Source organism: Pontibacillus salicampi (assembly GCF_042434395.1).
Lineage (GTDB): Bacteria > Bacillota > Bacilli > Bacillales > BH030062 > Pontibacillus > Pontibacillus salicampi.
This window is the reverse complement of record NZ_JBHLTP010000011.1, coordinates 344,917-402,587: the sequence shown is the minus strand read 5'-3', so window position 1 is coordinate 402,587 and position 57,671 is coordinate 344,917. Positions and strand designations below refer to the sequence as shown.

51 protein-coding genes (2 of these 51 only partly in view) are annotated in these 57,671 nt (G+C 40.9%); 41 read left to right on the top strand and 10 right to left on the bottom strand.

The genetic code is table 11. The features are described 5' to 3' along the window. From ACFFGV_RS14090 to ACFFGV_RS14080, 3 genes are all read right to left on the bottom strand, one after another. Nucleotides 1–1,355: the 5' portion of an outer membrane protein assembly factor BamB family protein gene (locus tag ACFFGV_RS14090; protein WP_512700587.1), read on the bottom strand. Its footprint begins 622 nt before the window's first position; the window shows 1,355 of its 1,977 coding nt (coding positions 1–1,355); it begins with the start codon at nt 1,353–1,355; its stop codon lies beyond the left edge, outside the window. Between the two features lie 10 nt (nt 1,356–1,365). Next, nucleotides 1,366–4,362 carry an FIMAH domain-containing protein gene (locus tag ACFFGV_RS14085; protein WP_377348984.1) on the bottom strand — a complete coding sequence of 999 codons (2,997 nt, stop codon included), beginning with the start codon at nt 4,360–4,362 and terminating at the stop codon, nt 1,366–1,368. 144 nt (nt 4,363–4,506) lie between these two features. Continuing rightward, a complete protein-coding gene (locus ACFFGV_RS14080) occupies nt 4,507–5,145 on the bottom strand; it encodes a YesL family protein (RefSeq protein WP_377348982.1) in 639 nt (212 codons plus the stop codon). A gap of 386 nt (nt 5,146–5,531) precedes the next feature. On the opposite strand from ACFFGV_RS14080, the gene ACFFGV_RS14075 reads away from it, so the two are divergent. The 11 genes from ACFFGV_RS14075 (at nt 5,532) to ACFFGV_RS14025 (ending at nt 19,707) form a co-directional block, all read left to right on the top strand. After that, nucleotides 5,532–6,779, top strand: a complete 1,248-nt coding sequence (locus ACFFGV_RS14075; protein WP_377348979.1) for a sugar ABC transporter substrate-binding protein — start codon at nt 5,532–5,534, stop codon at nt 6,777–6,779. A gap of 126 nt (nt 6,780–6,905) precedes the next feature. Continuing rightward, entirely contained in the window at nt 6,906–7,796 is an 891-nt protein-coding gene (locus ACFFGV_RS14070; protein WP_377349319.1) for a carbohydrate ABC transporter permease, read from the top strand. Between the two features lie 15 nt (nt 7,797–7,811). Continuing rightward, nucleotides 7,812–8,621 (top strand): carbohydrate ABC transporter permease, encoded by an 810-nt coding sequence (locus ACFFGV_RS14065; protein WP_377348976.1) that lies wholly within the window; start codon nt 7,812–7,814, stop codon nt 8,619–8,621. A 29-nt stretch (nt 8,622–8,650) separates the two neighbouring features. Continuing rightward, nucleotides 8,651–9,649 (top strand): zinc-dependent alcohol dehydrogenase, encoded by a 999-nt coding sequence (locus ACFFGV_RS14060; RefSeq protein ID WP_377348974.1) that lies wholly within the window; start codon nt 8,651–8,653, stop codon nt 9,647–9,649. A gap of 23 nt (nt 9,650–9,672) precedes the next feature. Next, entirely contained in the window at nt 9,673–10,725 is a 1,053-nt protein-coding gene (locus ACFFGV_RS14055; RefSeq protein ID WP_377348971.1) for a Gfo/Idh/MocA family protein, read from the top strand. After that, a complete protein-coding gene (locus ACFFGV_RS14050; RefSeq protein ID WP_377348968.1) occupies nt 10,722–12,287 on the top strand; it encodes an FAD-dependent oxidoreductase in 1,566 nt (521 codons plus the stop codon). The genes ACFFGV_RS14055 and ACFFGV_RS14050 overlap by 4 nt, the downstream gene beginning before the upstream one ends. Nucleotides 12,288–12,289: 2 nt before the next feature. Continuing rightward, nucleotides 12,290–13,135 (top strand): sugar phosphate isomerase/epimerase family protein, encoded by an 846-nt coding sequence (locus ACFFGV_RS14045; protein WP_377348965.1) that lies wholly within the window; start codon nt 12,290–12,292, stop codon nt 13,133–13,135. 10 nt (nt 13,136–13,145) lie between these two features. Next, nucleotides 13,146–14,300, top strand: coding sequence for an N-acetylglucosamine-6-phosphate deacetylase (gene nagA, locus ACFFGV_RS14040; RefSeq protein WP_377348963.1), 1,155 nt, complete (start codon nt 13,146–13,148; stop codon nt 14,298–14,300). 26 nt (nt 14,301–14,326) lie between these two features. Then, entirely contained in the window at nt 14,327–17,341 is a 3,015-nt protein-coding gene (locus ACFFGV_RS14035) for an FIMAH domain-containing protein (protein WP_377349316.1), read from the top strand. 14 nt (nt 17,342–17,355) lie between these two features. Further along, nucleotides 17,356–18,951, top strand: coding sequence for an FAD-dependent oxidoreductase (locus ACFFGV_RS14030; protein WP_377348960.1), 1,596 nt, complete (start codon nt 17,356–17,358; stop codon nt 18,949–18,951). Nucleotides 18,952–19,311: 360 nt separating this feature from the next. Further along, complete coding sequence (locus ACFFGV_RS14025) at nt 19,312–19,707, top strand: (deoxy)nucleoside triphosphate pyrophosphohydrolase (RefSeq protein WP_377348958.1); 396 nt, start codon at nt 19,312–19,314, stop codon at nt 19,705–19,707. A 50-nt stretch (nt 19,708–19,757) separates the two neighbouring features. On the opposite strand, the gene ACFFGV_RS14020 is transcribed toward ACFFGV_RS14025, so the two are convergent. Further along, complete coding sequence (locus tag ACFFGV_RS14020) at nt 19,758–22,568, bottom strand: DUF3427 domain-containing protein (protein WP_377348955.1); 2,811 nt, start codon at nt 22,566–22,568, stop codon at nt 19,758–19,760. A 327-nt stretch (nt 22,569–22,895) separates the two neighbouring features. Between ACFFGV_RS14020 and dcuS the strand changes: the two genes are divergently transcribed. The 5 genes from dcuS to ACFFGV_RS13995 all read left to right on the top strand — a co-directional run bounded on the left by dcuS (nt 22,896) and on the right by ACFFGV_RS13995 (nt 28,468). Beyond that, nucleotides 22,896–24,491 (top strand): DcuS/MalK family sensor histidine kinase, encoded by a 1,596-nt coding sequence (gene dcuS, locus ACFFGV_RS14015; RefSeq protein WP_377348953.1) that lies wholly within the window; start codon nt 22,896–22,898, stop codon nt 24,489–24,491. Nucleotides 24,492–24,497: 6 nt separating this feature from the next. Further along, nucleotides 24,498–25,217 carry a response regulator gene (locus ACFFGV_RS14010; RefSeq protein ID WP_377348951.1) on the top strand — a complete coding sequence of 240 codons (720 nt, stop codon included), beginning with the start codon at nt 24,498–24,500 and terminating at the stop codon, nt 25,215–25,217. Between the two features lie 129 nt (nt 25,218–25,346). Then, entirely contained in the window at nt 25,347–26,672 is a 1,326-nt protein-coding gene (locus ACFFGV_RS14005) for a 2-hydroxycarboxylate transporter family protein (RefSeq protein ID WP_377348949.1), read from the top strand. A 40-nt stretch (nt 26,673–26,712) separates the two neighbouring features. Further along, on the top strand, nt 26,713–27,624 hold the full coding sequence (locus ACFFGV_RS14000; RefSeq protein ID WP_377349313.1) for an AEC family transporter: 912 nt from the start codon (nt 26,713–26,715) through the stop codon (nt 27,622–27,624). 643 nt (nt 27,625–28,267) lie between these two features. After that, nucleotides 28,268–28,468 (top strand): hypothetical protein, encoded by a 201-nt coding sequence (locus ACFFGV_RS13995; protein WP_377348947.1) that lies wholly within the window; start codon nt 28,268–28,270, stop codon nt 28,466–28,468. A gap of 292 nt (nt 28,469–28,760) precedes the next feature. Here the strand turns inward: ACFFGV_RS13995 and ACFFGV_RS13990 are convergent, their stop codons facing one another. The 3 genes from ACFFGV_RS13990 to ACFFGV_RS13980 all read right to left on the bottom strand — a co-directional run bounded on the left by ACFFGV_RS13990 (nt 28,761) and on the right by ACFFGV_RS13980 (nt 29,753). Then, nucleotides 28,761–28,850 carry a YjcZ family sporulation protein gene (locus tag ACFFGV_RS13990; protein WP_377348944.1) on the bottom strand — a complete coding sequence of 30 codons (90 nt, stop codon included), beginning with the start codon at nt 28,848–28,850 and terminating at the stop codon, nt 28,761–28,763. Between the two features lie 398 nt (nt 28,851–29,248). Then, the gene (locus tag ACFFGV_RS13985) at nt 29,249–29,344 is read right to left on the bottom strand and encodes a YjcZ family sporulation protein (RefSeq protein WP_377348941.1); all 96 of its coding nucleotides are present in this window, start codon (nt 29,342–29,344) and stop codon (nt 29,249–29,251) included. Between the two features lie 154 nt (nt 29,345–29,498). Further along, nucleotides 29,499–29,753 (bottom strand): hypothetical protein, encoded by a 255-nt coding sequence (locus ACFFGV_RS13980; protein WP_377348939.1) that lies wholly within the window; start codon nt 29,751–29,753, stop codon nt 29,499–29,501. A gap of 266 nt (nt 29,754–30,019) precedes the next feature. Between ACFFGV_RS13980 and ACFFGV_RS13975 the strand changes: the two genes are divergently transcribed. The 5 genes from ACFFGV_RS13975 (at nt 30,020) to ACFFGV_RS13955 (ending at nt 35,096) form a co-directional block, all read left to right on the top strand. Next, the gene (locus ACFFGV_RS13975) at nt 30,020–30,445 is read left to right on the top strand and encodes a universal stress protein (protein ID WP_377348937.1); all 426 of its coding nucleotides are present in this window, start codon (nt 30,020–30,022) and stop codon (nt 30,443–30,445) included. 156 nt (nt 30,446–30,601) lie between these two features. Next, entirely contained in the window at nt 30,602–31,711 is a 1,110-nt protein-coding gene (locus tag ACFFGV_RS13970) for an NAD/NADP octopine/nopaline dehydrogenase family protein (protein ID WP_377348934.1), read from the top strand. Then, nucleotides 31,708–32,835 (top strand): mandelate racemase/muconate lactonizing enzyme family protein, encoded by a 1,128-nt coding sequence (locus tag ACFFGV_RS13965; protein WP_377348931.1) that lies wholly within the window; start codon nt 31,708–31,710, stop codon nt 32,833–32,835. Before ACFFGV_RS13970 ends, ACFFGV_RS13965 begins: the two co-directional genes overlap by 4 nt. Further along, nucleotides 32,828–34,258 carry a sodium:solute symporter family protein gene (locus ACFFGV_RS13960; RefSeq protein WP_377348928.1) on the top strand — a complete coding sequence of 477 codons (1,431 nt, stop codon included), beginning with the start codon at nt 32,828–32,830 and terminating at the stop codon, nt 34,256–34,258. Before ACFFGV_RS13965 ends, ACFFGV_RS13960 begins: the two co-directional genes overlap by 8 nt. 148 nt (nt 34,259–34,406) lie before the next feature. After that, nucleotides 34,407–35,096 (top strand): FadR/GntR family transcriptional regulator, encoded by a 690-nt coding sequence (locus ACFFGV_RS13955; protein ID WP_377348925.1) that lies wholly within the window; start codon nt 34,407–34,409, stop codon nt 35,094–35,096. A 42-nt stretch (nt 35,097–35,138) separates the two neighbouring features. On the opposite strand, the gene ACFFGV_RS13950 is transcribed toward ACFFGV_RS13955, so the two are convergent. Next, nucleotides 35,139–35,645 (bottom strand): DUF6944 family repetitive protein, encoded by a 507-nt coding sequence (locus ACFFGV_RS13950; protein WP_377348923.1) that lies wholly within the window; start codon nt 35,643–35,645, stop codon nt 35,139–35,141. A gap of 156 nt (nt 35,646–35,801) precedes the next feature. Continuing rightward, nucleotides 35,802–35,996, bottom strand: a complete 195-nt coding sequence (locus ACFFGV_RS13945) for an aspartyl-phosphate phosphatase Spo0E family protein (RefSeq protein WP_377348920.1) — start codon at nt 35,994–35,996, stop codon at nt 35,802–35,804. Nucleotides 35,997–36,285: 289 nt separating this feature from the next. Here ACFFGV_RS13945 and ACFFGV_RS13940 point away from each other — a divergent pair, with 289 nt between their 5' ends. The 12 genes from ACFFGV_RS13940 to ACFFGV_RS13885 all read left to right on the top strand — a co-directional run bounded on the left by ACFFGV_RS13940 (nt 36,286) and on the right by ACFFGV_RS13885 (nt 47,463). After that, nucleotides 36,286–37,872, top strand: a complete 1,587-nt coding sequence (locus tag ACFFGV_RS13940) for an ATP-binding protein (RefSeq protein ID WP_377348917.1) — start codon at nt 36,286–36,288, stop codon at nt 37,870–37,872. A gap of 18 nt (nt 37,873–37,890) precedes the next feature. Further along, on the top strand, nt 37,891–38,217 hold the full coding sequence (locus ACFFGV_RS13935) for a phosphoribosyl-ATP pyrophosphohydrolase (RefSeq protein WP_377348916.1): 327 nt from the start codon (nt 37,891–37,893) through the stop codon (nt 38,215–38,217). Between the two features lie 332 nt (nt 38,218–38,549). After that, complete coding sequence (locus tag ACFFGV_RS13930) at nt 38,550–39,527, top strand: Gfo/Idh/MocA family protein (protein WP_377348914.1); 978 nt, start codon at nt 38,550–38,552, stop codon at nt 39,525–39,527. A 193-nt stretch (nt 39,528–39,720) separates the two neighbouring features. After that, complete coding sequence (locus ACFFGV_RS13925) at nt 39,721–40,725, top strand: LacI family DNA-binding transcriptional regulator (protein ID WP_377348911.1); 1,005 nt, start codon at nt 39,721–39,723, stop codon at nt 40,723–40,725. Nucleotides 40,726–40,758: 33 nt separating this feature from the next. Further along, complete coding sequence (locus tag ACFFGV_RS13920) at nt 40,759–41,715, top strand: sugar kinase (protein ID WP_377348909.1); 957 nt, start codon at nt 40,759–40,761, stop codon at nt 41,713–41,715. Between the two features lie 11 nt (nt 41,716–41,726). Further along, nucleotides 41,727–42,368, top strand: a complete 642-nt coding sequence (hxlA, locus tag ACFFGV_RS13915) for a 3-hexulose-6-phosphate synthase (RefSeq protein ID WP_377348907.1) — start codon at nt 41,727–41,729, stop codon at nt 42,366–42,368. Beyond that, nucleotides 42,352–42,903: a 6-phospho-3-hexuloisomerase gene (hxlB, locus tag ACFFGV_RS13910; RefSeq protein WP_377348904.1), complete on the top strand. Its 552-nt coding sequence runs from the start codon at nt 42,352–42,354 to the stop codon at nt 42,901–42,903. Before hxlA ends, hxlB begins: the two co-directional genes overlap by 17 nt. A 12-nt stretch (nt 42,904–42,915) precedes the next feature. Further along, nucleotides 42,916–43,563 carry a bifunctional 4-hydroxy-2-oxoglutarate aldolase/2-dehydro-3-deoxy-phosphogluconate aldolase gene (locus tag ACFFGV_RS13905; RefSeq protein WP_377348901.1) on the top strand — a complete coding sequence of 216 codons (648 nt, stop codon included), beginning with the start codon at nt 42,916–42,918 and terminating at the stop codon, nt 43,561–43,563. Between the two features lie 58 nt (nt 43,564–43,621). After that, nucleotides 43,622–44,662 (top strand): TRAP transporter substrate-binding protein, encoded by a 1,041-nt coding sequence (locus ACFFGV_RS13900; RefSeq protein WP_377348899.1) that lies wholly within the window; start codon nt 43,622–43,624, stop codon nt 44,660–44,662. 76 nt (nt 44,663–44,738) lie between these two features. After that, nucleotides 44,739–45,221, top strand: a complete 483-nt coding sequence (locus tag ACFFGV_RS13895) for a TRAP transporter small permease (RefSeq protein ID WP_377348896.1) — start codon at nt 44,739–44,741, stop codon at nt 45,219–45,221. Beyond that, nucleotides 45,218–46,507 (top strand): TRAP transporter large permease, encoded by a 1,290-nt coding sequence (locus ACFFGV_RS13890; protein ID WP_377348894.1) that lies wholly within the window; start codon nt 45,218–45,220, stop codon nt 46,505–46,507. The genes ACFFGV_RS13895 and ACFFGV_RS13890 overlap by 4 nt, the downstream gene beginning before the upstream one ends. A gap of 221 nt (nt 46,508–46,728) precedes the next feature. Then, nucleotides 46,729–47,463 (top strand): Bax inhibitor-1/YccA family protein, encoded by a 735-nt coding sequence (locus ACFFGV_RS13885; RefSeq protein ID WP_377348891.1) that lies wholly within the window; start codon nt 46,729–46,731, stop codon nt 47,461–47,463. Nucleotides 47,464–47,524: 61 nt separating this feature from the next. On the opposite strand, the gene ACFFGV_RS13880 is transcribed toward ACFFGV_RS13885, so the two are convergent. Further along, complete coding sequence (locus ACFFGV_RS13880) at nt 47,525–49,636, bottom strand: sigma 54-interacting transcriptional regulator (RefSeq protein ID WP_377348888.1); 2,112 nt, start codon at nt 49,634–49,636, stop codon at nt 47,525–47,527. A gap of 220 nt (nt 49,637–49,856) precedes the next feature. On the opposite strand from ACFFGV_RS13880, the gene ACFFGV_RS13875 reads away from it, so the two are divergent. The 8 genes in view from ACFFGV_RS13875 to ACFFGV_RS13840 are tightly spaced (at most 17 nt apart) and all read left to right on the top strand, a layout consistent with a single transcriptional unit that may run on beyond the window. Beyond that, a complete protein-coding gene (locus tag ACFFGV_RS13875; protein ID WP_377348885.1) occupies nt 49,857–51,425 on the top strand; it encodes an acyl-CoA carboxylase subunit beta in 1,569 nt (522 codons plus the stop codon). Nucleotides 51,426–51,442: 17 nt separating this feature from the next. After that, nucleotides 51,443–52,228: an enoyl-CoA hydratase/isomerase family protein gene (locus tag ACFFGV_RS13870; protein WP_377348883.1), complete on the top strand. Its 786-nt coding sequence runs from the start codon at nt 51,443–51,445 to the stop codon at nt 52,226–52,228. Between the two features lie 13 nt (nt 52,229–52,241). Beyond that, nucleotides 52,242–52,454, top strand: coding sequence for a biotin/lipoyl-binding carrier protein (locus ACFFGV_RS13865; protein ID WP_377348881.1), 213 nt, complete (start codon nt 52,242–52,244; stop codon nt 52,452–52,454). Nucleotides 52,455–52,470: 16 nt separating this feature from the next. Continuing rightward, complete coding sequence (locus ACFFGV_RS13860; protein WP_377348878.1) at nt 52,471–53,847, top strand: acyclic terpene utilization AtuA family protein; 1,377 nt, start codon at nt 52,471–52,473, stop codon at nt 53,845–53,847. Then, nucleotides 53,840–54,187: an AtuA-related protein gene (locus ACFFGV_RS13855; protein WP_377348876.1), complete on the top strand. Its 348-nt coding sequence runs from the start codon at nt 53,840–53,842 to the stop codon at nt 54,185–54,187. The genes ACFFGV_RS13860 and ACFFGV_RS13855 overlap by 8 nt, the downstream gene beginning before the upstream one ends. Nucleotides 54,188–54,198: 11 nt before the next feature. Beyond that, nucleotides 54,199–55,785, top strand: a complete 1,587-nt coding sequence (locus ACFFGV_RS13850) for a class I adenylate-forming enzyme family protein (protein WP_377348873.1) — start codon at nt 54,199–54,201, stop codon at nt 55,783–55,785. Beyond that, nucleotides 55,766–56,938: an acyl-CoA dehydrogenase family protein gene (locus tag ACFFGV_RS13845; RefSeq protein WP_377348870.1), complete on the top strand. Its 1,173-nt coding sequence runs from the start codon at nt 55,766–55,768 to the stop codon at nt 56,936–56,938. The genes ACFFGV_RS13850 and ACFFGV_RS13845 overlap by 20 nt, the downstream gene beginning before the upstream one ends. A 15-nt stretch (nt 56,939–56,953) precedes the next feature. Next, nucleotides 56,954–57,671 carry the 5' portion of an acyl-CoA dehydrogenase family protein gene (locus ACFFGV_RS13840; protein ID WP_377348867.1) on the top strand. Its footprint extends 437 nt past the window's final position, so only the first 718 of its 1,155 coding nucleotides appear in the window; the start codon lies at nt 56,954–56,956; its stop codon lies beyond the right edge, outside the window.

Sequence of the window (57,671 nt, the reverse complement as noted above, 5' to 3'; positions counted from 1 at the left end):
TCTGTAAGGGCAAAGGGTCTATCCTGCCCTTCTTCTTTAAGGGAGAATAATAAATTCGGGTTGGACGCTTCTTCTGGTTTGATGGGGTCAAGCTCGTATGGTTGGTTTGGGTTGTATTGAAATACATTTGCTCCTGGATAGGTGCCGAGGTAAAGATAGTTGTCGGTTGATATCATGCCCTCGGTTTGTCCGTTGCCGCTATAGCGCTCGAATTCCTCTGTAGAAGGGGTGTATTTGGTAAGTCCTCCTACCATATAGGCACTTGTATAGATGTTGTTATCTGGTCCGACTCCAATGGATTGGATGTCGATGGGCTCCCCTTTAATATCTGCTTGGAGCATTTTGTGGTTTTCGGTAATGGGGTTATAGATCCAATAGTTTCCATCATAGCGGATGGAAACGAGACTTTTCCCAGGGTAGCCTTTTTCCTTATATTTCATCCAGCCGAAATCTCTCGCGCTCCACAGTCCGTTCATTGGTGTGGCTTTTAACTTGTACTGGTTTAATTTGTATTCGTATAGGGTGGCATCATTTTTAATAAGGTACACTTTGTTTCCAGGACCTGCATCAGAAACATCGAGACCCTTTACATCCTTTATTTCGTCTACCCATTTTCCTTTTCGTAGGTCATAGACTAGCAGAGTAGCGGAGTTTGTTACTCTGGCAAAGAGGTGCTGTTTTTTGACGTCTAAATCGTAAACGGTCTTTTGGTCCTGGTATGGTTCTGGTAGGGTGATTTCTTCTTTTTCTCCTGTATCAATATCGATTCGTACAATGTGGGCTCCGGATGTACCAGTTCCAGCGTACACATTCCCTTTGTTATCCACGTCAATACTGCGGACATATTTTTGCCCTTCGACAACAGTACCATAATCCCGGAAAGCATCGGTTTCAGGGTTGTACATATACACTTTCCCGTTTGGATACGTACCTCCGAATACACGTCCTTGGTTATCTACGGCGATGCGCCATAAATAGTTTTCAGATGGAACAGGCCTACCAAATGCACGAAGCTCTCCTGTTTCAATGGTATATTGATAGAATTTGTCACTACCAGCGATGTACACATAGCCATTGTCATCGTGGGCAACACCCCAGGAGAAGGAGGCGCCTTCTAATGGGAGGCTATCGACTCGTTCTCCTGTTTGGGCGTCAATGACGTTTAAGACGGCAGGGTCACCATTGGCGACGGTGTATATATAGCCATCAGTTTCTGTGCTGCTGCTTCCATAGGATGCACCCATAATTGCTACACTATAATGGGGCGTTCCTACCTTCTTGACATTGTCAGCATGGACTTCCAGGGCACCGATGCCTGAAACGATGAACAGAAACATTACGAAAAGACTTATCATGTTTTTCACTTTATTCCTCCTCCAATACTTGGCTACCATAATAGTCAAGATCGATCAAAAGCGCCTGTTTGGTATTCGTTTCTTCGGGTTTCCACTTTTCCAGGTGCTTCTCCATAACGGAAAGGTGATGCCTTGCTTGTTCGGTTCTCCCATTATTCTTGTGATGGTGTACCTGTCTCCATTGATTCTCTAATTTCTTGTACATGGAGCGGGGAAGGTCTCCTTGTTTGGCTCTTTGATCCAGATAGTCTTGAAAGGAATGGGAAGTGACTTCAACGGTTATGTCAATCGAATCTGTTTTATACGTGGTTTCTTTATACATTACTTCGCCATGTATGATAGTGCTACCAGGGTTTTTTCCCACTAATGTATCCTCTACCACCTTCACGGTACTGTTATCTGAAGAATACATCGTAACATCTTCCATTTTTTCTTTTTTTCCGTTTGGTAAAACAGCTGTTACGGTATAACTTGTCTGCTGTCCTCTCGTAAGTGTAGTATCCTCAACCTGTAGGGTGATATCCTGCAGTTGTTCTGTTGTTTCTACCTTCTCGTATAGTGCAAAGGAATCATAATACCCATCTGTTTGTTGATACCGGGTGCTCAGGGCGAATAATCTTGCATAGGCTGCATTGGCGGGGGCGTGAATTTTCTGTTGTACTCGCTGCCACTCACCATAGTTTGGGGATACATGTCGGACTTCACTAGCTATTTGATTGTCTTCTTTATCATAAATACGGATGAGAAGACTCGGAGAGCCACCATTCATGTACATCATCACTTCACTCAAGTAGTCCTTATTAGGGGTGACAGGAATTGGATCACTATGGATAGCGACGGAGTAATCCCTTGTGGCGTCGTTGACCTTTAGACTCTGCTTTCCTTCATACACTTGTTCAGTAGAGACATTATAGGTATAGTTGGTTCCTGTATCAAACATGGATTCCCAAAAATCCATACCCTGCTCGAAGCCGCTGTTCTTAACAGTAACGGGTTCCCATGCATATTCATCAGGGCTTAGCACTTCAATTTTGGATAACTGGGTGCGATTCCCATAAGGTGAAAAATAAATGTCGCCATCCTCTCCTATGTCAAAGGAAACAGTGTTAGTCACGTACTTGTGTTCCATGGTTTCGGTGTTAAGGACATAAAGGTCTCCTCCCGTATTAGCATAAAGAAAACCATCCTCTGACCATTCGAGGTTGATTCTATTCCAGGCACCCATTGGGGGATCTTGAACAAGCCGCTTGCTTTTCTCCACTTCAAGTGTTTCTGGGTTTAGGGCAAAGATATACCCAGCAGATGCTCCCCAGATATATGCGTCGTTCTTTCCAATAATGAGCTCTCCTATATGCTCTGGCTTGTCCAATCCCTCAAGGTCTAACGATACTTCCTTTTCCAATTTCTTAGTAGCTGGATCCCAAACAAACAGCTTCGCTTCCTCAGCAGTTGGGGTACTGCCGAGACCACCTTGAATGGTAGTGGATCCATATAGTTTCCCATCGAAATAGGCCAGGCCATTTACACTCTGATTCTCCACTATGTTCCGATACACTTCGTGTGTCGTTCCATCATACACAGTCAATGCTCCGCCAAGCTTTCCATAAGTAGGAATACTCCCAATGAAAAGCTTGTCCTCTCCACTTGTCATCGCATGAATGCGCTGCTGATCATTTCCAATGGTAAAGAGTTCCTCTGGTGGCCCTGCTGGGTTTTCGGAAGGGGTAATTCGTTCCACATTTCCTGCTGGATATACTCCAAAATAGACGTCTCCGTTATAGTCGTGGATGACGTCTCCTTGCCCAATGGAGAAGGATTCAACCTCCTGAGTTTTTGGGTTATAAAGAGCACCTGTCGCTCCTGTCATACCGGAAATATACATGGTGGATGCATCATAGCTATGAATAGTGTTGGTCACGTTTGGTGTAGGAGGGACAATAGAATCATAGGTTAGGACTGTTTGTGTTTCTGGATTGAAAAAGACAATATCACCAAAAAAGGTTACGGTAGCGAGACTTTTTCCAGGTAGTTGTTCGTTATTTTCGATAGTGACCCAATCGGCACCACGAAAGCCGCTGCCATATTCCATTTCTGTTTCAAATACTTCCAGTGTGTGGAGGTTCATATACTTCACCTTGTTATCTGCAGTGAAATAGACGTTGTTTTGGTAGGAATTCGACGCGACATGCAGACCTGATGCATTAGATAGGGTTACATCTAGCCATGTGTCTTGTTGAATATCATAGACATACATATTCTTGGTCGTTTTGTACCTTGCAAATACATAACGATTATCAACAATATTAAGGTCATATACGGTTCCTGTTTCATCTAAGGACTCTGCTATGCGGGTCTTCTCCCCTGTTTCTACATTCAGTTTAATGATTTGATCATCAGCTGTACCAGCATAGACAAAACCATTGGAATAATCAATAGAGCGGACGTATTCCTGAGCGGATTCGCCAATCATATCACCGTAATCACGTAGTTCATCGGTGGAAGGGTTGTATTGAAACACTTTCCCATTTGGGTAGGTGCCAATATAGGCATTGTTTTTTTCATCGACTGTTAGTGCCCATAGTGAGCTTTCTGGGATGGAGGTTAATTGCTTGATGTTTTTCGTTTCCGGGGAATAGCCCCACAGGTAGCGCCCACCTGTTACATAAACGGTTCCATCTGGTGCGACTTCGTGCTGCCATGAATCATTCGCTCCTTCCATAGGAAGCGTGCGTAGTACTTCCTTCGTTTCCAAATCAACAACGCTAAATTGAGCAGGGACGCTTTTAGATGTGGTGTATAGGACTTCGTGGCCGTCTTCTATTCCAACGGCGCCATCATAAATCGTTGGTTTACTGTTTAATGGCTGAGTTAACTCTTTTGGTGATGAAAAGTCGGGTAGTGTGGATATGTTTGGCTCCGCGAAAGTAAATGGAGTGGGTGGGATAAATACAAGGATGAATGCGGTGATAAACAAGAAAGCTAGCTTCCAGCAAACTCTTTGATACATAAACTTCCTCCCTTATAGATATTTTTATATAATGAAGCGCTTACAAAAAAGAACCTCAGTCCTTTGTAGTTATGCTATAGGACTTATTATGTCTTTAAAATGTCTCGAAAGGGAGGGAGCGTTACGATAAAGTATTTTCTTATATTAATTGTAGTTTTGTTCAGGTTGCTGGCTCTTTCTCCTCTCTACTTTGTTAAATGCTCTTATGCCCAACCATGTATAGGTGAGCGCGATACCGCTTCCTAAGAATAAGGGGAGGAGACCTGGTATGAACAAAATGAGTATAGAAAAAAGCACAGTAGCACCAAGCATTAAAAATGATTCCATTGGGCTAGTTATCCCAATTAGGAATGACTGCTTGATATATGTGTATAACTTATGATCGAACGTTACGTAGACAGGAAATAGAAATAGCATTGTGACAATATAGGCGACAAGTAAGATATAAAGAAGAGGTGTAAGCAAATAAACGACCACACCTTCCTGTCTGCCGATAAAGAGAAAATCAATATAGAGAATTCCCCCGGCAATCAGAAGAAAAAGTCCAAGTGCATTCGATTTCCAGAATTCCTGGACATATGTCTTCCGGAAGGTTTGGAATATCATTAACGTTCTGTCTCTTTGCACCCATTTTCTTATCACAGTGAACATAGCCGCAGTTGCTGGCATCAAGCCAAGCAGAATCAGCCCAAATAAGGTGAAAGCAATCCACAGCACATTGATGTAAATTAGTTTTAACATTGCCATTGCAATATCATTAATTTTTTTCCATCCATCTCCCATATACCTCTCACCTCTAATAACCTATTATTTCCATTCATTATAGAGAGGCTTATTCAGGATGTCAAAAAGACAAAGTAAGATAATAAAATTTTTCATATGGGAATTAAAGACACTTTAAAGACTTGTCTGGAGTTAGAAGACAACCTACAATAGTAGGAAATAGTAGAAATTTTCTAAAAATTATATCTTATATAGTTCCTTCTATCCAATCCTGTAGGATAACGCTTGGTATATAAATGGAGAAATAAACATTTATTTTATGTTGGTACCGCTTACAAAAGGCTGCGTAGGTGTGTTTCCATAAACCTGTTTAGAAAGGGGATTTCATTATCATCAAATAATGATGACCTTAGGAACAACACAATTTAATTTGAGGGGGATGTCATGTGAAGAAAAGGTTAGGCTTTCTGTTTGTATTCCTTGTGTTTGGGTTGGTGATGGCAGCATGTAGTTCAGATGATGCAACATCTTCTAACACGGAAGACATTGGTGGAGAAATTACAGTATGGGCCCACCCGTTTACTGGGGAAGGGGATGAGGAGAAGGAAATGTGGAACGACGTCATCTCTAATTTTGAAGAAGAGCATGATGTGACAGTCAATTTCGAGCAAATTCCATGGAGTAACCGAGATCAAAAGATATTAACAGCATTAGCTTCAGGGGATGGCCCGGATGTATTCTATGCGATTCCGGACCAAATGCCGCAATATGCGGATGAAGGTCTGTTATTAGAATTGGATCCATATACAGAGGACTTGGATATGGATGACTTCGTAGATACTTCTCTCGTGTCAACAACTTGGCAGGATACTCTTTATGGTCTTCCAATTCTGCAAGAGGCCTACACGCTTTTCTATAACAACGATATCTTAAAAGAAATTGGAGCAGATCCGGAGAATCTTCCGGAAACATGGAGTGATTTTGAAGAGTGGGCCAAGATGGCTAAGGAGAACAATGTGTATGCATTGAGCTATCCAGGTGGTGGTTCAATGAACGGCACCTTCTATCCATGGTTATGGCAGAACGGAGGTAAAGTCGTTACCCAAGATGGGGAAGTGAAGATCAATAATGAAGCGGGAGTAGAGACATTCCAATTCATTAACAAAATGTATGAAAATGGATGGATTCCAGAGGATTCTATTACTGCCCAGGAGCATAATTCTCTATGGAACGGCGGGAAGATTATGGCCATTCTAGGGTCTGGTATTACACTAAGTAATTTAAAAGCAAAAGGAGAAATTGATTTCTCCATTGGACCACCGTTGAAGAAGAGCGAACAGGTGACGTACGGAACGACGGGTATGTTCGTTGCTTCAAAGAAGAGCGATAATCCTGCTACTGCTGCAGAATTTATCAAGGCTATTACGAATACCGAAAACCAGAAAAAGTTTAATACAGTTACGCAATATATTCCAACTAGAGAATCAGCGAAAGGTATCTTTGATGACCAGGAGCACTTAAAGCAGCTATCCACCTATACGCAATATGCCCTTCCAGGTGTGATACACCCACAAGGTCGAGCTATTATGCCGTTACTTCAAGCAGAGGTGCAAACAATGATGGAAGGAAAGAAATCACCGGAAGAAGCAGCGGATGCAGCGGCTAAGGCCATGGAGCAGAAACTAAAAGAGTAATAAACCTTTAGAGTGAAGAGCTTATCTTGTATAGGCTCTTCCTTATTACATAAGAAGAGGAGGGTGGATATGGAAATCTCTAGGGGGAAGCGGGCGGCACCTATTCCACCAAAAAAGCGCTTATCAATGAAGCATAAAATAAAGAGGCAATGGGACAAGAACGCTATGGTTTATATCTTTCTCATTCCTGCTTTGATTCACTTTGCGATTTTTCAAGTCTATCCATTTCTATATAGCTTTGTGTTGACCTTTATGGATTGGAAGATCATTGGGGATTTAGAGTTTGTTGGCTTTGCTAACTGGAAGAAGCTCCTAAGTGATAACCTTGCCTGGAAGTCATTGTGGAATACAGTGCTATTCTCCATCTATTATATTATTCCAACGATGGCCCTTGGATTAATACTAGCGTTAATCATTAATTCTGGGGTGAAAGGAGCGAAGTTCTTCAAGGCTATTTTCTTCTTACCTGTTGTGACCTCCTTCGTTATTGTTGCTGGGATTTGGGGATGGCTGTTTCGTGGGACGGAATCAGGACTCGTAAATTCCCTTCTCGTGAAGATAGGTCTCGATCCGCAGCTGTTTTTAGCTGATTCTACGCAGGCATTAATCGTACTAGCTGGTTTGAGTATTTTTAAGGTAAGTGGAAGTACGATGATTTATTATTTTGCAGGGCTTCAATCGATCCCTAAGCAACTATATGAAGCCGCGAAGATAGATGGGGCATCCAGAGTAAAGATATTCTGGATGATTACGTTTCCTTTGTTAAAGCCAATCCACTTTTATGTAGCCATCATTACAACAATCGGTTCGTTTCAAATCTTTGACTCGACTTTCCTACTAACAGGAGGAGGTCCTAACTTTTCCACGACAACGATTGTGTATTACTTATATGAACAAGGCTTTACGAATCTTGATTTAAGCTATGCTGCGGTGCTTTCTTATGTGCTGTTTGCAATTATCCTAGCTATTTCCTTAATTCAGAGGAAGTATCTTGGGAAGGAAACTAATTATTTTTAGAAAGGAGGTCTAGTCATGGTGTTGAAAAGAGTGGTGTCTTATACGTCCTTGCTCATTCTCGGTTTAGCATTCCTGCTCCCTTTTGTCATTATGACAATGGGTTCATTAAAGGAAATTCAATATGCCTTGTTAGATCCTCTTTTCTGGATTCCGGAGAACCCTACTATAGTCAACTATAAGGATATTTTTGCTGATGGAATATTTATGCGATGGATTTTCAATTCCATTGTCATTACGATTGTGCCTGTTTTTAGTCAAATGATTTTCTGTGCCATTTTAGGTTACATCTTTGCTAAGAAGCAATTCCTGGGTAGGGACGTCATTTTCTGGGTTTTAATGGGAGTCATTATGATTCCGCAGCAGCTATTGATTATCCCAAAATACATTATGTTCTCTGACTTTGGTTGGATAAACACATATTGGTCGTTAATTGTACCAGAAATATGGGGGATTATGGGCGTGTTTCTGATTAAGCAATTCCTCCAGAACATCCCAAATGACTTAGAAGAGGCTGCACGTATTGATGGAGCAAATGATATTCAAATTTTCTTTAAGGTTATTCTGCCATTATCTGTCCCCGTTGTTGCAACGGTAGGAACATTCTCGTTCATATCTAACTGGAACGATTTATTCCAACCCCTTATTTATATGACAAAGGAAGAGATGTTTCCGGTGACGGTTGGTCTTGCTTCCTTACTCGGTAAAGAAGGGAATTTCGGAATTGAGATGGCTGGCTCGACTTTATCATTTATACCGACCTTCTTGATTTTCCTATTCTTTCAACGTTATTTCACAGAAGGAATCCAGATGTCTGGCTTAAAATAAATGTAACGATAGTGAAAGGTGGGTGACGGATGAGAAAGATTATTGCAACCAATCAATCGGTCCAGTTAAAGGAGGTACCTAAACCGGAAATAAAACCGAACTATATTCTGGTCCGGACAGTGTGTTCAGCCATTTCACCTGGGACGGAAGGAACCATTATTAACAATAGTACAGGCAAGGAAATTCCACTAGGTTATAGTGCAATGGGAAGGGTCGAAGCCTGTGGGGACGGAATGGAAGGAGTTCGGGAAGGGGATATGGTGGCATGTTATGGAGCTCCTTATGTCCAGCATGCCGAATATATGCTTGTGCCTAAAACACTGTTCGCTAAGGTTCCTGATCAAGTCCCAGTACATGAGGCTGCCATAGCCGGTTTAGGAGCGATAGCCATACATGCTCTAAGAAAAGCCTCCTTACAATTTGGGGAAACGGTTGTCATAGCGGGGCTAGGCGTGCTTGGTCAACTTATTGCAAGAATAGCAGATGCAGCAGCGTATCAGGTGATTGGCTATGATATTCAAGCCCCCCGTGTTGAGATGGTCCAAGAAGGGACTTCCATTGTTGCATTTTCAGATAAGAATGAAATGGAGGAGGAGTTAAAGCAACGTACGAACCATTACGGGGCGGATGCTGTATTGCTTTGTGCTGGTGGCAAACATTCTCCTCTAACTTCTCACGGGTTGGAGTGGGTTCGGGACAAAGGAAAGGTGGTCATCGTAGGGGATATCGAACCCCATTTCCCACGACATCTTCTATTCCAAAAGGAGGCAGAGATTCATATCTCAAGAGCAGGTGGACCTGGCCGCTACGATAAGGTATATGAACAGCAGGCGATCGATTATCCTTATGGTTTTATCAGATGGACGGAAGGGCGGAATATAGAAGCATATATCAGACTTATCGAGAATAAACGGATTGATGTTAGCAACCTAACAAAAGATGGAGTAGACTTCGAGAGCTCACCAAATGCATACAAGGATTTAAGGGAAGAGAGGGCGAGTATGCTGACGAAAATGATTTACTATTAATCTCCGGAAGGATGGAAGCTTATATGTTGAAGGTAGGATTAATTGGAGTGGGGTCGATTTCCCAGTTCCATATTGAAGCGTTTCAGGCTAATACGAAAGCAGAGCTTACTGCATTCTGCGACCAGAATGAACAGCGATTAACAGAGAAAGGGAAACAACACGACGTTACACAACTCTATACGGCCTATGAAGACCTTTTGAAGATTAAGGAGATTGATGCGGTAAGTATATGTACCTGGAATGACACACATGCCAAGATAGCTATTGCTGCACTTGATGCTGGTAAGCATGTCTTGGTAGAAAAGCCCCTAAGTATATCGGTTGAAGAGGCTATGGCTGTTAAGAAAGCGGAGGAACGTTCTGGGAAGGTCGTTCAGGTAGGTTTTGTTCGAAGGTTTAGTAACAATGGGAAACTGTTAAAGAAATTCATCGATCAAGGCGAATTAGGAGATATCTATTACGCAAAAACGACATGCCTTCGAAAGCTTGGCAATCCTGGTGGCTGGTTTAGCGACAAGTCTCGTTCCGGTGGAGGTCCACTTCTTGATCTTGGCGTTCATATGATTGATATTTGCTGGTATATGATGGGGAAGCCTCGTCCTGTAAGTGTAAGTGGAAATACATATAACAAGCTAGGGAACCGCAGCAACATCGAAAACCTATCGTTTTATCAGGCTGCCGATTATGATCCTGCTTTGAATGATGTAGAGGATTTAGCCAATGCGATGATTCGTTTCGAGAACGGAGCATCCCTACTCGTCGATGTGAGCTTCACCTTACATGCGAAGGAAAATGAGCTGTACGTGAAGCTCTATGGAGATAAAGGGGGAGCGGAATTTGAACCGGAACTAGCTATCATAGGAGAGAAGCATAATACAATCCTTAACATCACCCCGCAAATTGATTCCCTGCAATTTGATATGCATAGCTCGTTTCATAACGAGATAAATGATTTCGTGGATTGCTGTGTAGATGGGAGAGAAACTATTGCTCCTGTACAGGATGGCATAGAAATTATGAAGATGTTAAACGCGGTGTATGAATCAGCTGATAAAGGGAAGGAAGTACAGCTGTGAGTAGCTCCTATACGAAAGATGTCATTATTGTAGGAGGTGGACTTGGAGGATGTGCTGCAGCACTTGCTGCGTGTGAGAAAGGCTTGACGGTTCGCATGATAGAAGAAACTAATTGGCTTGGTGGGCAGGTGACTGCACAAGGAGTGCCACCTGATGAGCACCCTTGGATTGAACAATTTGGGTCAACAAAGCGCTATCGTGAATATCGGTGGAAGGTACGCCAATTCTACCTCAACAGGATGCCTATTATGGAAGGAAATAATAATAGTTTCAACCCAGGTAATGCATTAGTGAGTTCTATCTGTCATGATCCTAGGGTGACAGTTCATGTGCTTCGAGACTGGCTTATTCCTTATATCATAACCAATCAGCTAACGATTCACTATTGCACTTCCGTTCGTAGTGTACGTCGAAAGGGAGATGCTATAGAATCGATTACCATAATACCTTCGGGTCAGACCTATACAGCTCCTTATTTTATTGACGCTTCTGAGACAGGGGAGTTGCTTCCTTTAGCAGATATTGATTATGTAACGGGTGCTGAGTCACAAGCTCAAACAAGCGAGCCCCATGCGTTAGAGATACCAGATCCCTTGGATATTCAAGCATTTACTTATGTCTTAGCGATGGAATATCGGGAAGAAGAGAATCATGTTATTGATAAACCAGCTATGTATGATTTCTGGAGGTCTTTCCAACCTGACATATGGCCAGACAAACTGTTAAGCTTTCATGCTCCTCATCCAGTTACGAAAGAAAAGAGAACCTACGCTTTGTTTAAGCAAGATAATTCTTTTCCATTATGGGAGTATCGCAGGATGTTCAATAACCGCCTATATAATACACCAATGAAAGCTTTGGACATCACACTCATGAATTGGCCTCAAAACGATTATTTCTTAGGAAATATTTTTGATGTATCAGAACGAGAGAAGAAAAAGCATCTTTATCAGGCGAAGCAGCTCAGTCTCTCTTTATTGTATTGGTTGCAAACAGAAGCTCCTACACCGAAAGGGTCGAAGGGATACCCAGGCCTCAAGCTTCGTCCTGATGTGTTCGAGACAGATGATGGGCTAGCGAAAAGCCCTTATATACGTGAATCACGAAGGATTAAGGCTCAATATACCATTACAGAAATGGATGTATCTCCTGATGTTCAAGAGGGGAGGATAGGGAAACAATATCGGGATACGGTTGGCATCGGATCCTATAGTATCGATCTGCACCCTAGTATGACGGGACGGACTTATCTGGATGTGGAAGCTTTGCCTTATCATCTTCCACTAGGAGCGCTATTACCGAAAGAGGTAAATAATCTGTTAGCAGGCTGTAAGAACATTGGAACTACTCATATCACGAATGGATGCTATCGATTACATCCAACGGAATGGAATATCGGCGAGGTATGTGGAGAACTAGTGGCATTTTGTATCCAACATGGGAAGATGCCGAAGGAGGTTCGAAACGATAGTACATTATTGCATTCCTTCCAACGAGTATTACGTGAGGCAGGTGTAGAGCTTGAATGGCCAGTGGATAAAATGGAATCACAAGGAGGATGAATATGAAAGTAAGTGTGAGTATGTATAGCTTGGCATCCACAGTGAAGCAAGAGAACTGGTCTGTTACAGATTTCATCCAGTATGCAAAGTCGATTCCAGTCGATGGAGTAGAGCTGCTAGATGTGTATTGGAAGAGGAGAGAAAATAAGGACCAGGAATTAGCAGAAGTGAAGGCAGAGTTAGTGAAGCAAGGGCTCCCCGTTTGCGCTTATGATGTCACTAATAATTTCGTCAAAGCTTCTGCTGAAGAACGAGCTCAAGAAGTGGAGAAGGTGAAAGATGGTATTCGTGTAGCGGTGGAATTAAATTGTCCTGTTGTCCGAACCTTCTGTGGTGATTTAAATGGAGCAATAACCTATGAGGATGGACAGAGGTGGATTGTAGAAGGGCTAAAGGAATGTGCCGCTTTGGCAGAAAAGGAGCATGTATATCTAGCAATCGAGAATCATGGGCTGTTAGCTGGTAAGAGTGGACAAGTCAAAGAGATTATTAGCAAGGTAGATAACCCATACGTACAAGCTACTTTTGATACGGGAAACTTCCTGCTTGTACATGAATCGCCAATGGATGCTTTTAATCAATTAAAAGATAAAATCATCCATGTTCATTTCAAAGATTTTCGTGAAAAAACGGCAGAGGACCGGCATAAAGGCTTTACCTCTATCCAAGGAACAGAATTATTGGGAACTATCCCCGGTGATGGGGAAGTTGATCTTGCCTACATTATGAATGGATTAAAGGAGATGGGGTATAACGGATGGCTCAGTATGGAATACGAGGGATTGGATGATGCGAAAGAGGCGAATGAAGAAGCGGTTCGGCGATTAAGGCAGTACATACAGGAGTGAGCATTGACCTATGTTTTATTTACAAGGTGACGTCCTGACAGATGGACAATTAATTCGTAATCAAGTGATTGAAATTGAGAATGAAATGATTACATACATCGGAGATACGATTAGAAATAAGGGAGTAGACGTGATTACTGTGGAAAATGGCTATATTTGTCCTGGCCTCGTGGATATCCATATTCATGGTATAGATGGGGTGGATTTTATGGACAAAGGTCGAGATACATGGGAGACCATTACAGAACACCTGCCCCGATATGGTGTGACTGCTTGTTTAGCTACGTCCCGCACTGCACCTTTACCAGATATTCAGGATTTCTTAGATAGAGCAACTGCATTTACAAAGAAGGACCATCACGGGACAAGGTTAATCGGTGTCCACGTCGAAGGTCCTTGGATAAGTAAAAGCTACTGCGGGGCACAAGATACATCTTTAATACGTTCCTTAACATGGCAAGACGTAAAGGAGGTATTGTCGCCTTATTTTTCGCTCATTTCGAAATTAACCATTGCCCCTGAAGAAGTTCAGGACCCCACTATCCTATCCTATCTTCATTCCCAATCAATCATCCTTTCTGCAGGTCATACGAATGCAACTCTTGAACAGATGGAGGAGGCTATTGAGAGTGGAATCAGCCAAATCACCCATACCTTTAATGCTATGAGCCCTATCCATCATCGTACACCAGGTACCGCAGCCGCAGCCCTTTACTTTGACCTTCTCCTTTGTGAGGTCATTGCCGATGGTGTTCACCTTCATCCCGCCATCATTCAGCTATTGTATAAGATAAAAGGGGCAGAAGGTATCGCCCTCATTTCAGACTGTACAGGATATAATCACCTCACCGAAGGAGAATATGTTTATCGAGGAAGGGAGCTCATTCGAAGGGGGGGAGAAGTTCGGCTAAAGAATGGGTCTCTCGCAGGTAGTGCGATTACGCTAGTAGAGGCCGTTTCTTATGTAGTAAAGCATTGTGGGATTCCGATTGAAGAAGCAATTAGGATGGCAACGGAAATACCAGCTCGTGCAACAGGAACTACTATGAAGATTGGACGTGTTCAACCTAATTATCGAGCAGATTTTGTAGTGTTAACGGAGGATCTAGAAGTTAATACAACCTGGATTGGTGGTTTGCAAGTTTATAACGTATCAGGTAACTAATTTTATTACTGGGGAGGAATCGTGTGATGTCGAAGCTATTGGCTGGGCTCTTGTCCAGTTTAGTTGGATTCGTTTGTTGTATTGTCCTAGCTGTTCCTGTTCATGGGGAAGAGGAAATAACTCTTGAAAATAGTGGATTTGAGAAGGAACCGTCCTCTGAGAAGGACATACCAGCTTGGGATTATTGGAGTGGAGGGTATAAAGAAGGAGCTACCATATCTCGGGAAGAAGTTTATGAGGGTAATCGTAGTTTAAAGATTGACAATAAAGGAGTACTCGGACTTTTTAGTCAAGAGGTAGGTGTTACCCCAGGAAACCACTATACACTCACAGCCCAGTTGTTTGTGAAAGAAATTAGTGGAAATCCTGGAATATGGCTTCGATGGACGAATGAGGAAGGCACGATTATTAAGAATGATGCGAAATACTTTGAAAATGTGGCACTTCATGAATGGCAAGAAGTATTGGTTGAAGCGGATGCTCCTCCTAACGCAACAGGACTAAAAGTATTAATCTACCAAACTAGTAATACGACTATGACAGGATACTATGATGATTTAATGCTGGTAGAAGAAGCTTCTGACCCGTTAGAGCTTCCATTTGAATTTGGAGAACCGATTAACAAAGGTCCTGCAGCTCTTGCTGCAAAAACACAAGGTGCAGCAATTGGCGACGGAGAATTATACTATGCAACTAATGGATCCCCAGCAACGTTCTATGCAACAGATGAAGAAACCGGAGAAGTGATTTATTCAGAGGATCTACCTGGCAGCGATGTTGTCTGGGGGATGACTGTAGCATCAGATGGAAATGTGTATTTTTCAGGTACCTATAACGGCTATTTATATCGGTATGTTACAGGAGAGCAACGGGTTGAGAAGATAGGGGTGAATCCTTCTGATGATTGGGTATGGGAGCTTGAGGCCACAGAAGATGGCAAGGTGTACGGAGCGACCTATCCAAATGCTAAAGTATTTGAATACGATATTGCATCCGATTCCTTTTCTGATCTCGGTTCCTTTAGTAAGGAGCAACAATATGCCAGGGGATTAGGTGTCACTGAGCAGCATTTATATGTAGGGATTGGTACTGAAGCTTATCTTTACCAAATGGATAGAGATACCGGTGAAACAAAAGAAATAGAACTACCAATCACAGGAATTGGAAGCTCTGTTTCAAACATATGGGAGTACGGAGAGAAATTATTTGTCGCTTATGGTACTTCCTTATTAATCATGGATGTTTCGACAGGAGAAGTAATCAAGCAAATCCCTTGGAGTGATAAGGATGCTTTTGATGGATTAATCTCACCACCCTCTCCATACGATGAAAATATCGTGTACTTTGTTACGAAAAACGGGAGAGAATTACGTACATTTAATTTACAAACCAATGAGATAGCAACCGTAGATGATAGCCTGGCAAAGCTTCCTGCCTCCCGTTCAAAAGCTATGGAATGGACGAAAGCAAAGGATGGTACTAATGTCCTTTCTATCATTCATCAACAAATTGAATATTCGGTGTATAATCCTAAAACGAAGGAAGTTACGGTAAGTTATCCAGATGTGGATATGCAAGGACTAATCACGCAATCACTAGAAATAAGTCCTGACAATGATATCTATTTAAGCGGCTATCAAGGCTCCATCGCACGTTACGATACGCATTCAGAAGCATATGTACTACAGGAAAGAGATCCTCATCAAATAGAAGGTATGGGCTTCTTGAATGGGAAGGTGTATATGGGAGCGTATGGTGGAGCACGAATTTATGAATATGATCCAGAAAAGGATTACCAATTTACAGGAGAAAAGAACGGAAATCCTAAGCTAGTTCATGACATTCAAGATGCACAAAGCCGTCCATTCACTTTCACGTCTGGCGAGGACAAGCTGTTTATAGGGACCATAGCGGATTATGGTGAATTGGGAGGAGCTTTTACCATTTATAATTCCAAGCAAGACACTTGGGAGACAAAACGCAACATCATAAAAGATCAGAGTATCATTGGGCTAGCCTATCATGAGGGAACGGTCTTTGGAGGCTCCACTATAGCTGGTGGATTAGGAATATCCCCAACGGCCAAGGAAGCCAAAATGTTCGCTTATCAAGTAGAGTCAGGGGAGTATGATACGTTTAACATAAAGCTAGAAGGACTAGAAACTCCAGAGATGATTGGTGAACTATCCATAGGGCCAGATAATCTATTATGGGGAGTTGCTTGGGGATTTAATACAGAAGGTAAAGAGCAATCAGTCCTTTTTGCTATGAACCCAACCACAAAGGAAATTCTTAAGAGTACACTCCTCTATGAAGGGGTACATCGTGGCAGCCAATGGAGACCATTTTATATCCGATGGGATGACAATGGACTCCTATACACTACAGCTGCCCGTAAGCTGACGGTGGTAGATCCAGAAACCATGAGACATACACAGCTTATAGGAGATGATATTAACTTAATGGATTTGGATGAGGAAGGGAATATATATTATGCTAAAGGATCTGATTTATACAAACTTCCAGTACTAATGGATAAGGTGTCGATTACGATAGACCAGCCATCTCTTACACAAGGTGAGAAAATACAGCCAAACGTTATAGTTACTCTTTCCAATGGTAAGGAAGCAAGTTTCCCACAAAACCAAATAGAATGGTCTAGTTCTTCACTAGATATAGCATCAATAGAAGAAGGTAGCATCCATGCTCATAATGCAGGAAGCACGACGATTCAAGCCAGCGTTACGTACAACAATCAATCTATAACGTCCAATGAATTGGAAATAACTGTCCAGGTAACAACACAATCATTATCCAACCAATTAGACGATATGAAAGATGAAGGAAGCTTACCTCATTCTCTTTTTAAGAAATTAAATAACCGATTACGTCAGGCCGAGCACCATTTTCAAAAGGGACGTACACAACAAGCTACCCATCAAGTCGAAAAATTCAAGGAGCATATTCATAAAAGCGACATTTCAGAAGAGACTAAACAAATTCTTTTACAAAACGCGAATGCTTTAGTAGACACTTGGTAGGAGGGATGAACGGGATGAGTTTAGAAAATCTGTTTTATTATCGCTCCTTACCAAAGAGAATAGAATCTCAAGTTATCGAAAAAAACATCATTATTTACGGAGCCACACCAGCAGGGATTACTGCAGCCGTCCAAGCTAAGAGATTGGGGCAAAGTGTAGCCATTGCAGCAGTTGGAGGACATATTGGCGGTATGACTACAAGTGGGCTAGGGGCAACAGATTTAGGAGCAAAAGAAGCGGTTGGGGGGCTGGCAAAGGAATTCTACCAAGGAATAGCATACTATTATTCTAAACAAGAACAGTATACATTCGAGCCAAAAGCTGCCACTCATATGTTGAAGAAATGGCTAAATGAAATGGAGATTCCGGTTTATTTTTATCAGTACCTTGAGGAAGTTGTGAAAGAAAATTCAGATATACAGGAAATTTACATGCAAGATGGAAATCGCTATATAGCTGATATATTTGTAGATGCCACCTATGAAGGAGACCTTCTTGCAAAAGCGGGGGTCTCCTATACAGTTGGAAGAGAAGCAAACTCTATATATCAAGAGCTGTATAACGGAATTCAATTTGGCAGCCCTCATCATAAATTCGAGAAATGGATAGATCCATATGTAGTGGAAGGGGTGCCAGAAAGCGGTGTACTACCTGGTATTACGGAGAAGGACCCTCGTCTTCTTGGATATAATGGCCAGGGTGACAAACGAATTCAAGCTTATACTTTTCGGGTGTGCTTAACGAATGAACCAGTAAATCGAGAGCCAATACCAAAACCTATCCATTATGACGCTAATCAATATGCATTGCTACTGCGCTATATTCAAGAGGGCTTTTGGGACGCAATGAACCTTCATACGAAGATACCAAACGGCAAGTCTGATTTGAACAATCACGGAGCCTTTTCCACGGACAATATTGGTATGAACTATGATTGGCCAGAAGGAGACTATGCTACACGGGAACGAATATTCCAAGAGCATGTTACCTACACTATGGGATTATTATATTTTTTATCCAATGACAAGCGCGTACCATTATCTATAAGACGAGAGGTATCTAATTGGGGATTGCCAAAGGACGAATTTATAGATACAGGGCATTGGCCACCCCAATTATATATAAGGGAAGGCAGAAGAATGGTATCCGATTATGTAATGACAGATCATAACTGTCTGCATTACTCCAAAGTAGATGACTCCATTGGACTAGCTTCCTATCATATGGATTCCCACCATTGTCGGAGAGTAATAATGGATGGAAGATGTGTGAACGAGGGAGATGTTGAAATCCCTATCTCTCCATACCCGATTTCTTACCGTTCTATTAGACCAAAGAGGAAGGATTGCACCAATCTACTCGTTCCGGTATGTCTATCTAGCTCTCACATTGCCTATGGTTCTATTAGAATGGAACCAGTCTTTATGATACTTGGCCAATCAACTGGGGTTGCTGCAGCGTTAGCGGTGAAGCATCAAACGAATGTACAGGACATTTCCTATCAAGAGTTAAAAGAAACACTTCTGTCGTATGGTCAAATTCTAGAGTGGGATGAAGAGATAGAGGATGATCCAATCGCAAGGATGGAAGGGACGTTCGGGAAAGATTGATAAGAAAATGTATGTATCTAGCGGTATTAGTATAAGACACCCATTATTGAACAAGAGGGTGTCTTTTCTTTTTTCATGTTTTTTAGCACCACATCATGCTTTAACCTTAACTGTATCCTGGATATTATAGTACACCTAATTCCTATAGACGGTCTGCCACATACCCCAAACTTAGACGGGTCTATAAGATTGTAGAATATAATTCAAGTCTAGTGTGATAGTCATAAGGGAGAGTCAGCTAGTACTTCTGGTTAGAAAATCAAGAAAATGAACGCTTATAAGTGACCTCTCTACTACACCTAAATGCTGTATTCTGTTACCTTATAGGAGAGATATTAAAATTAAAAGGGGGAAGCAATTATGAAGAAAAACATATATGTAGTTGGAGCAGTAATTATTGAAAATGAAAAAGTATTATGCGCTCAACGAGGGACAGAAAAGTCATTACCTTTAAAATGGGAGTTCCCTGGAGGGAAAATTGAAAGTGGAGAAACGGCTCACGAAGCTTTGCGCCGGGAGATAGATGAAGAAATGGAATGCTCCATACAAATTGGTGAGCAGTTGGATTATACCGTTTATGAATATGATTTTGGTATTGTCCATTTAACTACATATTATTGTGAATTACTAGAAGGTGAACCTAAATTAACAGAGCATGTCGCCTTTGAATGGTTACCAACTAACGAACTTACGAAATTAAATTGGGCTCCTGCTGATCTTCCAGCAATTGATAAACTTTCTAGGGTGAAGCTATAATTATTAGTGTATGAAAAAGCGTCACTGGATCATCTCCAGTGACGCTTTTATTATACCAGCTCCGTAAATTCTGTGTATAGCTTAGCAGGAACAGTGTTTTCCAATTGTAGTTTTACGGTTATTGGTTTATTACCCTCGTACTCTAAAGTGTTCCCTTTTCCGATATAGATATATGGTTCTGCTTTGTTTTTTTCAATTTGCTTATATTTTCTTATAAATAGGTGTAAGGTAACATTTTTTTGTTTATTGTAAATAATGGCTTGTCCACTTGGGGTGGCCTGACTGGTTCCGTTGGGTGTTTCCCATTGAAAGTAGGAAGGACTTAGAAACATATCATTATAATTTATACTTTCTTTTATATCTTTATCTTTATGCAAGTCTATAAACAAAAAGTATTCATTCCCATTCCTTAATAAACCTGATCCTCTAAAGGAGGAGTGGGTTTTGCGATAATTAGATAACAGAGCTATCTCTGCCATTTTATATTGTTCATACAACTTCAGATGAGGGATACCGTAATATGTATCTTTAAAGTCTCTCTCGTACCTAAATATTCCATAGTCTAATACTTCTTTAATATGGTTTCTATATTCACTTTGTTGAAGTAAATGTTCAAAAGTTTCGCTTCTTGTTAGTTGATTACCATCAAAATGTACTAATAATGGGTTGCGTTTTTTCTGTCCGCTATCAAAATAATCTTGGTTTAAATTCTCCATAGCGTGGAGGATGCTATCGTAATCGACGTCCTCTATCACCTTAAGTATTTCATCTTTAGCCATTTCAGTAGTAATACTTTGATGAAGAAGGAGGTGACGTAATAAAACAAATTCGTAAACGCGTTTTAAAGGTAGCATTCCTGAAAGGGACTTTATGGTATCTTCGAATATAGTATTAGCAAGTAATGTCTTGGTAACCTCATCTTTTTCTACTTTGCCTACAAAATGTAGATATGAATTGGCATATGAAATAAATTTAGTAGGGTCAGGTGCTCCATCATATTTTAAGTAATCCAGTATAGAAGGAATTCGTCCGGAAAGAAGTTTTTTAAATTCTAGATATTCATCCTTTAAATATTTCAAAGAGGCAAAGTTTTCCAGGTCGATTTGAGCTAGTATTCTCTCTTGAGATATTTTGTCCATTTGAATGTGAGTTGCTCCCGGAATATTTGCAAATCCAGTGGATATAGCGACCTTTAAGCTTTCCTTATCATAATACCTTCTTCCATTTAATGCTATTGCTACTAAATATGCTTTGTTATGGTTTCCAATAAAATCTAATACAGTTAGGAAGTCTTTCTCTATATGTTTTCTTAATCCGCGGCCTAATTGCTGTATAAAAACGATTGGTGAATTCGTAGGTCGCAACATTAATATAGTATTTATGGAAGGAATGTCTACACCTTCATTAAAAATATCTACAGTAAAGATGAATTCAAGTTCATTATCATTATCTTCTAATTGCATGATATAGTTATTCCTTGAGTGTATTGAATCATTTCCACTTAAATGTATGCTTTTGTAGCCTCTTTTGTTAAATTCTTTAGCCATGTATTGGGCATGTTCATTACTCGCACAAAAACCGATACACTTTCGCTTCTCTCCATCGTGACCGTAGAAATTCATCTTTTCTATTACGAAATCTACTCGCTCATTAACTTTCAAACGTTTAGTTATTTCATGGATATGATCAATGTTTACATCACTTAGATCTATTTTGTCAATATCTGTAATACCAAAATAGTGGAAGGGAATAACTATATTATCTTCAAGCGCCTCGTGCAGTCTAACCTCTAATCCAATATTATTATCAAATAATTCAAAAATAGAATGGTTGTCACTTCTTTCTGGGGTAGCAGTCATCCCTAACATAAATTTAGGCTTAAAATACTGTAGTACTTTTTGATAAGTATTAGCTGTAGCATGGTGTGCTTCGTCAATAACAATGTAGTCAAATTCTTCTCTCTCAAACTGATTAAAATAACGAGAGAGGGTTTGGATAGTTGCAAATACATAGTGAGAATGTTGTTCTTTCCTGTTTCCTGTAAATAAACCAAATGTTTTCTTAGTATTAGGATTAAGTCTCTCATACGTTTCCTTAGCCTTGGTCAGAATTTCTTCCCTATGTACTATAAACAGCAATTTATTAGGATTAAACCTCTTCGAGTCGAAAGCAGACATGTACGTTTTGCCTGTCCCTGTAGCAGCAATAACTAATGCTTTTTTTTCGCCAAGTGCTCTTAAACGATCCAGATTATCAATAGCTCTGTTTTGCATACTATTTGGAACAATATATTCTGGTTTTTCATATATAAATTGCCTTGAAAAGGTGGTTCTCTCTATTTGCTCAAGCATTTTACTATACTCATGGATAAGGTGGTCATCTGCATAAGAGCTTCGTTTCCATAAGTCGTTATATTCTTTAATAACATCCATAGAGAAATTGCTACCGTGTTTAGATAGAATTTCTACATTCCATTCAATATTACTTTTTAAAGCACTTTGGGTAATATTAGAGGAACCAATAATTACCTTATAATGGTCCTTGTACTCAAATATGTAGGCTTTGGTATGAAACCCAATCTCTCTATCTGTAAGAAATACTTTTAATTGAATGTTAGGAAATGTGTTAATCCTTTCTAAAGCTTTAGGATCAGTGAAATTTAAATAAGTAGAGGTAATAATACGCCCCTCTATATCTCTTCTATTTGCTTCCTGTAACGCTTCAAGAAGTAACTGTAGTCCGCTAAAATTAATAAACGCTACACTAATATAAAATCTCTCACATGTCTCAATACTAGATATTAATTCTTTTAATAGATTCCCTTTTTCGGAATTAATAATAAGTTTTTCTTCTGTATGCATAAGGTATATCTCCAATCTTTGCTTATAACTTTAGAATCAATTTATTGTTTTGATCTAAAGGAAATTATACCTAAAATTGTAAATGTAGTTAAGTATTTCTATCTTAATGTAAAAATTATAATATATCCAAATATTTGCAATGTATTGGATGTGGTAAAATCAAAATAATCAACAAAAAATTTAGAAAATTTCCCAGTAATTATTTAATATACGGAAATTATGTTGGATTTTTCTATATAAACAAGCCTACTAAAAAAATTGAGCTGCAAATTATACTGTTGGTGATTGGGACCTTCTGAAAAAATTGAAAGCACAGAGGTGGTAAAAATGCAAAAATACCCTCTCAAACTAAGTACGATTATCATCCTGTTTGTCTGCCTCGTCGTCATAATTTCCTTACTGATTACTGGGTGGCTGATAAGGAATTCCACCACGAATAACATTGAAACTCAATTAAGGGAGAAGGCGGTAATAATCTCTAGAACAGTTGCCGATTCTCAGGTAGTGGAGGATGAATTACAAGGGGAGCCAACAGAGGAAAGTGTACAGAGCTATGCGATGGAGGTTCAACGGGATGCTGATGTAATGTTTGTGGTTGTAATGGATATGGATGGAATTCGTAAGTCTCATCCTGAGCCTGATAGGATAGGAAAACATTTTGTTGGGGGCGATGAGAAGAGGGTGTTAGAGGGGGAGGAATATGTGTCTCGGTCTACAGGGACGCTAGGGGATTCTCTTCGGGCGTTTAGTCCTGTGTATGGTGATGATGGAAACCAGGTTGGAGCGGTTGCGGTTGGTATTTCGCTCGATGCGGTGCAGTCATCTATTATGGAGAGTCAGAAGCGGATTGTGTTAGGGTGTTTTCTTGGTGTATTTGTAGGTATTGTGGGTGCTGTAGTGTTGGCGCGTTATATTAAGAGGAGTTTGTTTGGGTTGGAGCCTTCTACGATTGCTAGAATACATGAGGAGCGGAATCAGATGCTTCAGTCAGTGCATGAGGGTATTATTGCTATTGATACGGATGCAAATATTGTTTTGGTGAATCGTTCTGCAAGGGACATTTTACATAAGGCTGGATTGAAGACGAGTGATCCTATTGGATTGAATATTAATGAATATCTCCCAAATACGAGATTAAATCAGGTTTTGCAAGGTAAAGAGTTTGGGGTTGACCAGGAGCAGCGTATCAATGGTATATCTATTATTACTAGTAGAGTGCCGGTAGTGGTAAATGATAGAATTATTGGAGCCATTGCGACCTTCCGTGATAAAACAGAGGTCAATCAATTAGCAGAGCAGTTGACGGGAGTTCAGATGTATGCGGATACATTACGTGCTCAGTCTCATGAATTTATGAACAAGCTTCATGTTCTACAAGGGATGATAACGCTTGGTGAATATGAGAATGTGAAGCAATATATTTCTCGTTTAGTAGATTATTCGGCCTATGAGGTTGGTAATGTTACCCGTTATGTGAAGGATGCAGCTTTTGCTGGGTTTTTAATCGGGAAAATGAGCTATGCCAGGGAGATGAAGGTAGAACTAACCGTTTCCTGTGAGACAGAAATACCTGAAACAGATTCGTCATTCGTGCATGAGATAATTACCATATTAGGGAATGTCATTGATAATGCCATAGATAGTGTAGCTCTTCATAATGAGGAGAGAGAGGTTTATGTTGAGCTGTCGTTTATCGATGACCTAATGACTATGACTGTATGGGATAACGGTCCAGGTCTTCCTAAGGAGTATGAGGAAATTATGTTTAAGAAAGGTTTTTCCACCAAGAAAGGTATAGATAGAGGATATGGTTTATTCCTAACGAAACAAAGTGTAGAAGGATTAGATGGCTCCATAGATGTAGAGGTTAATTCGACTGGTACTAAGTTCAGGGTGATTATTCCATATGAGGAAAGGAGCTGAGTCTTGGTGAAGGTGCTAATCGTGGAGGATGACCCGATGGTGGCTCAGTTGAATAAACAACATACTGAGAGAGTAGAGGGGTTTGAGGTAATGGGTGTTACTTCAAATGCTGAGCAAGCGATGCATTTTATAGAACAGAATGAAGTAGACCTAATTTTGTTAGATGTGTTTATGCCGGGTATAAATGGTATTCATTTTTTAAGAGGCTTGAGAAAACAGAATGAGGATGTGGATGTTATTTTAATTACAGCTGCTTGTCAAATGGATCAAATTCAACAATCATTACGTTTAGGAGCGGTGGATTATTTGATTAAACCATTTGAATATGACCGTCTAAAAGAAGCTCTGGTGAATTATCGGGAAAGTCAGCTTAAATTTCCACATCAAAATACGACGGTAACGCAGCAAGAGGTGGATTTTCTTTTACGAAAGGAAAGAAATGAGCAAAAAGAGAAGAATTCAATACCTGCTTTTCTTCCAAAGGGTTTGACTCCCAACACACTACAAACTGTTATAGAGTCAATCGAAAACATGGATTCAAAAGCATTCACAACAAATGAAATTGCTGATGCTACTAGGGTTTCCAGAGTATCGGTACGTAAATATTTGAAGTTTCTCAATGAAATAGGGTTCTTGGAAGAAAATCTTGTTTATGGAGTGGGAAGACCGATTTATAAATATTATGTTAGGGAACATGATCGAAGCATCATTAATAGATATATGTGAAAGCAGCCATCGAGCTGCTTTTTTTAATTACAATAATAACAATATTTTCACAAGATAGGCTATTATTGTGAATTTTCTTAAAATGAAAAGTAGTTGTAAGCGCTTTCTATTAGAGGAGGAGTGATAAGTATGGGTCAAGCAGTTAATAAATGGAATGAGGAAGTAGAGTACAAACAAGAGGAGGTACATAACCATACAGAGAAGAATTCATTTACAATTTTTGGTGTTCCGATTGTGTGGTTTAGTATCTTCGGTATTATTACTTTGATTAGTCTTTATGCCGGCAGTATGCCAGGTGGTATGATTGGAAGTCTGTTGCTTATGATGATCTTAGGTGAGTTATTTGGTTGGATTGGAGATCATACTCCTATTGTTAAGACGTTTTTAGGTGGGGGAGCGATTGTTGCGATATTTGGAGCGGCGTTTATGGTCTATATGGGATGGCTCCCCGATACCTCTGTCACCACTATGACAACCTTTATGAAAGATGGTGGTTTTTTAAATTTTTATATTGCGGCATTAATTACAGGTAGTATTTTAGGAATGAACCGACAGATTCTTGTGAAAGTTGGTTTGAGATATTTCTTGCCTATCTTTGGTGCTATTGTCGGGGCCGCATTATTAGCTGGCTTGTTAGGAGCCTTGGCAGGATTCTCCATAAGAGATGCTGTGTTAGTCATTACTATGCCAATTATGGGAGGAGGCATGGGGGCTGGTGCAGTCCCAATGAGTCAAATTTATTCGGAAATTATGGGTAATGATCCTAGCTATTATATTTCTATCCTTGTACCTGCTCTTGCTCTAGGCAACGTTTTCGCTATAGTACTTGCAAGTATGTTAAATCTATTAGGTACTAAAGTTCCCTCTTTAACGGGAAATGGTAAATTAATTAGTGGATTTAATTATAAAGAAGAGGACCAGACATATGATATTCAAAAAATGGGTGTTGGTTTATTGGCTGCGATTACCTTCTTCACGTTAGGAAATTTATTAGGAGATGTAATTTCCCTTCACCCATATGCTTTAATGATTATTGTCGTAGCTATTGCTAAGATTGCCAATATTATCCCGCAGAACGTAATTCAGGGAGCAAGCCAATGGTATAAATTCGTAGCTAACAATTGGACACTAGCTTTATTGTTTGGTATTGGTATAGCCTATACTGATTTAAATACAGTACTGGAAGCCTTAACCTTGCCATACATTCTAACCGTACTCGGAGTTGTATTGGGGGCTATACTTGGAGCTGGTCTCCTTGGAAAGCTAGTCGGCTTCTATCCAATTGAATCTGCCATTACCGCAGGCTTATGTATGGCGAATATGGGAGGAACCGGAGACGTCGCAGTATTATCTGCTTCCCGTCGAATGGAACTTATGCCATTTGCCCAAATATCTTCACGTTTAGGGGGAGCATTAATTTTATTATTAGCAGGCTTAATTATACCTTTATTATAATAATTAGTTACGAATTTTAGAAAGAAACTTGGTGACATTAATGGACGTAATTGTTGTCGTATTACCAGCCTTCCTAATCTTTTCTATAGGGTTTATAGGACAAAAGGTAATAGGATTTGACCGTAAGACAATATCTAAAGCAGCACTATACTTAATGTATCCATTTCTAGCGTTTCAAACCTTTTACAATAATACCATCACGATAGACTTTCTATATATTATCCTATTCTGTATAACCCTCATGGTGTTATTAATACTACTTGTAAAACTGCTAACGTGGTATAAAAATACGCCGAGGCCAAAAGCCTCGGCTATGGTGTTATCTAGCGTATTTATGAATGCCGGTAATTATGGCGTTCCTATTATTCTATTTGCCTACGGAGAGCAGGGAGCAACGTACGCTATTATTATGATGGTTATCCAATCCTTATTAATGAATACGGTAGGTCTTTATTACGCTTCATTAGGGAGTGCGGACGAAAATGCTCGGATTGGGGATTCTGTAAAGAAGGTTTTAACGATGCCAATTAATCATGCAGTTATATTAGGGGTATGCTCTCAGATATTTCAAATCACTGTTCCTCCCTATATTATGCAGTCCGTTAACCTTATTGCAGATGCAACCATTCCAACTATTATGCTGGTATTAGGTATGCAGCTAGCCACTCTTAGCAAAGGGACTGTGCAGGTAAAGGATATAATCACAATTGGAACGATAAAAATGGTTGTGTCTCCTGTACTTGCGTTCTTAATCACAGCTGTGCTCGGACTAAATTCCATGCTATCTGGTATCTTAATCGTATTGGCAGCAATGCCTACAGCGGCAAACACTACTATGTATTCGATCCAATATAATACAGAGCCTCAGCTAGTTTCTTATAGCACATTTTGGACAACGTTATGGAGTGTAATAACAATCCCCTTTCTATTATGGATGGTAGGAGCTGTTTAGGTGGAGACTCAGCAATAGTGTATAAACTAGCTACTTCTAGACTTTCTCACATAAAGAAACAGCAATAGAACGAATAGTACTCTAATTATTCTGCTAAAGAGGTTTAAGGAAACGTGCGTATCGATTGAGTATATAATGATAGATTCCTTGCTGTTCAGATTAAGGATAATATCGAGAAAGACATATACTCCTGTGAGCCATGTTAGCAGGAGGGTTATACGTTTAATAAAATCACCTTCTCTCTTAAGAGTATCTCGCTTTTTTATATGGTAAAATAAAACTACTATGACAACAAAAGCCAAACGTCACGCTTATAATTAAATGGTTTGAAATGGATGGTGGATGGAGTGAATCAGTGTAGGACTTCTTTTCGTATATATTAAACAGAGCGGAGCACTTATACTTCTTCGCTTTTTGATTTAATGGACGGGGATAGAGAAACAAAACAGACAAAGAGCTTACTTATTTTCTATACACCTACATTCTATGGTCCTATTAAACACTTAGTATTCTTATATTTGAACGTTTTTAGTAGGGAGGTTGCCTTCATTAGCAAATATTGTGTTGGATTAGGTTTAGGTGTACAGATAAATGGAAATCTATCCATAACAAGTATTTTTTCTGGAGGGGGATTCGAACTCCCATGGATACGAAGCGTAAAATGAGAAATAGTGGTATTGGAGCTATGATAGGTGGCTTATTGATTTTCTTTATTGGCATGGCGGCTTTCAATGCGAGTGTAGAGCCTTCTCTTGATACAGGCTTTATCATTTTAGTTAGTTTCTTATTTGTGTTTGCCTTTGGTCTTTGCTTGACGGTTGTGAGCGCCTTTTATAATAAGTGAAGAAGTCTGATTCCCTTTGGTATGGAAATCAGACTTCTTTTTATTAAATTGGTTTTTACACACACATATATACATATATTGTCTGGTTGATAAAATCGGATGAAAGGTTTGTTTCTTTATGATAAGAAGAAGAGAAAAACAGGAGAATTTGAATAAAATCTAGTAACAGATAACGTTAAAAAGGCACGTTCCTCCATTAGAACGCACCTTTTCTGGTGAACTATCATATCAGATGTCTGAAGGGATAACAGTTAGTTATGGGGAGAGGATCCGCGGAGATCGTGGCGTTATATTAATACTTGATGAAAGTTGCTCCTACAATAATAAGCAGAATGAAAAGCACAACAATCAGCACAAATTGATTACCATATCCATAGCTCATAAGAACACCTCCTCTATGATAGGTAGTATAGTATATGCGTGGGAAATAAAATGGTTTGGACAAAAGGTAGATAAGGGTGTTATTACTATTGGTTTGTTGATGTAGAAGTAGGGTTTGAAAAGAGAGGGGTTTTTAGTAACAAGTTTCGTAAGGATGGTATGGCAGGGCTAAGTATATATTTGTTTGGGTATTATGCCAAACGTGTTTTAAGTTTTGTTTGAAGGAATCATTATTGCTTTAACAATTATTGTAATGCATACTATCCATGGTGAAGGAACAATAGGCTTGAATTAGCTGTTATCCAGGTTGTCCTCCTTGAAAAAGGAGCATACTTATTAATACAAAAGGGCACCCCTCTATATAAGGGTGCAATGTTGATCTACTAATACTTATTTATTCTAGTAGCCTTTACCTAAGAAAGATGCTCCTACAATAATGAGTAGGATGAACAGCACAACAATAAGCGCGAAACCGCCGCCGTATCCGTAGCTCATAGCAGTACCCCCTTTTATCGTTGATACTGTATCCTATGCAAAGCATGAAATAATGGATTGGACGATTGGGAAATAGGTGCTGATTGATGGCTCGTATTAAAAAGGAGCGGCCTACTTAGCCACTCCTTTTTCAATGCCAATAACAGTAGTTGGATTATACGATTTTAAATTGCTCGTGCTCTGGTTTAATCTTTTCTTTTACATATCCTCGACAAACTGCTCTAAACTTCTTCTCGTCCTTCTTTATGGTATTATCTTCGATGGCATCAATTTCAACTTCATTTCTTGTGATATGTATAACACTGTCTGCATTTTTCTTCGTGAATACGAAGCTATTTGCCGTTATGGGGCATTGGTATCGGTAGGTCATGGTGTAATTTGGTTTGATTTTTTGAAGAATATTAATCATTTATGGAACTCCTTTATACAGTTTTTCAAGAAATAGGTTGCCTTTTCCTGTATCCTTCGTACTACTTCGCGTTAATAAACCGTCATTGGCTCTCCCATATTTGTATCGTACAACTATTTATGAATTTTAAACATTTCTAGCATTTATTTCATGTTTTTGTGAAAAAAGTGTCACGTAAGTGTCAGACAATTCCACATCCATTGTAGGACAGGCCGTGGTACAATAAGGTTAAGAACTACAATAAACCACATAAAGGGTGAATGGTCATGAGAAAAGTACTAGTTGCCTATGATGGGTCCGACTTGGCCAAAAAAGCGTTAAAGGAAGCTATGCTTCAGAACAGAGAAGGAGAGCAAGTAGACGTTCATATCGTTACGGTTGTCAATCCGAAAGGACCTTATTCTAACCCTGGTTTGTATAAAAGTATTGAACGGGATTTGAAGGAAAAAGCCGAAATGGAGCTTGAAGAATTGCTGGATATGTATCAGAAGGACTATCCTGCTGCCATATTGACCACTGAAGTATTGACGGGTAATCCAGGTAATCAAATTGCAGAGTATGCTAAGGAGCATCAAATAGATATCATTACGATTGGAAGCAGGGGGCTTGGCAGTGTGAAGGAGCTGTTTCTGGGCAGTGTCAGTCATCGTGTTGTACAGCAGGCGGATTGTAAAGTAATGGTGGTTAAATAAAGTAAATAGTTGTTTTTTAGCCTGAAGATCTTATATATATTAAGATCTTCAGGTTTTTTTGTGAAAAATATTAAATTTCTGACTTTTCAAATAAATAAAAAGCTGGTATTGTTTAATTGTAGGACAATTAAACAAATGCAGGAAGGTGGTTAAACGATGCAGCAATCTCAAAAAAAATGGACTATAATCGGAGGAGGTAATGGAGGTCAAGCTTTTGCGGGCCATTTAGGTATGCAGGGGATTGACGTAACGTTGTACGATATTCTCCCATCCCTCGTGGAGGCGATCCAATTTCAGAAGGGAGTTAAGGTGAGCGGGGAACTGGAAGGGTTTGGAGAAGTTAAGGCGACTACTAGTTTAGCAAGTGCATTAGAAGGTGCAGATATCATTATGGTGGTAACGCCAGCATTTGCGCATAGCACGATAGCAGAACAGGCCGCTCCTTTTTTAAAGGATGGCCAAGTTATTGTGTTAAACCCTGGCTCTACTGGAGGAGTTTTGGAGTTTAAGCAAAAGTTAAGTGAGGTTGGGTGTAGTGTGGATGTGATACTTGCAGAAACAATGTCACTGCTATACGCCTGTCGAAGTTTAGAACCGGGGCATGTAGAAGTCTTTGGTATTAAAAGAGATTTGCCAATCGCCGCGTTACCAGCCCAAAAGACGAAGGAAGTGCTAGATCTATTAAATCCTTATTTATGTAACTTTGTTCCTGCTAAAAATATATTGGAGACTAGTTTGGAGAATTTAAATGCTGTCGTTCATCCACTTCCATCTCTTTTGAACGCTGCTAGAATAGATAGCCATGCATCGTTTCTGTATTACCATGAAGGTATATCAGAGAAGGTTGGGGATTTAGTGGAACAGTTGGATAGGGAGCGTATGAGTATTGGAGAGGCACTGGGGGTACCATTACATTCAGCGAAGGATTGGCTGAACAGGTTTTATGGGGTTAGAGGTAACACGTTTTATGAGGCTGTCCAACAAAACAAATCGTATAGCACCATAGTTGGACCAGCATCCCTAAAGAATAGATATTTTTTAGAGGATATTCCGATGGGGTTAATCCCTATAGCAGCGTTTGCTGATAAATGTGATGTGCAGGTACCAATCATACAATCAGTCATAGCGCTCGCTTCTTCTCTTGTCCCTGACATGCATTCTGGTCGAAATCTAACTAAGTTAGGGCTTGAGGGAATGAATAAACATGAAATTCTTAATTATGTTGGAATGTATAATGAAAAGGGACTAAAGGAGGTGCAAGGATGAAAATAAAGGATATTAAAACGTCCATAGTAACAATCCCCTTAAAAAAACCATATATCTTATCTAAATCAATCGGTACTATAACACATACTAGTTATAATCTAATCAAAATCGAAACAGACGAGAGTATGGTAGGGTTTGGCGAAACCAATCCAATGCAAAGGTTCTCGGAGGAAACCCCAGAAACGATTAACATTATAATAAATAAATACTTAAAACCCAAACTTATAGGGGAAAACCCGTTAAATATTCAGAATATTAATAACATTATGGATGAAACCATGAAGGGAAACCCTCATGCCAAAGCAGCTATAGATATTGCGTGTCATGATTTGTTTGGAAAGAAGACCAACCTAAGCCTATCAAGCCTTCTAGGAGGTGCCATTCATACTAGCCTTCCACTTATGGGTTCAATTGGTGGAGGTTCTCTCCAAGATAATATAAAAGAGGCTGAAGAACTTATTAGAAAAGGATACTCTTCCCTGATGATTAAGGTAGGATCAGCAACTATTAAGGAAGACATTGAGAGAGTGCGGGCAATTAGACAAGCGTTAGGGAAAGAATTTCCATTAATAGTAGACGCAAATCAAGGATGGAATGCTCAAGAGGCTATTGCCTTTGCTCGACAAGTAGAAAATTGTGACATATCACTTCTGGAGCAGCCTGTACCTGCAATGAACTATGAGGACTTAAAGAAAGTTAAAGAATCTATATCCATCCCTATATCTGCTGATGAGAGTTTGTTTAGTAAATATGATGCACTTCGACTTATTAACATGAAAGCAGTAGACGTATTCAGTATTAAAGTATCAAAGCATGGTGGAATATATAAAACAAAAGAAATTATGAAGCTTGCGGAAGCTTTTCATATTCCCTGTTTAATGAATTCAATGATTGAGGGTGGGATAACCCAGGCTGCGAGCCTACATTTAGGCTTAAGTGCCAGCGGATTGTACCCTTTTGGACATGCCTACTTCTCCCCGACAAGATTAGAAATGGATATCACCAATTACACAGAATATATTTCGGATGGGGAGGTATACAAGCCAATCCTCCCGGGTCTTGGGATAGAGTTAGATGAGAATCTAGCACATCAATATATTCAGGAGGTAAATGTATATGGATAATGTACTCTATATCGTTTCGTTATTTACGTTCCTAGTAGTGATGTTACTGGTTGGGTTCCTTGCCTCCAAAAAACAAAAGACTGCAGAGGATTTTTATGTCGGTGGTAGGAAGTTTAGTACTTTTACGACAACTGCCACCCAAATTGCCTCTGTTTTTGGTGGAGGTTTGATGATTGCCCATGTAGGTCTTGGGTATCAATATGGTTTTGCGGAATTTATCTATGTAGGGGTAGCGGTCTCTTTAGGCTTAGTATTACTAGCAGTTCTTGTCGCTAAGTGGTTACGTGAACAAAATTTTTTTACTACAGCTGATTGGATGTGTCATACATATGGAGAAAGTAAATCACTTCGATCCATTACCTCCATTGTTTCCATCCTAGTTAGTTTGGGATGGTGGGTGTCACAGCCTATAGCAGCAGGGAAGATCATTAACGTATTAACTGGTATCCCTTTGAATTGGGGGATAGTTATTGCGGCCGCCATCGTGGTAATCTACACGATGAGTGGAGGGATTATCGCTGTTGCATATACAGATGTTGCACAATTTGTCCTGATGTTCATAGGAATTTTTATTATTTTCCCATTTGCCATTATACAAGCTGGAGGGTTTGGGGAAATCTTTAACAGTGTCCCTCCTGAGAACTTAACCTTTACAGCTCCAGGAGAAAAAGTAGTTTGGGGCTGGGTGCTCGCGGTGTTGCCAGGGCATCTGGTCATACAGGTACTCCACCAGAGAATTTATTCTGCCAAATCCACATCAGCAGCCAGAAGAGGGCTATTGTACTCAGCCATGGCCTGTGTGATAGCAGGAGTATGGGCATCACTGCTTGGTATGGCGTTATATACCATCAACCCAAATATTGCTGATGGGGAAATGGTTATTCCTTGGGCTTTAACGAATTTGTTACCAACAGCAATAGGGGCTATAATGCTAGGAGCAATAGTAGCGGCTGTCATTTCTACGGCAGACTCCGCAATACATTCAGCGACGACAAGTATTACACGTGATTTCTATCAAGTTATTATTAATCCGGGTGCAACGGATAAAGAGATTTTAACATTTACTAAATATACCATCTCTGTTTTAGGAGTGCTGGGTGTTGTTATTGGTATTTATATGCCTTCTGTTCTTGGTGTTCTGGTCCTTGGCTACACGTTAACCACATCAGGACTATTATTTCCACTGTTCTTAGGTCATTATTGGTCGCGGATGACGAAAGAAGGTGCTATAGCAGGGATGATTGCAGGTGTATCAACTGCCCTTATCCAGTCGTTAAGTACTACAATAGCCGATATATTCATGATTCCTGCTATTGGCACAGGACTTGCAGCATCTTTCATTGCAATGGTAACGGTTAGCTTCTTGACTAAACCTAGAACAACTTTAACGAATGAAAAGCCAAATGAAAAGATGCAAGTATAGCAGATAAAATTGTCGGTTAGTGATCCACTAATCGACAATTTTCGTCTACAACATTAATTGTCTGAATTTTATATAATATTTCTACATTTCTTGCCTATCCTTTATAATGTAATTACAAGCCGTCTATTTAGAGGGGAAGGGAATATGTATGCTGAAGCCATTAAAGAATCAGCCACTATATCAAATTGTGGTTCATGAAGTAATAAATCAAATTAAATCGGGTAATTGGGAGCCAGGAGCCAAAGTACCTGGAGAAGAGGAATTGTGCAGAACGTTTGAAGTAAGTCGAAATAGCGTAAGAGAAGGGTTGAAATCACTTCAAATTTTGGGGGTCATTGAGTCACGGGCTGGAGCAGGTACGAAAATTAGTGAGGATGCATTAAGGAAGATTCATAACACGGAACTCATTAATCTAATAAGTGATGGTTCCTCAATTATAGAATTGATGGAGCTGCGGATGATTATTGAACCTCAATTAGCTTTTCTTGCTTCCAAGCGTGCAAATGAAAAGGACAAAGAACGCCTCCGCGATTTTATACATAATATTGAAAACAAGGATGCGGAGGAAGAGCAAGTAAAAGAAAAAGGATTTGACTTTCATATGTTGATAGCTGAAATCGCACAAAATAAATTTGCTGTGAAGCTGTTAACATCTCTTACAGAGGAGCTTAGTATTCAACGTGATTTTCTTATATACAATCAAGTAAACTTACAAGACAATTCTAAAGAGCATATCCATATTTGTGAGGCTATATTAAATCGTAATCCGGAAAATGCCAGGGACCTAATGTACAACCATATTGAACAAGCTATAGAATTTATTAAGAAGAACATATAAAGGCACGCGCAATAGATCATACAACCAAACCTCTTATATTTATTACGCGTCTTCCTCCACAGCAAGTGCAGACAGTATAGCACCAATAGCTTGAATCCAGTTGCCGATTGCGTTAAGTTCGTCTGCGTTTCTACCTCTTAATTCCTGCCCGCCAGCTATTGCTTGCATGCTGTTACCAATAGCTTGCAGGAGGTTGCCAAGGATAGCGAATACCTCTGTATCATCCCCAAGAGCTGCACTGCTTCCGAGGGCTTGCAATAAGTTCCCTTGGTTATTTAATATGATTTTCCCTTTGGAGGAGAGTGGAAAGAGCAGGCCGATGAGGACAGTGGAGTTCCCGGCTGCCTGAATCTGGCTGCCGACTTTATTTAAGGATAAATCCTCTTCTGTGTCCGCTGCTAGTCCGTTTCCGGTTGCCTGGAGCACGTTTCCAATTATGTCTAAATCCGTTGCTAAGGAAGAAGGGATTTTATTAGAGGGAGTATTACCTATGGCAGATATGACCGTACCAATTGCCTGAATCCATGCACCTATAAATGCTTTGCCCACTACGTTTCCACCTCCTTTCTATAGTGTAAAAAAGAAGAGAGATGTTGGTGACAGCTAAGCGGATAAATAATGGATGTGCGGATGAGCGATTCAACCAAAAAACAAATTAAGCCCCATAGCAAGGAAGCTACCGGGCTTAACTCTATCTATATTCATTTATGCGAAATCATACGAATTTCGTTTTTGTATTTCCATTATATATACATCAAGCTTTTGACTAATAGCAATGGTCTTATTGTGATCAAGCCCATAAATGGAGCCAACTTCAATCATCATAGAGCGAAGGTTTGTAATTCGGTTCCTTATTTCTTCTGTGGACGTCTTTTCATCTATTAAGTTCATGGTATTCATATTAAATATCTCCTCAAAGATTTAATAGGTAAGATGTCAGACCTGTAGAAGTCATACTAAGCTGTGTCTTTCCATACTTTTCTAATAGGATTATAGCATAAAAGGATTATTTTGGGAACGATAAATGAGAAACTACGCAACTATACTTGCTTTATCTTGTATATACAACACCACTTATAGTAATATGTGAAATACATTTTTTGAATAGGTATTACAGACTAAATATGGTAATCTATTATTACATACATATTACAAGCTCATGTCAGTGAGGTAGCTTGGGAGGATATACATGATAGATTTTAACTCATATATCAAACAATCAAGAAAAGATTGTGAACAAGTTTATAAGTTGGACCCTGCCACAATTCCTGTATTAAATGTGGAGCTTTCCAAGCAGGAGGTTCAGGAGCGAAAGGAATCGTTAGAGAATGCTTTACATGTCATACAGCATTTTATGCAAAAAGTGATTTATTACATGGATGGGACTCCTACACTTGTGGTGACCTCTGATAATGAGGGCCACGTGATAGAAATATATGGTGATCCAAGTATTATGGAGATGGTTGACTCTCTTGGCATCATTCCGGGCGTTAAATTTGATGAGGCACAGGTAGGGACTAACTCCATTTCAATGGCTTTGAAGCATGAAGAGGCGATTGCCCTAGTAGGTCCTGATCATTTTCAGCATTGTCTGCACGGGGTGGCTTGCTATACAGCACCTTTCAGTTATTCTGAAGATAACCGTTTGTCAGGCACTGTTTCCATTATGACCTTAGTGGAATATGCGAATAATTTTCATTTAGGGCTGTTATCCTCAGCAGTGGATTCCATTGAAAGGGAACTACTTTTACAAGAGAAGAATAAAAAACTTAAACTATTAAATCAAGTGATGATTAACTCCACTCCCCTTGGTATTGTTATGACGGATCAGCATGGTGCGATTAAGGAATACAATGCTTCCTTGGAGAAAATTACCGAGTTGGATATGAAGCGGTTGATGGCTGAAGGGAAGAAGCGAATTTGCTTTATAGGGGAATACATAAAGGAAGTCCTTTCCTCTGGGGAGAAGATTGAAAATGTGGAAATCACCATACCTGTAATTCATCAAAATCGAGAAAAGATATGTTTATTAGACGTACTGCCTCTTTTTGATGGGGAATCTATCATTGGGACCTTCGCGCAGTTTCGAGATATGACGAATTACTATGAGCTTCAACAGCAGCTCATTGAGTCTGAGAAATTATCCACATTAGGAAGATTTGGTGCTGGATTAGCACATGAAATTCGCAACCCGCTTACGTCGATAATTGGTTTAACCCAGCTGTTAAAGGAAAACAATCACCAAAATAAGTACTTAGAGATTATTACAGATGAGCTGGAACGGATGGAAAGCTTAGTAAATCAATTCGTTCTACTAGGGAAACCGAACGACATACACAAAGCAGGATGTGATATTAACAAGCTTATCTACAATACAGTCGAGCTAATGAAAAGCAATGCCCAATTACAGGATGTTAAAATTCACTTCATCCCTTCACAGGAAGAGATAAATCTGGAGATAGATCAAGCAAAGATAAAACAGGTTCTCATTAATTTTATTAAAAATGCCTTTGAAGCAATGCCAGAGGGTGGAAATATCTATATTCAAGCTAAAGGCGAGGGCATTAATGAGAAAGTCACTATCACCATCGAGGATGAAGGGGTAGGGATGACACAGGAGGAGATAGACAGCCTTGGTACACCTTTCTTTACCTCTAAAGAAAATGGGTTAGGGATGGGATTACCAATTTGCTTTGACATTGTAAAAGCCCATGATGGGGAGATTACTGTAGAATCGGAAAAAGGAAAAGGAACTGTAATGCAGCTACAATTGTAAAGGAGATAAGAAGCCGCTATGCCTGTGTACAATAAACTGGTTCGGGATTACATCCCTGAGATAATCGAGCAATCGGGAAAATCATATAAGACAAAAGTGCTTATCGAGGAAGCGTATGTAGAAGCGTTAAAGAGAAAGCTGCAAGAAGAAGTGACGGAATATTCAGATACCAAAACAAATAGGGAAGCTGTAGAAGAACTGGGAGACATTCTGGAAATCATCCATGCCTTAGCTGCCCAACACGACTCTTCTATAGAAGAAGTAAATGAGAAGAGACTGGAAAAAGCAAGGAGCAGGGGTGCTTTTGATAATCGAATCCTTCTCATAGATGTAGAAGATAAATAGGGCATATTAGTTATTAACTCTTGTCCGCTGCTCAAACACCTATCTATTATTATAGTAATTTACATAGACATAATGGGAAAACCGTGGAAGGGTTGATTCGGAGATTGGGAAATTTCGTTTACTTATATGGGAGATGCCCCACATCATGTGATGTTAACATGTGAAGGATTACATAGATGTGAGTCAACTAATTTAAGGCAGAGCCATTTTAAACCAATATGCAAACCGAATTACAGATGATTTTAGCTATGCGTTAGGTGAAGAAATGTTAGTAGCTTATCATCTATGCATGTTTGTGCATATTACATGCGATACATAGAAGGAGGAATAGGATGGACAAGGTACAGTGGGGAATTATTGGGTGTGGTGATGTAACGGAAGTGAAAAGCGGCCCGGCTTTACAATTAGTCGAAGGCTCTTCTTTAGTGGCAGTTATGCGTCGAAACGGAGAATTGGCTAAGGATTATGCAAAGCGTCATGGAGTTCCGAAGTGGTATGATGATGCGGAAGCGCTTATAGAGGATCCAGAGGTAACGGCTATCTACGTAGCAACGCCGCCTTCCTCTCACAAGGAATATGTAATGATGGCTGCTAGAGCTTTGAAACCTGTATATGTGGAAAAACCCATGGCGTTAAACCTACAGGAAGCTACAGAGATGAACGATTACTGTAAGGGTCTTGGTGTTCCTTTGTATGTAGCATATTATCGTCGAGCATTACCACGTTTTTTAAAGGTAAAGGATCTAATAGAAGAAGGGTATATAGGGGAAGTACGATATGTAATCACAGAACAATCCACGCCGTTACTTCCCATGGAGAATGGGGAGGAGCAGCCGTGGAGAGTTAGACCTGAGGTAAGCGGTGGGGGTATTTTCTTTGATATGGCTTCCCATACATTAGATTTACTAGATTATTTACTTGGTCCCATCGAAGAGGTTAAAGGATTAGCTGTTAATCAGGCTGGCGCTTATCGAGCTGAAGACGCAGTAAGCTGTAGCTATACGTTTGCTTCTGGAGTAATCGGTACTGGTTTATGGAATTTTGCTGCTTACCGAGAGGATGATTGGAATAAGATTGTGGGAACGAAAGGGGAAATCGTTTTTTCTTCCTTCCGTGAAAAACCGGTAATCCTCTATACAAAGAATGGGGAAGAGCAGTTTATCGTGGAACGCCCAAAACATATCCAGCAGCCATTTATTCAAAAAATGGTGGAAGCCTTATATGGCAGAGGAAATTGTCCAAGTACAGGAGATACGGCTCTTCGTACTAATAAGATAATGGAAAAGATTTTAGCTGATTATTATAAATAATCGATAACTATCTGGCTTTGGCCAGGTAGTTTTTTAAATTTTGTAAACTTTTTTAGATGATAGGGTTGTAAAACGCTTTCATACCATCTATAATGATGCTAAATCGATTTACTAAACCGATTTAGTAAAGGGCGCTATTATTTTTTTGATAAGAACTAAACCGATTTAGTTCTATCTATTTGGAGAGTTCATAATGAAGAAAATTACGATTTCTGATGTAGCAAAGCAAGCAAATGTTTCCAGAAGTACGGTCTCGCAGTATTTGAACCATCGTTTTGATTATATGGGGGAGAAAACAAGGGACCGAATAGAGCAGGTGATTGAAGAATTAGGCTATCAGCCAAATATAGTCGCTAGAAGCCTAAAGCAGAAGTCGACTAAAACTATTGGAGTGATTGTGGCGAATATTCTTCATAATTTCTCCACAGAAGTAAGTCGTGCCATTGAGGATGTATGTCATGAAGTAGACATCCACACGATTATATGTAACGCCGATGATGAGCCTAAGAAGGAAAAGAAGTATATTGATATGCTGCGTGCTAAGCAAGTGGATGGACTAATTATTTTTCCAACTGGGGGGAATAAGCAGCTGTATCAAAATATGATTGATGAGAATTATCCAGTTGTATTTGTGGATAGGAAGGTGGATGGAATCCCAGTTTCCTCTATCATGCTAGACAATCACAAGTCATCCAAATTAGCGGTTGATCATTGTGTAGAAAAAGGATATGACCAAATTGGTATTATTACGACCTCCATCATTCGAGATGTGACCCCAAGGCTGGAGCGGTTGGAGGGGTATGAACGGGCTTTGAATAATCGCGGCATACCAATAAGAGAGGAATACAAAAAAAGCGTAGAAATTGAATCGATACAGTCTACCCTTCATGAGATGCTCCAGCAAGATAATCCACCGCAGGCTGTGATAGCAGGGAACGATTTAGCGCTCATTGAAATATTGAAATATGTAAAGGGACATAGATTAGCGATGCCGGAGGATTTGGCCGTATTGGGAATAGATGATGTATCCTTTGCGAGCTTCTATTCACCGCCAATTACAACGATAGCTCAGCCAACCTTTGAAATGGGAGAAAAGGCAGCAACTGTTTTATTAGGCAAAATTCAAAAGCAAGAAACAAAGGATGAAGGAATTGACATCCGTTTCGACCCAATGCTTATTCCAAGAGAATCTACTTAACAATAAACTATAGAAGGAAAGGTCGGTGGTGTAATGAAGAAGGATGTTATCACAATAGGAGATGCGATGATTACGTTTGATCCCTCTCAGAGAGGACCTATGCGGTATGCGTCTTCCTTTGAACGTAAGGCCGGTGGTGCAGAATTCAACTTTGCAATTGGCTGCTCGCGGTTAGGTTTGGCAACGGGTTGGATTTCAAGGCTTGGTAATGATGAGTTTGGCAGATATATTTACAACTTTGCAAGAGGGGAAGGTATTGATGTTCAGGACGTTCATTTAGTAGATGGATATCCAACCTCTGTTAATTTCAAAGAGGTGATGGAAGATGGAACGGGTCGAACATTTTACTATCGAGCAAATTCTCCCATGAGCACGTTGACCGAAGATTCCATTACAGAGGAATGTCTTCAAACTGCAAAGGTGTTGCATATCACAGGCGTTTTTACAGCCATTAATCCCTCCAAGCATGTAGATATAGTGAAACACGCTATTCAACTGGCCAAACGGCATGGCTGCTTGGTTTCTCTAGATCCTAACATCCGACTAAAGCTATGGAGTCAAGAAGAAGCTCGAGCTGTCCTAACATCCTTTTTACCTGATGTGGATGTGCTGATGACCGGATTGGATGAGGCTGAATTACTATTTGGTACCAATGAGCCAGATGAAATTTTCAATCATTGTAAACAGTATGGTATTCAGACCCTAGCTCTCAAATTAGGGGAAAACGGAGCTGTTGGGTATCAGAATGGAAGAAAGGTGATAGCTGAAGCTGTTCCACCTCAAAAAGTCGTTGACACTGTCGGTGCAGGGGATGGATTTGATGCTGGTTTTATCTATGGGCTGTTGCAAGGGTGGCAGCTCGAACGAACGCTGCGTTTCGCAAACACGATTGGCTCCAAGGTCGTGAGTGTGTATGGAGATAATGAAGGGCTTCCCTATATAGATGAAGTACTGACCGCACTTGGAGAAAAGCAGGTAGTGGAGCGATAAGGAGGTCTTTAATGAGAATACAACTGGCTCTGGATCGATTGAATAAGAGAAGATGCTTTCAGCTGGTAGAAGCAACGAAAGAATATGTTGATTGGATTGAAATAGGGACAGGAGTTATTAAAGAATATGGCATGGAAATCATTCGGGAAATGAAGGAGCACTACCCTGAAAAGGTTCTGGTTGCCGATATGAAGACGTGTGATGCAGGTGAACATGAAGCGAAACAGGCTTTTGAGGCAGGTGCTGACATAACTACGGTCATGGCATTTTCCGCTAACCAGACGATCACAGCTATGCTTCAAGAAGCAAGAGCTTCTGAAAAGCAGCTCATGGTGGACTTATTAGGAGTTTCTGACCAGAAGAGAATAGAGGAATTAGCTCAACTAGGGGTGGAATGGATGAGTCTTCATTTCGGTAAGGATATGCAGCAGCAAGGAGAGGGGTTAACAGAAGCAGCATTCTCAGCTATGAAAGGGCTTTCTGGTGTGAGTGTGGCGGTTGCAGGAGGTATTGCCGAAGAAACATTGCCGCGCATTATGTTACATAAACCAGAAACAGTAATTGTCGGAAGTGCGATAACAAAGGCTGAGCACCCAGGAGTGGTCGCTCGTCGTATGAAAGAGGTGATAGAAGATTATGAAGTCCACCATTAGTACGGTTAGTCGTGAGGTGCAACAGATACTAGAGCACATAGATGAAGAGGAAGCCCATCAGTTAGCTCAACGTCTAGGGAACAATAAACGAATTTTTGTTGCTGGAGAGGGTCGCTCTGGATTAGTCGGTAAAGCGTTCGCAATGAGATTGATGCATGGTGGGTTTACTGTCTATGTCATTGGAGAAACGATAACCCCGAGTATTGAGGCAGGTGATTTGCTGGTAGCTATATCTGGCTCTGGCTCCACTAAGTCCATTATGCAATACGCAGATGTTGCAAAGGGTGTAGGAGCCACTGTTGTGGCCGTAACAACAGATCGTGCATCCACTTTAGCTAATCTTTCCGATGGACTACTGGTCATACCTGCTGCCACAAAGAAGCGAAGAGCTCATGAACCAGAGACTATTCAGCCATTAGGTAATCAGTTTGATCAATCCTTGCATTTGTTGTTAGATGCGGTGGCGATTGAAGCGTTTCAGGATAAGCAAGCTGATAATCAAGCCATGACAACCCGTCATGCTAATCTGGAATAAGGAGGGAGAAAGATGGTGATTCTACAACGACTGTGTGAGGAAAAGATTGTTGCAGTGTTACGAAAGGCAGATGAGAGCACCATTATTCCAGTCGTACGAGCGTTGCGGTCTGGAGGAATTCATGCGATTGAGGTTACAGCAGAAACACCTCGGGTTACTAGGCTGATAGAAATGGTACGAGAGGAGTTTGAGGAGGACGTTCTAATAGGCGCGGGTACGGTACTAGATTCAGAGACTGCTAGAGCGACGCTCATGGCAGGTGCCCAATTTGTAGTTACTCCTACTGTTAAGAAAGAGACAATCAATCTTTGTAACCGATATGGTGTACCCTGTATATCTGGAGCATTAACGCCAACAGAAATTCTAACTGCATATGAGCATGGGGCAGATATGATAAAGGTTTTCCCTGCAAGCTCCGTAGGTCCTGATTATGTGAAGAATGTCCATGGCCCGCTCCCTCATATTCCTATCATGGTAACTGGAGGTATCGACGGATCCAACATGGTCGATTATCTTCAAGCTGGAGCGAAAGTGGTAGGCGTAGGTGGTAAGCTAGTCAAGCCAGAGAATATTTCGGTCAACTCAGATACACGTTCCATTACTAACAAAGCGAAGGAATTTGTGTCTATTGCAAGAGGAGAGCATGTAACACAATCTTAAAGTTTTTTGTAAGCGAATTCATACATTCGCTTTCACATACAAAAAGGGGGATTAACTCATGAAAAAATTACTTTCCATGTTGGTTTTAGTAGCAGTTTTAGCATTAGCAGGTTGTGGCAGTGACAGCTCTGCGAGTGGCGAAGGAGAGGAAAGCGGTGGGGAAGGTAGCGGCGAAAGCTTGAAAATTGTAGCAGCACATAACCAAACTTCTCCAGAGAATCCTTACCAAATCGGGATGAATGAGTTTAAGAAGGTAGCAGAAGAGGCCTCTGAGGGTGCGATTGAAGTAGAAGTCCATGCTGGTACACTTGGAACGAGCGAATCGGAATTAGTAGAAAAGTTAAAGCTAGGAGCCGCTGATGTCGTGCTTGTCTCCCCAGGTTTTATGTCTAAAACAGGCATTAATGAGATTGATTTATTTGCTTTACCTTATATCTTTGACAGCTATGAGCATTGGGAGAAGGTTGTTGACGGGGAAATTGGCGATAAGATGGCTGACATTATAAATGAGAAATCTCAAAATGACTTCAAGCTACTTGGCTATTGGACAGCAGGTGTTCGCCATTACTATGGTAAGAAGCCATTGAAGGCAGTAGAAGACTTAGAAGGAATAAAATACCGTACCCAAACATCTGGGGCTGTTGCTGAATATTGGAAGAAAACTGGTGCGGTTCCAACGCCTGTAGCTTGGGGTGAACTATATCAAGGGCTCCAACAGGGAGTTGTCGATGCTGCTGAAAATGCATACCCTTATTTCGTTCAACAAAATCACCATAAAACAGAGAATGGGAAATACATTACTGAAACAGGTCATGATTATACTACTCGTTTCCTATTAGTAAATGGAAAGAAATTTGAGAACTTCTCTGAAGAGCAGAAGCAGCACATTATGGAAGCTGCTGAAGCTTCCGTTCAGAAAGAGCGAGAAGCTTTATACGAACAGGAGGAAGAGTATAAGCAGCTTGCCCAAGAAGATGGTGCAGAAGTTAATCAGATTGACCGCGAGCCATTTATTAAGTTAGCGGAACCGCTTCAGGATAAAGTGGCTAAGGATATTGAATTAGAAGATATGCTTTCTGAAATTAGAGACATGAAGTAAGTGGAGACGAGCAGGGGCAGAAGGGATTTCCCTTTTGTCCTTCCTTGTTAACTTCTTAATAGGAAGGGGCGAGAGGATGTTCATTAAATCATTAGAAAAAATTCAAATCACAATTGGTTCCATCTTTCTATCCATATTTTTTGTAACTATCATCATTCAGGTGACTACGAGAATGGTTAATGTATCTGCAATATGGACAGAGGAAGTGGCGAAGTATTCGTTTATATGGGCGGTATTTATGGGAGCGGCTGTTATGCTGAACAGAAGAGAACATTTTAAATTTGACTTCCTATTGAAGAAGCTAAGAGGGAAGGCCAAGCAAACCCTGTTCTTAATTAACGATTTGATCCTGTTAGCTTTTAGCGGAGCAATCTTATATTATGGTATCATCGCCGTTCAAACCTTTTGGAATTACAATTGGGTATCCTTGCCAGAAATGAAAATGGGCTTTGTCTGGATATCGGTTCCAATTATGGGGGGAACGATGGTCATTTACTTGGTCGCTCATATTTACAATAATATTAAGCATTTTAACAAAGAGGAGGTTTCCTCATCATGATAGGACCTCTCCTAGTTGTCTTGTTTATCATCTTAATGGTTATTGGTATTCCCATTGCATTTGTTATTGGCATTGTGGCTCTTACAGGGATTATGAATATCGAGTACATTCCGGAGGTAACGGTTCCGGTGAAAATGTTTAATGGATTAGATTCCTTTGTGTTATTGGCTGTACCATTATTTATTCTAGCTGCCAATCTGATGAATAGCGGGCAAATTTCCCAAAAGCTAATTGATTTCTCTCTTTCTATTGTGGGACATATTAGGGGAGGTCTTGCTCACGCAAATATTCTCGTCTCGATGATCTTTGCAGGTGTTTCTGGAGCATCGCAAGCGGATACTGCAGGTGTGGGAAAAATTTTAATCCCAAATATGAAAAAGCAAGGGTATGACAAGGAGAATGCGGTAGGAATTACGGCTGCCTCCTCTACTATTGGGGTCATCATTCCACCGAGTATTCCAATGATTATCTACGCAGGCTTAACAAACGTGTCAGTAGGCGCATTATTCCTGGTAGGGATTATTCCAGGTATTTTAGTCGGTCTCGGTATGATGATCCTCGTATATGTGTTGGCCTTAAAGCGAGGCTACCCAACCTATCAAAAGGCTTCCTTTAATAATTTCATGAAGCAGTTTGTAGAAACTATTCCTGCTTTATTGACACCTGTTATATTAATCGGAGGTATCATTACGGGCATCTTTACAGCAACAGAAGCGGCAGCATTTGCCTCCTTATACACGGTTGCAGTAGCAATGTTCTATTATAAGACGTTAAAGCTCAAGGATATTCCCAAGATTCTAGTCGACACGTTAACATTAAGCTCCCTCTCTCTTTTCGCATTAGCTGCTGCAAATGCTCTTGGAGAATTAATGAGCTATTACCGATTAGCATCTTGGGCACAGGAGTTCTTTACTACAAATATCGATAGTATGTGGGTCTTCTTGTTAATTGTTATTGCCTTCTTCTTATTTGTTGGTACCTTTATGGATGCAATTCCTGCAATGATATTGTTCATACCAGTGGTTTTACCCGTAGCAACTTCCTTTGGAATCGATCCAGTTGTGTTAGGGATTGTAACCATTATGACGCTTGCTGTAGGGCTTGTAACACCCCCATATGGATTATGTCTCTTGTTAGCTGCCAAGATAGGAAACCTCTCTATAGAGAAATCGTTTGGAGCAGTTATGCCATATATCGCCATCATTGTAGTGGTCTTATTACTCGTAGCCTTCTTCCCTGATATTGCTACTTACATTCCACAGAAGATTAATCCAAATATGTTTTAGAACGAAAGGCAACAAGTGCTTCCTGTGCTTGTTGCCTTTCTTGGTGTGCCAGTACTATTCTGATTGTAAAAATTTAATCTATTCCACCGTTAAAGCTTTTTACAACTAAATGAAACCTGTCATGATTTCCTTCGTACATACTATAGATAGGATAGGAAGCATATCCAGCCAGAAATATGGGTATGGTGAAATCAGGAAGAATGATAAAAGGAGACGTACAAATGAGAACAGGTAATCCAAGCTTATCGGATAAAACATTTGATCGGTATAGAGGGATGGCAAGCAATGAGGAAATGACAATTCAGGGAAGTGTGAACAAAACGTTTGTGCTGCTACTATTAGTTGCGGCGACAGCAATTTATTCATGGAATTTATTCGTTACCAATCCTGACCTGGCTATGATGGTTATGATTGGTGGAGCCATTGGCGGCTTAGTGTTTGCATTAATTACTGCCTTTGCTCCGAAAGCAGCACCGGTAACAGCGCCTATATATGCTGTTTTAGAAGGGTTATTTATTGGTGGAATTTCGGCAACCTATGAGGCGCAGTTTGAAGGCATAGTGTTTCAAGCTGTCATTTTGACGCTTGGGGTATTATGCAGCTTATTGCTGGCCTATAAATCTGGTCTCATTAAGGTGACACAGAACTTCCGTTTAGGTGTAGTAGCTGCAACGGGTGCTATTTTTGTCGTGTATTTAGTCTCTTTCATTGGTGGGTTTTTTGGATTTGAAATTCCCCATTTGCATGAGGCAACACCGCTTGGTATTGCTATTAGTGTAGGGATAGTCATTATTGCAGCCTTGAATCTCGTGCTGGATTTTGACTTCATCGAAAAAGGTGCGGGAGCAGGTGTTCCAAAGCATATGGAATGGTATGCAGCTTTTGGTCTCATCGTAACGCTTGTCTGGCTGTATATTGAAATACTACGTTTGCTGTCAAAAATTTACCGACGATAAATAAGAATATGTGCCGCATCACGCTAGCAGTGGTGCGGCATTTTTGTGTGAAAGCAACCACTTATACGAAACGAGTTGTTTCGTGTACGTGATATTTCTTTAGCTTATTATAAAAGGTTGATCGACTCATGCCGAGCAGGGATGCGGCCTGTGTGCGATTGCCATTTGTCTTCTCCAGTGCCTCTAGGAGCATATTCTTCTCTGTTTCACCTAATACTCTTTCTCTATTCATGGTCGAGCTAGAAGATATATACTTAGTGGCTGTACCGACAGATTGCGGCTTGTCTAACAGGATATGCTCCTTGTCTATCCATCTCGAAGGAGAAAAATGATACGCTCGTTCCACTACGTTTTCCAGTTGACGAACATTCCCTGGCCAATGGTAATCCAGTAACAGCTCCATATCCTCCCTAGCTATCCCAATCATGTCACGGTTATGTAATTCGTTCAACTGGTGGATGAAATGGTCGCAAAGGAGTGGGATATCCTCTTTTCGTTCCGATAATGATGGAATGTGTAATTGTATTACATTAATTCGATAGTAGAGGTCTTCTCTAAAGCTGCCTTGGTCTATGAGTTCGGCGGGGTGTTTGTTGGTGGCTGCAATAAGACGTACATCTACTTGGACTGGTTTAGTGCCTCCTACTCGTTCAAATTCTCTTTGCTGTAATACTCTTAATAGCTTTGCTTGAAGAGGAAGCGGCATATCACCAATTTCATCGAGAAAAAGGGTACCTTGATGTGCTAGTTCAAACTTTCCTGGTTTTCCTCCTTTCTTAGCCCCAGTAAATGCTCCCTCCTCATACCCAAACAGCTCTGATTCTAATAAATCCTCCGGTATAGCAGCGCAATTGATTTTAATACATGCCCCTTTTCTTTCGGAAGCAGTATGAATCCCATCAGCAAGAAGCTCCTTTCCTGTTCCGCTTTTCCCTGTAATGAGAATATTGGATGGTGTTTTGGCAGCGATGACAGCCTTCTGCTTTAATTCGTCCATAATGGTGCTTCTGGAAATCATACGTGAGAAGGGACCATGCTGGGAGCGGAGGGTGGAGAAATTCTCTTTATAAAATGTCAGCTCACTTTCCAGATTTTCCAGGTGCATAAGCAAATCCTTCCACATATCTAGCTGCTTGCAAATAAGCTTAATGATAGTCCCTACTTTCTGCTGCCCTTGGTAGATGGGCATTTGGGTAAGGATAGCCTTCGTCTCATTTATCGTGACAATCTCGCCCACAATCTCTTGTGAAGAATGGTTCTTTGAAAAGGGAGTTAGCTCCGGTACTATCTCTGGGAGAGGTTGGCCGAGAATGCTTTGTGCGTCCCGTTGAATTAATGAAAGGAATTCATTATTTACCTTAGTAATCTCTCCTTTGTTGTTAGTAAGGACAACTCCGTCATATGCCATCTCTAATGCGTTATCAAGAAGGTTCTCTAGCTGTTTAGTCGTTTCTAGTTCAGCTGCAATATGCTCAAACTCTGTTATGTCCTTCAGTACCATCATCGCCCCAGTTATGTTCCCCCACTCTTTCAACGGTATAAAGGAGGCAATAGCTGTCGTTTCTCCGATTTCTATTCTACAATGCTGAACAATTTTTTGATGCTGGATGACTTGGAGGAGAGGAGGTACCATTTGTGGATAAAGCTCTTCAATGGAATGGTGAATAAGTTCCTGTTGATCCTTGTGTAATAACTGGAGGGAGGAGGTGTTATAGGAAGTAACTATAAGGTTTTCATCCACACTTAATACAGACTCCTGCAGGTTATTCATTAACGATTGAAGTCGGTGCACGACATTATTTCGCTCCGTAATCAATCCGCGAATCAATTCAGATTTGGACATAATGCCAATCACTTCATCCTTTGTATTTAATACAACAGCGTGTCCGACATTTTCTTTTACGAGAAGATCCTTCGCGTAATACACGCTATCTTCTTCATACAAAGTGACCACTTCTTGTTTAACACAATGCCATACATTTTCGTCTAAGGAACCATTTTGTAATAACCATCGGTATAGAGAATACTTGCTAATGATACCTACTAATTTCTTCTCCCTTAGAACACAGGCGATATCTTGCCGATAGTCTAAAAAAGCTTGCAGTACTTCTCGTACACTAGCTTCCTCTGTTACTTTAATGAAGTTATAGGTAATGAGATGTTTCGATTTCATACGCATCCCTCTATCACTTTTAGTTTGATTATATAAGAGGGGGACTTATTTATCAAATAATAGTAAGAAAATTCGTACAATTGTTTATGCATTTGGACAAGTGTATAGAAAATAAGACGCGGTAGGGGAAGGCGAGGATGGTCATATTAGCATATGGGAAGGAGAGAAAGTTGGCACAGTATTTGCATTATTGTCTAATGAAATAAGAAGGAGGGTAACCATGTCATCTTATCCAAAAAACAATAGTCATGTAGCAGATAAACGAAAGGATCAATCCTCATATGAATTAGAAAAAGAGCGAATTATGAAGGGAGGTAAAGAGAAGTATCATCAGCATAATGAAGCGAAAGGTAAACTCTTTGTACGGGAGAGGCTGGACCGATTATTTGATGAAGGGTCCATTGTGGAGGATGGTCTCTTTGCCAATTCTGAGGATCATGATCTTCCAGCAGATGCCTGTCTGACAGGGATTGGGGAAATAGGTGGAAGGCCGGTGTGTTTTCTCGCGGCAGATTCCACGGTGAAGGCGGGATCATGGGGTCCGAAATCAGTAGAAAAGAATATACGAATTCAGGAGAAAGCAATGGAGCTTGAGATTCCCATTCTTTACTTAATAGATTCTGCAGGAGCTCGCATTACGGAACAGCTGGACGTATTCCCAGGCAGAAGACAGGGTGGGAAGGTTTTTTATAACGAAATTCAAATGTCTGGAAGCGTGCCGCAAATTTGTATCCTATTTGGGCCATCACCGGCAGGGGCTGCCTATGTACCGGCATTTTCAGATTTAGTTATCATGGTTGACCAGAACGCTTCTGCTTACTTAGGCTCTCCTCGTATGGTGGAAATGGCCATTGGAGAGAAGACAACGATGGATGAAATGGGCGGAGCTAAGATGCATTGCTCTGTCAGCGGATTGGGTGATGTGCTTGTATCCAATGAGCAGGAAGCAATCGATGCTTGTATATCATATTTGCGACTCATGCCGCAAAATTTTCGGGAAACTCCACCTGAGGCTGCTTCTGTTTCTCCTGCACAAGGCCGAAGGCTTGAAGACATTGTCCCATTACATCAAAATTCTCCCTTTGATATGTATGAATTTATTGATGGAATCATTGACGAGGGGACGTGGTTTGAATATAAAAAGCTGTTTGCTCCTGAGCTTATTACCGGCTTCTGTCGTATAGATGGCAAGGTGACAGGAGTGGTTGCCAACCAGCCAAAGGTAAAGGGAGGGACATTATTCGTGGATTCACCTGATAAGGCAGCCAGGTTTATTAAAATATGCAGCGCCTATCGGATTCCTCTTTTATTCCTGTCTGATGTCCCGGGCTATATGATTGGCTCTAAAGTGGAGCAAAGCGGGATTATTCGTCACGGGGCTAAAATGATATCCGCATTGTCAGAGGCAGCTGTTCCTAAAATGCTCTTAGTGGTGAGGAAATGCTATGGAGCTGGTTTGTATGCGATGGCAGGGCCAGCATTTGGTACAGATGCAGTCTTAGCCTTGCCGAGTGCCTCTATTGCTGTCATGGGTCCGCAAGCGGCCGTCAATGCGGTTTACTATAACAAAATTCAGGAGCTTCCAGAGGAGGAGCGAGAGGCATTTGTAGCAGCAAAAAGAGAAGAGTATTCCCAAAACGTCAATATCCATAAGCTTGGGTCAGAGCTTATTGTCGATGACATTATTGGTTTTGACGAGGTGCGTACGTCGATACAAAAAAGATTTTATTTGTATAAAACAAAACGCGTAACTACACCGGAAAAACGAAATGCAATTCACCCTGTATAAGGATGGGAGGATCAGAAATGTTATATGAAACTATTCTTTATGAAGTAAATGAACATGTTGCAACGATTACCCTTCATTTACCAGGGTCGCGTAACCCTTTAACGGAACAGCTTGTTCAGGAGCTAATTCAAGCCATTAAGGCAGCAGATGAGGATGATGAGGTTCGTGCAATCATTGTGACGGGGGCAGGTAAAGCCTTTTCGGCGGGAGGAAATTTAGAAGAATTTCAACAGAATTTTGATAAAGGGCTTCCACAGCTCTATGCCGAAGGAAGAAGCAGTACAGAGCTGTTTAAGCTCGGGGCTACGATTCAGACCCCTATGATTGCTGCCGTTAATGGTGCTGCTTTAGGAGGGGGAACAGGGCTTGTGGCAATGTGTCATATTGCCATTGCAGCAAATACTGCAAAGCTTGGCTTGACGGAGCTTAGGCTTGGTATTGTGCCCTATGTCATTTTGCCTTGGGTAAGGAAAGCTGTCGGGAATAGGAAAGTGCTGGAGCTTATGCTGAAAGCGGAAATCTTGTCCGCCCAGGAGGCTAAGGATGTAGGACTAGTTCATGAAGTAGTCGAGGCGGATCGATTACAGGAACGAGCTATGGAAACAGCCAGGACGATTGCGTCCTATAGTCCTTTAGCGGTTGGCCTGGCACTCGATGCCCACTTTGCAACCGATGAAATGGAATTTATGCGTTCCTTTGATTACCTAACCAATTTACGATTAGTTTCTTTTAAAAGTGAGGATTTGAAGGAGGGCGCTGCAGCTTTTATGGAAAAACGGTCTCCCGAATGGAAAGGAAAATAGAGGAGGATAACGGATGAAATACAGTGCACCGATGAGTGGAAATGTGTGGAAGATTATGGTCAAGGAAGGAGGTACTATTGACCAGGGGGATGTACTAATTATCTTAGAGTCTATGAAAATGGAAATTCCAATAGAGGCCTCTCAGGTAGGTACAGTTCAGAAGATACTAGTCGGGGAAGGTGACTTTATTCAGGAGGGGGATCCTGTTATCGATTGTACGGATTAAAGAGAGGAGGTAGAGGATGAAAACTGTAAAAATTGGTGCGGCACAAGGGTTTTACGGAGATACGATAGAACCGGCTGTAACGAGCGCTCGGTTTGGTGATGTCGATTATCTCTGCTTCGATAGTTTAGCAGAATTAACCATGGCCATTCTACAGAAGGATCAGGAGAAGGATGCTTCCTTAGGTTATACGAGGGATATTACTACAGCCATGACGTCCTTATTGCCCTTTGTAAAAGAGAAGGGAATAAAGCTGTTAACCAATGCAGGTGGTATGAATCCAGTTGGGGCACAGCAGGAGGTCATTCGCGTAGCTCGTAAACTTGGGTTATCAGATATAAAGGTTGCGGTAGTGACGGGGGATAACCTCATGCCTCATTTAGAAAACATAGAGTCAGAGGGTGTAAAGTTGAACCATTGGGAAACGGGGGAGTCAATAGACAGTGTACGGGACAGGTTATTATTTGCAAATGCGTATGTTGGTGCAAAACCACTAGTGGAAGCGCTGCGTATGGGGGCTGATGTTGTTATTTCCGGGAGGACGACAGACACGGCTCAATTTCTTGCACCATTGCTGTATGAATTTAACTGGCAGGAAGATGATTGGGATTGTTTAGCAAGTGGCGTATTTATGGGTCACCTACTGGAATGCTCTGCACAATCCACAGGTGGTAATTTTAGTGGGGACTGGCAGAGTATAGAGGCAATGGATCAAATAGGCTATCCCATTGCAATTTGTGAACCTAATGGCGATTTCACCGTAACGAAGGTCGAGGAAGCTGGAGGGATGGTCACTGCAGATACAGTGAAGGAGCAAATGCTGTATGAAATTCATGACCCTTCCCATTATATAACTCCAGACGTCATTGTTGATTTGACAAAGGTTCAGCTCGATGAAACAGGAAGGAATGAGGTGAAGGTTAGCGGCGTGAAGGGAAAGCCAAAGCCTTCGGAGCTCAAGGTAGTAATGGGGTACGAAAATGGATATATGGGTCAGGTATTAGTAGGCTTTTCTTGGCCGAATGCGTTACCAAAAGCAGAAAAAGCGAATGAGATTATTCGGAAGAAAGTGAGCCGCTCTGGACTCTCCTTTAAGGAGCTCCATACGGATTACATTGGCTATAACTCTTTGCATGGACCACTTGCGACTCATCCGTCACAGGACGTTAATGAAATTTATTTACGTATGGCGATCCGTACTACTACTAAAAAGGAAGCGTTGCAATTTAGTCGTTTATTCCCTCCATTGGCGTTAAATGGTCCGCCAAGTATGGGGGCCTATCTCGGCAACATTCCGCCACGAAAATTAATAGGGATGTGGGCTGCGCTTATACCTCGGCAAATAGTGGAGCGTAATGTAGAGATGCAAATAGAGGAGGTGACGTTGTATGTCTAGCGTCCAGCTAGTAGAGATAGCGCAGGCTCGCTCCGGCGACAAGGGCAATACGGTAAATATCGGTCTTATCGCCAAAGAGGAAGGGGCTTATTCTTATCTGGTGGATCAGGTTACTAGTGATAAGGTAAAGGAACATTTAACAGGGTTAGTGAATGGAACAGTAACAAGGTATGAACTCCCTAATATTGGCGCACTTAACTTTGTATGCACCGAGGCCTTAGCCGGTGGAGGGTCAAATTCGGTTCGGTTAGACAATTTAGGTAAATGCTTTGCGGCAAATTTATTGCGTATGACAATTGATATTCCAGAAAACGAAAAAAATGTAAGCGATATCATATAAGGGGTGGTGAAATGAATAAGACAGTAGTTGAATCCTTACAGGAAGCCGCTAATCTTGTTCCAAATACCGTATTTTTGTATGAAGGGAATCAGAATTTCACCTTTCAAGATATGGATCAATTAAGTGATACCCTCGCATCATCTTTATATTCGCTAGGACTGAAACAGGGGGATCATATCGCTATAAATGCGTTAAACCAATCGGAATGGCTGCTTGCATTTTTTGCTGCAGCCAAGCTAGGCATCACTGTGGTGACGTTGAATGTAAGGTATCGGGATAACGAGATAGAATATATGGTCAATAATGCGGACGTAAAAGCGATTATAAGCGTGGACGCATTAGGAGATTTCAATTATGTATCCTTCTACCAACGGCTAGAGGACAGACTTCCTTCTGTGGAGCATTATATTTTCATTGGCGATAATTCCAGATTTACAGGAAGCTATTCGTTCCAGCAGCTAATGGAACGAAAAAAGGAATTAATGATAGCTACTCCAACCATAACACCTGAAGAGGTTTTACTTATGATTTATACATCTGGGACGACTGGAAAGCCAAAAGGAACGATGATAACACATAAGAGCATACTAGCTTCAGCTAAGGCTCAGGTGGATCATTTTCAAGTTACAGACAATGACTTAGCAATTGGTGCCCTGCCCTTCAACCATGTGGGAGGAATTACCTGCACTGTAATGGTCGCTCTCGTGAGCAGGAGTAAGGTCGCTTTAGTTCCTTCTTTTCACCCAAAGCAAGTATTAAATACAATCGAACAGTATCAGGCAACCATATTAGGCGGGGTACCTACGATGTATTACATGCTCATTGGCCAAGAAGAGGTGTCCTCCTATGATGTTTCTTCACTGCGGCTTTGTATTGTGGGAGGTTCTAATGTCGAGCCTGGACTTGCTGATGACATGGTACGCGTCTTTCCTACGGCTCACTTAGTAAATTTATATGGTTTAAGTGAAACATCAGGAGCATGTATCCTTTCTAATTTCGAAGATTCAGTAGAAAGAATAGGGGAAAGCATTGGTGTTATCATAGGTGATTTTGAGGCAAGGGTAGAAAAGGATAACCATTTTGATGACTCTCCTGGGGAAGTAGGAGAGCTTATGATTAGAGGAGATTGTGTAGCTAAAGGCTATTACAACATGGAGGACGCTACACAAGATACGTTTACTGAGGATGGCTGGCTATGTACGGGAGACATGGTTTCCATAGAGGAAGGCGGTTACGTGTATTTCAAAGGGCGGAAGAAGGAAATGTATGTAACTGGTGGCTTTAATGTCTTTCCAGTAGAAATAGAGAATGTGCTTACTAAGCATCCCAAAGTTGCCCTTGCTGCTGGAATTGGGGTCCCTGATAAGTGGATGGGGGAAATAGGAAGGTATTACATTGTTCCTGCTTCAAAAGCAAAGCCAACTGCCGAGGAACTAACGGACTACTGTCTCCAGCATGTATCGGATTATAAGGTTCCGAAAGAATTTATATTTGTGGAGGAGGTACCAATGACTCCAGCAGGAAAAATACAGAAAGCAAAATTAAAGGAAGCAGTAGTGAAAGGAGAGTGGAGCAGTAATGGCGAAAAACGCGTATAAATTGAAACGGTCTAATCCCTATTTTACAGAAGAACATAATCAACTTAGAAAAACGATTCGTCAATTCGTAGAGAAAGAGGTAACCCCTTTTGTGGATGAATGGGAAGAGGCTGGTGAATATCCAAGGAAGATGATGAAGCGCATGGGAGACCTCGGATTTTTAGGCGTGCGTTACCCAGAGGAGGTTGGTGGTCAGGGATGGGATTATTTTGCTGCAGTTGTTCTAGCGGAGGAGCTTGGGCGTTGTGGTGCAGGAGGCTTTCCAATGGCGGTAGCGGTGCAAACAGATATGGCAACGCCGCCAATTTTAGAATTTGGCACGAGGGAGCAGCAAGAGCGGTTTTTAAAACCAGCGATTCTAGGGGATAAGATAGCTGCAATAGGTATCTCCGAGCCGAACCATGGATCTGATGTAGCAAACATACAAACTCGAGCGTATCGAGATGGGGATGAATGGGTGATAAATGGTTCGAAAACGTATATTACCAATGGTCCCCGGGCTGACTTTGTAACCCTTGTCACGCGTACATCCGATGAGCCTGGTTATAAAGGGATAAGCTTATTTTTAGTCGAATCGGATCGGCTTGGATTTTCGGTTAGTAAGAAGCTCGACAAGGTGGGGATGCGGTCCTCTGATACAGCAGAGCTTATCTTTGATAATGTTCGAGTTCCACATGCTAACCTACTTGGGGAGGAGGGGAATGGCTTTGCCCATATAATGTGGGAGCTCCAGGGGGAACGAATGATTGGTGCAGCTGGAGCAATTGGGATGGCTGAATATGTCTATGAATGCGCTTATGAATATGCGAAGAGACGCAAGGCGTTTCAGAAGACGATTAACCAATTTCAGGTTATATCTCATCTACTGGTCGAAATGAAAACCGAAATTGAAGTATGCAGGGAGCTTACGTATGCGACAGCGTTGCGCTTTGCCAACGGGGAGGTACCTAGTAAAGAGATATCGATGTCTAAGCTTGTTGCAGCCAAAATGGTTCATTGGGTATCAGATAGAGCTATTCAAATTTTTGGCGGTAGTGGGTATATGATGGATAACCCCGTTCAGCGTATTTGGAGAGACAGTAGAGTATATCGAATCGGTGGCGGGACAGATGAAGTGATGAAAGAAATTATTTCGAAGCAGTTGGAATTGTAAGGAGGAGGTGTAGAAATGAATAACCATTGGATATTTACAGAAGAGCATGAGATGTTTCGAAAGTCATTCCGAAAGTTTGTAGACAAAGAGGTAAAACCACATGTGTTAGCTTGGGAAGAGCAAGGGGAAGTATCAAGAAGTTTTTTCAAAAGAATGGGAGACCTCGGTTATTTAGGAATTAAAGTGCCGGAACAGTATGGGGGGCTCGGATTAGACTATGTAACAGAAGCGGTGTTAGTGGAGGAGTTGAATAAATGTGGTTCTGCTGGAGCCGCTGCGGCAATAGGCGCTCATATGGGAATTGCGATGACCCCAATCCTGAACTTCGGGAGTGAGGAGCAAAAGCAAGTCTATGTCAGGTCAGCGGTACATGGTGAAAAAATTGCGGCCCTTGGCATCACAGAGCCGAATACAGGAAGCGATGTCGCCTCCCTTAGTACCATAGCACGGAAAGAAGGAGAAAACTATGTACTTACTGGCTCGAAAACCTTTATTACGAATGGTGTGAACGCTGATTATGTAGTAGTTGCAGCAAAGATGCTAGATAAGCCGGTCCATCGCAATATAAGCCTATTCATTGTCGATACAGATAGGAGTGGTTTTCACGTTGGCAAGCGGTTAGACAAACTCGGATGGCGTGGATCAGATACGGCTGATTTGTATCTGGACGAGGTGGTCGTGCCAAAAGAGAACATTATTGGGGAAGAAGATGAGGGATTCTCCTATATTATGC

Coding starts and splice junctions, on each gene's coding strand:
- ACFFGV_RS14085 (WP_377348984.1), bottom strand. CDS start 4,362: ATGTATCAAAGAGTTTGCTGGAAGCTAGCTTTCTTGTTTATCACCGCA.
- ACFFGV_RS14080 (WP_377348982.1), bottom strand. CDS start 5,145: ATGGGAGATGGATGGAAAAAAATTAATGATATTGCAATGGCAATGTTA.
- ACFFGV_RS14070 (WP_377349319.1), top strand. CDS start 6,906: ATGAAGCATAAAATAAAGAGGCAATGGGACAAGAACGCTATGGTTTAT.
- ACFFGV_RS14065 (WP_377348976.1), top strand. CDS start 7,812: ATGGTGTTGAAAAGAGTGGTGTCTTATACGTCCTTGCTCATTCTCGGT.
- ACFFGV_RS14060 (WP_377348974.1), top strand. CDS start 8,651: ATGAGAAAGATTATTGCAACCAATCAATCGGTCCAGTTAAAGGAGGTA.
- ACFFGV_RS14055 (WP_377348971.1), top strand. CDS start 9,673: ATGTTGAAGGTAGGATTAATTGGAGTGGGGTCGATTTCCCAGTTCCAT.
- ACFFGV_RS14045 (WP_377348965.1), top strand. CDS start 12,290: ATGAAAGTAAGTGTGAGTATGTATAGCTTGGCATCCACAGTGAAGCAA.
- nagA (WP_377348963.1), top strand. CDS start 13,146: ATGTTTTATTTACAAGGTGACGTCCTGACAGATGGACAATTAATTCGT.
- ACFFGV_RS14035 (WP_377349316.1), top strand. CDS start 14,327: ATGTCGAAGCTATTGGCTGGGCTCTTGTCCAGTTTAGTTGGATTCGTT.
- ACFFGV_RS14030 (WP_377348960.1), top strand. CDS start 17,356: ATGAGTTTAGAAAATCTGTTTTATTATCGCTCCTTACCAAAGAGAATA.
- ACFFGV_RS14025 (WP_377348958.1), top strand. CDS start 19,312: ATGAAGAAAAACATATATGTAGTTGGAGCAGTAATTATTGAAAATGAA.
- ACFFGV_RS14020 (WP_377348955.1), bottom strand. CDS start 22,568: ATGCATACAGAAGAAAAACTTATTATTAATTCCGAAAAAGGGAATCTA.
- dcuS (WP_377348953.1), top strand. CDS start 22,896: ATGCAAAAATACCCTCTCAAACTAAGTACGATTATCATCCTGTTTGTC.
- ACFFGV_RS14005 (WP_377348949.1), top strand. CDS start 25,347: ATGGGTCAAGCAGTTAATAAATGGAATGAGGAAGTAGAGTACAAACAA.
- ACFFGV_RS14000 (WP_377349313.1), top strand. CDS start 26,713: ATGGACGTAATTGTTGTCGTATTACCAGCCTTCCTAATCTTTTCTATA.
- ACFFGV_RS13995 (WP_377348947.1), top strand. CDS start 28,268: ATGGATACGAAGCGTAAAATGAGAAATAGTGGTATTGGAGCTATGATA.
- ACFFGV_RS13990 (WP_377348944.1), bottom strand. CDS start 28,850: ATGAGCTATGGATATGGTAATCAATTTGTGCTGATTGTTGTGCTTTTC.
- ACFFGV_RS13985 (WP_377348941.1), bottom strand. CDS start 29,344: ATGAGCTACGGATACGGCGGCGGTTTCGCGCTTATTGTTGTGCTGTTC.
- ACFFGV_RS13980 (WP_377348939.1), bottom strand. CDS start 29,753: ATGATTAATATTCTTCAAAAAATCAAACCAAATTACACCATGACCTAC.
- ACFFGV_RS13975 (WP_377348937.1), top strand. CDS start 30,020: ATGAGAAAAGTACTAGTTGCCTATGATGGGTCCGACTTGGCCAAAAAA.
- ACFFGV_RS13970 (WP_377348934.1), top strand. CDS start 30,602: ATGCAGCAATCTCAAAAAAAATGGACTATAATCGGAGGAGGTAATGGA.
- ACFFGV_RS13965 (WP_377348931.1), top strand. CDS start 31,708: ATGAAAATAAAGGATATTAAAACGTCCATAGTAACAATCCCCTTAAAA.
- ACFFGV_RS13960 (WP_377348928.1), top strand. CDS start 32,828: ATGGATAATGTACTCTATATCGTTTCGTTATTTACGTTCCTAGTAGTG.
- ACFFGV_RS13955 (WP_377348925.1), top strand. CDS start 34,407: ATGCTGAAGCCATTAAAGAATCAGCCACTATATCAAATTGTGGTTCAT.
- ACFFGV_RS13945 (WP_377348920.1), bottom strand. CDS start 35,996: ATGAATACCATGAACTTAATAGATGAAAAGACGTCCACAGAAGAAATA.
- ACFFGV_RS13940 (WP_377348917.1), top strand. CDS start 36,286: ATGATAGATTTTAACTCATATATCAAACAATCAAGAAAAGATTGTGAA.
- ACFFGV_RS13935 (WP_377348916.1), top strand. CDS start 37,891: ATGCCTGTGTACAATAAACTGGTTCGGGATTACATCCCTGAGATAATC.
- ACFFGV_RS13930 (WP_377348914.1), top strand. CDS start 38,550: ATGGACAAGGTACAGTGGGGAATTATTGGGTGTGGTGATGTAACGGAA.
- ACFFGV_RS13925 (WP_377348911.1), top strand. CDS start 39,721: ATGAAGAAAATTACGATTTCTGATGTAGCAAAGCAAGCAAATGTTTCC.
- ACFFGV_RS13920 (WP_377348909.1), top strand. CDS start 40,759: ATGAAGAAGGATGTTATCACAATAGGAGATGCGATGATTACGTTTGAT.
- hxlA (WP_377348907.1), top strand. CDS start 41,727: ATGAGAATACAACTGGCTCTGGATCGATTGAATAAGAGAAGATGCTTT.
- hxlB (WP_377348904.1), top strand. CDS start 42,352: ATGAAGTCCACCATTAGTACGGTTAGTCGTGAGGTGCAACAGATACTA.
- ACFFGV_RS13905 (WP_377348901.1), top strand. CDS start 42,916: ATGGTGATTCTACAACGACTGTGTGAGGAAAAGATTGTTGCAGTGTTA.
- ACFFGV_RS13900 (WP_377348899.1), top strand. CDS start 43,622: ATGAAAAAATTACTTTCCATGTTGGTTTTAGTAGCAGTTTTAGCATTA.
- ACFFGV_RS13895 (WP_377348896.1), top strand. CDS start 44,739: ATGTTCATTAAATCATTAGAAAAAATTCAAATCACAATTGGTTCCATC.
- ACFFGV_RS13890 (WP_377348894.1), top strand. CDS start 45,218: ATGATAGGACCTCTCCTAGTTGTCTTGTTTATCATCTTAATGGTTATT.
- ACFFGV_RS13885 (WP_377348891.1), top strand. CDS start 46,729: ATGAGAACAGGTAATCCAAGCTTATCGGATAAAACATTTGATCGGTAT.
- ACFFGV_RS13880 (WP_377348888.1), bottom strand. CDS start 49,636: ATGAAATCGAAACATCTCATTACCTATAACTTCATTAAAGTAACAGAG.
- ACFFGV_RS13875 (WP_377348885.1), top strand. CDS start 49,857: ATGTCATCTTATCCAAAAAACAATAGTCATGTAGCAGATAAACGAAAG.
- ACFFGV_RS13870 (WP_377348883.1), top strand. CDS start 51,443: ATGTTATATGAAACTATTCTTTATGAAGTAAATGAACATGTTGCAACG.
- ACFFGV_RS13865 (WP_377348881.1), top strand. CDS start 52,242: ATGAAATACAGTGCACCGATGAGTGGAAATGTGTGGAAGATTATGGTC.
- ACFFGV_RS13860 (WP_377348878.1), top strand. CDS start 52,471: ATGAAAACTGTAAAAATTGGTGCGGCACAAGGGTTTTACGGAGATACG.
- ACFFGV_RS13855 (WP_377348876.1), top strand. CDS start 53,840: ATGTCTAGCGTCCAGCTAGTAGAGATAGCGCAGGCTCGCTCCGGCGAC.
- ACFFGV_RS13850 (WP_377348873.1), top strand. CDS start 54,199: ATGAATAAGACAGTAGTTGAATCCTTACAGGAAGCCGCTAATCTTGTT.
- ACFFGV_RS13845 (WP_377348870.1), top strand. CDS start 55,766: ATGGCGAAAAACGCGTATAAATTGAAACGGTCTAATCCCTATTTTACA.